We start from the raw sequence: 52962 nt of genomic DNA on the forward strand, positions 1-52962 counted from the left end.
GGCCCTGCTTAATAGCTGCCTCACGGAATACAATATCACCGGTGGCCAAACGAATAGTGGCCACAGTCTTTCCCTTAAGATTCTTTAAATCAGCTAATTCAGCAGCCTTCTCCGGCTTTGCCACCAGAGCATGGCCCATGGACATCTGCCCGGCAAAAATCGTTATTGGGCTTCCCTTGGACATATACACCATTGGTGCCGAGCTGCCAAAGGCTCCCACATCCAGCTTACCATTGGCCACAGCGGTAATGCCCTCACCGGAATTATTAAATAATACCAACTCTGAATTTAACCCTTCTTCAGCAAAATATCCCTTCTCCTGGGCAATAAAATATAAAATATGTCCAGTGGAAGCCAGATAACCAATCTTAAAATCCGTCTTTTTATCTGTTCCTGCGGACTTTTCAGAACCACCGCAGGCTGTTGTAATCATAGCAATTACAATTAATAATGCTGCTAATATCTTCTTCATACCCTATCATCCCTCTTTCATGCCACAATGGAGGTGGCATCCTTAATCGCAAACGGATTGCCGATACGACGTACCGTATTTAACATTTCGTGAATATTTTCAAATGGGGTTTCCGTTGGCAGGCTACACCCAGAGGCTACAATAAAACCCTTTGGTGAATCGTAAACCTTGCGGACAACTTCCACCGTGGCTTTACGCACATCATCCACCGTGCCCTCCAGCATGGTTTCCGATGGCCGTACATTGCCCATAAGCATTACCCTGTCCCCTACCAGCTCCTTGGCCTTTAGGATATCCGCATCATTGTCAATACTCAGGCAGTCCGCCCCGGCCTTTACCATATCCTCCCAAATACCATCAGTTTTCCCGCAAATGTGCAGGGTTACCTTCTTACCCTTATTGTGAATATGGTCAATTAGCTTTTTCAAATATGGCAAGGAGAATTTACGGAACAATCTTGGGCTTATAACTGTGCTTGATGACATGGCGTCTGTAAGACTTGGGGTAACTCCCGCATCAATTACTGCATCCACATAACGAAGATTACTCTCCAATGACACCTGACATAGCTTATGAACAGCTTCCGGATTCTTCAAGGTTAAACGCACCAGATTTTCTGCTCCCACCAAAAAAGATGAGTTGGTAAATGGTCCGGTGACTGCACCACCCACTGGGACTTCCTTGCCTACTGCATCCACCACTATCCTCATGGCCTTTAAATGCTCAGGCAAATTGCCGTCCTTATAGGGATCCGCTGGACGCAGCTTATCGATCTCATCCAAATTGGACAATCGTGGATCCAGCTTTATTACCGGTTGACCGAGATATGCTGTTTCATCCTCGGGGTATATTACCTCGGACCCCATAGCCTCAGCTTGAGTATATAGGTCGGTAAACACCCGAATATTGTCATAATGAAACAATTTATAGGCCGCAATATGGGCCTTGGCTATCAGCTCTCCATTGCCTCGGAAATCCGATACCTTTACCCCGATTACCCGGGCAGCGGTATTTCCTACAACTGGTACACATGGCAGCCGATCTATGTCTTCGCCCTTGGCGTAGGCTGTCATACGCTCAATGGCCGTCATCTCATCCTTCCATTCCGTCATGAAATTCATCTGCCTTTCTTGCTCAACATTTTCATTGCTTCGTCACATGATGAAACCTTGCTTTGGCGTGGGGAATGGCAATAGCTTCCATAAAATGCTCCTGAAAATCAGGCTCCGCCGCCGTCTCCACAAATTCCACCTTTCTGGCAATTTCATCCGCCTCATGGCGTTTATCGATATTTAATAAGGCAATACGGGCACCATCGCCTGCAGCGTTGCCCACAGCATGAATATTATCAAGATCGCAATCCGGGAACATGCCCATTACCAAAGCACTGCGCTTATTTATATAGCTGCCGAAGGCCCCAGCCAGAATTACCTCATCCACATGGTCAATTCCATATTTATTCAATAAGTACTCAGCCCCCACATAGATAGCGCCCTTGGCCAGCTGAATGGCCCGAATATCGGCCTGGGTAACTACTATGTCCTGTCCTATCCCTGTTTCCTTGGCATAGGCCAGCACATATTCCCATTTGCCATTTTCATCCCTTCTAATGCGGGGAGTGTCCAATTTATTATTAATGCGGCCACTCTTTCCCACAATTCCCGCCTCATAAAGGGCGGCAAATACATCGATTATCCCTGAACCACAGATGCCTAAGGCTCCAGTAACCTCCAGCTCCGGATACCAGGTATCATTGCCGATAACCTTGTAGGATGGTTCCAGGGTTTCCTTGGCAATCTTCACTCCTTCAATGGCACCAGGAGCAGCCCGCATACCAAATTTTATCTGAGCCCCTTCCAATGCTGGGCCAGTGGCACAGGAGGTACACAGCAGTCTGTCCCGGTTTCCCAGGTCAATCTCCCCGTTGGTACCAATATCGATAATCAGCTTTATCTTATCGCTGTTATATGGTTCCTCGGCTATGACCACCGCCATATTATCTGCCCCTACAAAGCCAGCCTCAATAGGTAATGAATGTACCCAGCCAGCGGGATTTATATTTATGCCCAAATCCCTGGCCTTTATGTCTAAGGCATGGGCTGCCACTGGCGCAAAGGGGGAGCGCCCCACATAACCAGGGTACAGCTTTAGGGCCAAATGATGCATTACAGTATTGTAGACCAGCACCATTTCATCCACATCCTCCGGGGTACCACCGATACCAGCCGTCAGCTCCGTGGCCAGCTCATTGACATCATTTATGATAATGTCATGCAAGGTCTGAAGCCCATCGGGGTTACTGGTGGCATAGGATACTCTCGATAAAATATCCTCACCATAACCAATCTGGGAATTCATACGGGAGGCCTTTTGCAGCAGCTCCCCCGTATCTAAATCACAGAGATAGGCCGCCAATGTGGTGGTACCAATATCAATGGCAATCCCCAGCTTACGGCTGTAATCACCACCCCGCACCCTAACTATTTCCTGCTTGTCCTCCCGCAAGGTTACGGTAACCTCCCAGTTGTTTTCCCTAAGCACCTGGGACAGCTTGCATAAAACCGTATAATCAAGTGTTATATCTCCTAATCCCGTCGACTCATATAAAGCCCGTAGAAGTCGTTGCTGATCATCCATAGGGTCCTCCAAGGTTGGTGGCGTAAGTCTTAAAAAATAGGATTTTACTGCCGGCTTTATGGCAATTTGTCTGGAACTGCCTGCCTCCAGAACCACCTGCTTGGCACTTTGGCTCTTCTTGGGAACGCTGACCACCAAATCACCCTTTATGTGGACACAGCAAGCTAAACGCACGCCCTTATGAATTTCTTCCGCAGTCAGAATTTTCTCTTCCACCGTACTTAGGGGAGAAATATGCTCCTTGGCTGAGCTCAGACCCAATTTATCGAAGGTTCCAAATTCCGGAATAATCTTACATTTTCCACAGACCATAGCCCCACCACAGGCCGCTTCAATACCAACCCCCAGGCTTTGGGCAGCTTGTAAAATAGTTGCTCCTTCCTCTACTTCACCGCGCCGACCAGAGGGCTGAAATACAATCTGATATTTGCTCATTTATACGCCCCCTTACACGGCTTTGGCGGCACCAGTAAAGGTTTGGATATTGCTTAGTGGCGTTGAGGTGCTCAACCCACAGGCTGGTGCCAATATATTAATCTCATCCTGAATAAGCTGCTCAGTACCGCGCTGTATATTTGGTTCTTCCCCAAATTCCAACAGAAAGGTACTGAGATTTCCCATAGTCGTAAGCTGAGGGTACGCTTCCTTCAGCTTTTTAAGACTTACCAAAGCATCCACACTTATTGCATCTGCATGGAGATTGGCTATATGATGCGTCACAGCCTGCATGCGACCACATATATGAACGATTACTGGTACCCCCATTTCATGAATGGCATCCACCAGCTTATTTATATAAACCACTGCATAATCGCCGAACATCCTTGGACCTAATATTTCACCGGTGGCTGTTGGGTCAGCAATGGAAATTACGCTGGCGCCATTATCCACCATGTATCGGGCATAGCCAATCAGCTGATTGGTTACATAATCCACAAATCTGTGGGATTCATCCTTGACCTTACGCAGCTCCTTCAGGAAATTCATTGGATCCACCACCGAAGCGGCGGTACTCAATGGACCAGTTATGCTGCCTATAACCGGTATGTCAGGAGAGTGGCCGGCAGCATTATATATTGCCTGAAAAACTGTACCCGCTCTAGGGCTCTTCACTAGGGCATCATCAGCCTTATAAATTACATCCTTTAACGAAGGAAATATTTCCTTGGCAATCTTTGGTTCACATTTTAGGGTACCAAAGTCGATATCACTGCCCAGCGCTTCAGCCTCCACGGTCATGCAAAAGGGAATACCCACATTTTCAAAGCCCGTATCCGCCTGCACATCCAAGGCCAAGTCTGCCATCATCTTAGAATCACGATGTCCATCGGGTAATACATTTCCATGATTTTTCATTACATCAACAATAGCTGAATTCATCATGCCCCCGGGACAAATCACTGGAGCCCTGTCAACTGCTTCGCCCTTCAGAGAACGTAGCAACCGCTCCTTGGGAGATAACACATCCATATTCTCACGCTCCTAACGCCAAATCGGTATTACTCAGCAGCTTTTCCGCCACTTTTACGGCATCAGCAGCATTCCTGGCATATCCGTCAGCACCAATCTTTTTGGCAAAGGCTGGAGAAATTGGGCCGCCACCCACAATAACCTTAAATTTATCACGAATTCCCTTATCAGCGAGGATATCTACCACTTCCTTCATCCCCGGCATGGTAGTAGTCATAAGAGTGGCAATACCAATAATATCTGCTCCGTATTCCTCTGCTTTACTTACAAATTCAGCTGGAGGAATATCCCGGCCCAGATCCAGCACCTCAAAGCCACCAGTTTCCATCATCAGCCGAACCAGATTTTTGCCGATATCATGGGTATCGCCCTCAACCACACCAATGACAACCTTGCCCTTCTTGGACACGTTTTCACTCTTTAAATGGGGCTTTAATACATCAATCCCCACATTCATAGCGTCAGAACACATCAACAGCTCTGGAACAAAATATTCTTCTTCATCAAATAACTGACCGGCCCGTTCCATTCCCTTGGCCAGCCCCAAGTCTATAGTTTCATAGGCATCAATACCAGCGGTAAGGGATTGTTGAGCCAACTCCTCCACAGTATCCTCTTCCATTTCCACTACAGCATCGGCTATTTGTCTTAATAATTCTTCCTTTTCCATAGCTGTCTACCTCCTGCTCACAATTCATCATATTACATCTATAACATACTTGTTTGGTATGTTTATGGTTATGTTGAAATAGATATTACAACATACCATAATGGTATGTCAATAGAAAATTTTATTAATTTTTGATATAGCACAAAAAAACACTGGAAAATGATTTACTCACTTTCCAGTGTTTTTGATTGTATTACTTTTTTTCTTTTTTCTTTTTATCAATGAGCTCAATGGCCAGCTCAGCATTGTGCATGGCCAGACGACGAAGCTCAGCGAAAAGCTGCTCGTTTTTCTTGCTAAAGCCTGCTTTATCATTCCACTTGGCACGAACCTTGCTTACCAGCTCATCATACTTGACATTTTCCAGATCCCCAACAGGGCTTTCCCCTACAGACTCCAGGAATCTGTCAATCTTAGGATCATAGGAAACGCCTATCATCGGCACGCCCATAACCGCTGCAAAAATCAATGCATGGAGACGGACGCCAATAAGAAGATCCATGTTGCCCACAATGGATAACAACTCCTTGGTGGTGTATTCCTTATGAAGCACCACCGCATTACAGCTTGTCATGGATGCCACCATTTCAGCGCAATGTACATCCTCTGGATATTGCATTGGTAAAAATACAATGCGGGCATCAAATTCCTGGGCTATCTGGTCTGCGGCCCTGGCAATTACTGCCTTGTAATGGGTCCAGTCCTGCCACTCTCGAACGGAAATGCCCACCAATGGCTTGGCACCATAGGCATTGTTTTCCTTCAAAATAGTCCTGCCGATATTTCTGTCCACAGGATGAATGGCGTGAACCGGGTCAGAGGTACACTCAATGGCAGGATGGCGAATCTTCATCTGTGCCAATTCCCCTAATGAGCCCTTATCGCGAACCGTAATCTGCTTAATGCCATTACCAACTATACGCATAATCCAGCGGGCCATGCGCCCCTGAATTGGACCTATACCCTGAGCATACAGCATAACAGGGGTCCGAAGAAGCTCTGCCAGCACAATTATCATGAGATAATAATAAAGGCTGCGACGGGAGGTAACATTCTGCAAAAGACTGCCACCACCACTTATAAGGAGGTCTGCCTTGTACAGGGCACCTATAATACTTCCAATATCCAGCCAACCAATGGAATTCACCTGATGGCGTTCCCTGGTGTCAGCAGGATCAGCGGAAATAACCGTAATATTTAAATTTGGATCCAAATCCGACAATACTTCTACCATAGCTGCCAGCATTGCTTCATCGCCGGCATTTCTGGAACCGTAATACCCGGAAATTACAACATTACTCATGTCTGTTGTCATTCCTTATCTTTACTTATTTTTACAACTCAACTTTGGGGCAACAAATTTGCTCCAGAGCTGAATGAGAATCATACAGATAGCACCCACGCCGGCACCCAATACAATGCCACCAATGCCACGGGCAAAGGACATAAATACAGGAGAGCGCATGTGAGCGAAGGTCTCAACCATGGAGCCCTGACCGATGGTAGCCACCAGCACCAGAGCAAAGAGAACCATAGTCGGCCACTTACGGAACCAGCCCATTACAGCCAGCATAAATGCCGGATGACCAATGAGAAGCTCCTTGGAACGAGGACGGGCATACATGGCCTGCTCCAAAAATGCCCTGAACTTAAGCTCAGTGGCAGAAACAGGCATACCCATGGTATGACCGGAACGGGCCACAAAGATAACGCCAGCAACCAAAACCAAAAACAGTATCAAAAGAGACTTAACCTTCACAGGCATATCCAGCATCTTGCGGAACTGGTCCATAAAGCCCTCGGTGTCGTCCATCTTGCCATCGAATACATCGAAACGCTGCAGGAAGGCAATGGCCACCAAAATAATTGGCAACACAAAGGTGAGCTTAATGCCACGGAAGATATTAACCTCCAACAGATACTCCGTATCTGCAAGGGAACCGGAAAGGTAGGAGGCACCCACATAGGACATGATACCACAAGTAAAGAGGGCAATCACGCCAGTGGCAATCATCTTTGGCAAGGATGCCTTTTCATCGGCACTCTTGGCCCGGAAGCGGTCCATCTGCCAGATTACTGCAATAACTGGGAATACGTTGGCACTTAAGAGAGCAGCCACCACGCGAATTTTATTGCCGTGGCCCATGATAACAGGCCCCGCAGCAGCAATAATGCCAATTATCAGCAATCCATAAATGTACTTTTTCTTAAGCCCTGGAATTACCAGGCAAAGATACAATACACAGGCAGCAGCCACACCTATCATTACCAGAGCACGAAGCCAGCTGGCTGGATAAAAATGGTCAAACACACCAGCCTTGCCGATGGTGTAGCCCTGAGCCTCCAGCTTATCCCTTACAGCTGAAAAATATGTCATATTAGTTTCCAGCAGGGTCATGCCAGGAGCCGGCTTGTCAAATATCTTCAAGAGATTGTAACGGATGTTACGCTCAGCATCTGTATTTGCCCAGCGCTCCACACACTCGCCGATTTTCATCTTCTTCTGCTCATCCTTAGGAATGGAATAGAGGCGGGCAGAATGATAATCATTGGCCTTGGCAATATCCAGCATGCCATCCTGATGGAAGAACTGAAGCTGAGTTACCCCCTCAATCATACCAAGAGTGAGGTCACGCTCTGCCATTTTTTTGGCAGTATATTCGGAATAATCCGGAGCTCCCAAGGTCTGGGAACCGGAAAATACAATACCGGAAACCTTGTAGTTATCGATGCGCTTGAAGAAAGCATCCACATCGTCTTCGGTACATTTGTTGTAATTGGTAGGACGGGCCAAAACATAGAAGCCCCCCTTATTTACAGCCTCCATCTCATCAGTAGGCATACCCAAATCCATCTTCTCAAAGGACTCGAACTGGGCCTTTACTGCCAGCACTGTGGAGCCACCTACATTAAGAGCAGTAACCCGGTCCTTGCCCAGACGGCGCACCAAATCCTCATGAACCTCCTTGAAGGTCTGGTCATGATGCCCGGTAACATAAATCTCAGTGCCCTTAATGGTGCCGTCCTCCACCAGCTTACGCCAGTTAGGATCTGTCATAGCACCAGTATAATAGCTGGTGAGAACATCACTGCCATTAACAGCAGTAGTTTTGCCATTTACATTCAGCTTCTTGAAGGTGGTTTCATAAACCGCCAGAGAAGTGATGCCAGCGTCCTTGGCCTGCTTCATGACCTCTTCCACAGGCACGCCATCGCATTCAGCCAAGGCCACAAGGTCTTCGTAGTCCACAATAAGCTCTATGGAATTATTGCGAACCTCCACCTGATGACGCTGAATATTAATAAACAGTGAAGCAAAAAGGCCGATAATTATCAGCACTATTAATAATTTATTATACGCAAACTGCTTCATCGCAATTTAACTCCTTATTTACCAGTTGTGTGACGGCTGGCCTTAATAATAACCCGACCGTCCTGCATCTCCACATCATCCACCTCGGCCCGTACAGGCATTTTCTGCAAATCAAAGAGAAGAATATCCCCAAAGAAATTGCCCACCACGGCCTTTCCAAATACGGCATTTTTGATATCTAAATGGGTCATGTGAAAATAAACACCACCATTTTCCTCGAATACAGTCCCTTCCAGGGTAAGGTCTGCCGTGCGCCCCAGCAGCTTTACGGTGCCGGTGGCAGACAGCTTTTCCTTGTTCATGGTGGCAGTAATATTATCAACCTTTTCCAGCTTGTCCTGCAAAAGCATCTGAAGGGATTCCTGGGAAATAATGCCAGTCATTTCCAGCTTGTCTGCAGACCTTACTGCAGAACCATCCCGGGCATCCAGCTTGGTAAGGTCACCGTTGACATTTTCCCCGTCAAGGGTCAGCTTATCAACGCGGACCTGTCCCACCATGGCATTATCAGCATCAATATGAATACTGTCCATGTGGCCTGCCAAAAGCATAAATCCCGCCATGCTGGAAACCTTCACATTTACATTATCCGCCTTGGTGGCATCCTCAATACTGTGGGCAATGGAGCCCTGCACCACAAAGGGCAGAATCAGCTGGCAGAACACCAGCAACACCACTATTATGGCCATACCAAATTTTAATGCCTTATTCACAGTTATCTCCTAAAAATCCAATACTCAGTAATCGGCTGAGGAGGTACCGGGAGATGCAGTTGGGGACGTATTTTGCGTTGGTACTTAGTGAATCCAAGCTTTTAGCGTAGGATGAACTTAGTACCGCTACGCAAACTAGTGAGCGAGAGCGTTCCCCAATGCATCTCCTGGCACACCATCATGCGCATTTATATCTGATGGTTAGCCTTGGCCCGAAGGAAGGCCTCAATGAACATATCGATTTCACCGTCCATAACTGCACCGGTGTTACCAGTTTCAGCATTGGTACGATGATCCTTAACCATGTTGTATGGATGGAATACATAGGAACGAATCTGGCTGCCCCACTCGATCTTCTGCTGATCACCCTCAAGAGCAGCGATTTCCTTTTCCTTCTTTTCCTCCTCCAGCTCAAAGAGCTTGGCCCGAAGCATCTTCAGACACTGCTCGCGGTTCTGGAGCTGGGAGCGCTCATTTTGGCACTGAACCACAATTCCTGTAGGCTCATGGGTCATACGAACAGCGGAGGAAGTCTTATTGATGTGCTGACCACCGGCACCGGATGCGCGGTAGGTATCAACACGAACTTCATCCATATTAATCTTAACCTCTTCAGTGTCATCCAGCTCCGGCATAATATCACAAGCACAGAAGGAGGTATGACGACGGGCTGCGGAATCGAATGGAGAAATACGTACCAGACGATGTACGCCCTTTTCGGACTTCAAAAAGCCATAAGCGTTGTGTCCCTTGATAAAGAGAGTAACAGACTTAACGCCGGCCTCATCACCTGGGAGGAAGTCGGCAGTTTCCACAGTAAAGCCATGACGCTCAGCATAACGGCCATACATTCTAAGGAGCATGCTGGTCCAGTCCTGAGCCTCAGTGCCGCCGGCACCTGCATGAAGGGTCAGAATTGCATTGTTGGCATCATACTTGCCGGAAAGCATAACCTCCAGCTGAAGCTCCTCCAACGCCTTGTCAATCTCAGCCATATCGGCCTTGATATCCTCCTCCACGCTTTCATCCTTGTCATCCATGCCAATTTCCCACATTACCTGCACATCATCGTACTTGGCTACAAGGGCCTTATATTTATCAACACTAATCTTAACATCATTAAGCTCCTGGTTGATTTTCTGGGCACTTTCAGGATCATCCCAAAAAGTAGGCTCACCCATTTTATATTCCAATTCTGCAATTTTTTCTTCTTTATGAGCCACATCCAGAGCCTTTTCCATCTCGTTCAGTCGCTCCTGGAGTGCCGCAATACCTGGCTTCAAATCCTCCAGCATGTTCTCACATCCTATTTAAATTCATATTAATTAATGGACCTCATCCCCCTCCTGCGGAGGGACCTTCCCCAAGGGAGAAGGCCTGTAGCTAGTTGAGCTGCATCAATTGCCTTCCCCGCTGGGGAAGGTGTCAACGAAGTTGACGGATGAGGTTATTTATCACGACCGCAGCAATTTTTGTACTTTTTCCCGCTGCCACATGGGCATGGGTCGTTACGGCCAATCTTCTCGCCCTTTACAACAGGCTGCTTTTTGGCTGGCTCCTGGTCCCCTTCCCCTGAGGAATGGGAGCTCTTGGCCTGGGCCAGACGCTGCTTTGCCTGCTCCTCCATGGCACGCTGCTGCTCTGGAGTTATGATGTTTACGCGATACATCATGGTGGCAATATCAGTCTGAATGGCGTCAATCATGGACTGGAACATATCATGACCCTTGATTTTGTACTCAACCAGTGGGTTGCGCTGACCATAGGACAGGAGGCCAATACCCTCACGGAGCATATCCATATCATCAAGGTGCTCCATCCAATGATTATCAATAACACGAAGCATAACTATGCGCTCCAGCTCACGCATATTAGTCTCGCCAAACATCTTCTCACGAAGCTCATAGGCCTCAGTAGCCAAATTCATCAGAGTCTCCTGAACCTCATCGCGGCTCATTTCCTCCAGCTCCTCCAGCTTCAGTCTGCCGGCTGGGGCATAAATCTGCTCTGCATCCTTAATGAGGTCCCCAAGGGTCCACTGCTCAGGATACAGCTTGGCATTGGCATACTGGTCCATTTCGGACTCAATAATCTGGCCAATCATGTGCATGATGTGCTCCTTCAGGTCCTCACCCTTCAGCACCTGCTTGCGCTCCTTGTAGATAACCTCGCGCTGCTGGTTCATAACATCATCATATTCAAGGACATGCTTACGCATATCGAAGTTACGTCCTTCAACCTTCTTCTGGGCATTCTCGATGGATTTGGTAATCATCTTGTGCTCAATAGGGTCATCCTCACCCATGCCAAGACGGTCCATAATAGAGGAAATATTCTTGGCACCGAAAAGACGGAGGAGGTCATCCTCCAAGGACAGATAGAATCTGGAATTACCAGGGTCACCCTGACGGCCGGCACGACCGCGGAGCTGATTATCAATACGACGGGACTCGTGGCGCTCAGTACCTACGATAAAGAGACCACCAAGCTCCGGTACACCTTCCCCCAGCTTAATATCAGTACCACGACCAGCCATATTGGAGGCAATGGTAACAGCATTCTTCTGACCAGCGTCAGCGATTATTTCTGCTTCCTTCTCATGGAACTTTGCATTCAGTACGTTGTGGGAAATTCCACGTTTTCTCAGTATAGCACTGATTTCCTCAGACTGGGCAATGGAAGTAGTACCAATGAGAATTGGCTGACCAGTGGAATGAATCTTCTCCACATCATTGGCCACAGCCTTCAGCTTGGCACGACGGGTCTTGTAAATAACATCCGGGAAATCCACGCGCTTAACTGGCATATTGGTAGGAACAACCACTACAGGAAGGTTATAAATCTTGATAAACTCGTCTTCCTCAGTCTTGGCAGTACCGGTCATGCCACCCAGCTTCTTGTACATACGGAAATAGTTCTGGAAGGTGATGGAAGCCAGAGTCTGGGACTGACGGCGAACCTCCAGGCCTTCCTTTGCCTCAATAGCCTGATGCAGGCCATCGGAATAACGGCGGCCCTCCATAAGACGGCCTGTGAATTCATCAACGATAACGATTTCGTCATCCTTAACCACATAATCACGGTCACGCTTCATAAGAGCCTTGGCACGAAGAGCAGCAGTGAAGCAGTGGGACATTTCAATGTTCTCGGAATCGTACATATTATTTACGCCCAGGAACTTCTCCACCTTGGAAACTGCACCCTCAGATGGAGCAACAGTCTTCTGCTTCTCATCCACGGTGTAATCCTCACCGGCCTTCAGAATTTCAACAGCCTTGGCCATACGGGTATACATATCAGTAGACTTGGTACCGGCACCGGAAATAATCAGCGGGGTTCTGGCCTCATCGATAAGGATACTATCCACCTCATCCACGATGGCAAAGTTCAGCTCACGCTGTACCATCTGATTAATATCCACCACCATGTTATCACGGAGGTAATCAAAACCGTACTCATTGTTGGTACCAAAGGTAATATCACAGCTATATGCAAATTTACGCTCAGGGAAGTCCATATCATGCTTGATAAGACCTACACTAAGGCCCAGGAAGTTATAAAGACGTCCCATCCACTCACTATCGCGCTTTGCCAGATAGTCGTTGACGGTAACCATGTGAACGCCCTTGCCGGTAAGTGCATTAAGGTATACTGGCAAAGTTGCCACCAGTGTCTTACCTTCACCGGTACGCATCTCTGCAATTTTGCCCTCATGAAGGCAGATACCACCAATCATCTGAACATCAAAATGTCTCATGCCCAGCACACGGCGGGAGGCCTCACGAACTACGGCAAATGCCTCAGGAAGAATATCATCCAGGGTCTCGCCATTGGCAAGACGCTCCTTAAATTTCTCTGTATGTTTAACAAGGGAGGAGTCGCTAAGCTCGGTCAATTCTTCTTCATAAGAATTAATCTGGTCCACGATTGCTCTCATTCGTTTTATTTCTTTTTCATTATTGTCGCCTAAAAATCTTTTAAAGATGCCTAACAACAAAACTCACTCCTAACAAATTGGATATGTGCGCAAAAACACCTTTTAACAGTTTATCAAACTATCCTATATAAGTCAAAAGAAAGGATTATATTTTATATATGTAAGAAAACACATAGCAGTAAAAAGGCCGCTGCCCGCATGACCTACGAGCAACGGCCCCTTCTATGATTTACCGATCCTACAACCGGCAAAAATCTTTGTTAAGCTCTTGTCCGCTATTCTCTATCTGTTATCGGACTCGATCAAGCCATACTTACCATCGGAACGACGATAAACTACGTTGACTTCCTCAGTATCAGCGTCACGGAATACAAAGAAGTCATGGTTCAAAAGGTTCATCTGCATTATAGCCTCTTGTACATCCATAGGCTTTACAATAAACTTCTTGCGCTTAACGATTGGATAATCGTCTTCCTCATCCTCTACACGAGCCTGAGCAGCATTTGCAGCGAATGCTTCATCCAGCAGAGTGCCATCACGGAAGCGGCGCTGCATCTTGGTCTTATGCTTATGTATCTGGCGTTCCAGCTTTTCAATGACCAAGTCAATGGAGGCATACATGTCATGGGAGGCTTCCTCGCCCCGGAGGAGTACGCCCTGAACAGGAACGGTAACCTCAACGAGATGACGGTCCTTTAAGACGCTGAGTAATACAGAAATTTCGCCAACCGAATCGAAGTATCTGGTAATCTTACCGATTCTCTTTTCCACATAATCTCTCAGGGCTGGGGTAATCTCTACATTTTTACCTCTGATAGTGAATGTTGTCATACTAACATCCCCTTTCCATTTTCTATGATTATATTATTCGCCATTATAAGGAAAAACCCTTTTATTTAATTTCAAAATTCAATTAACTATATTTTTTCCACTTTAAAAGGTGTCCCGGAATCACTTCCAGAACACCTTGTGATTTGCAGTATATAAGAATTAGGCCTGCTTAACGACATTAGCTGCCTGAGGACCACGAGCACCCTCAACGATCTCGAATTCCACAGCCTGACCCTCGTTGAGAGTCTTGAAGCCTTCATCTACAATTGCGGAGAAATGTACGAAGATATCGTCGCCACCCTCGCGCTCGATAAATCCATAACCCTTTTCAGCACTAAACCACTTAACCTTACCTGTCATTTTTGAAACCTCCTAGAAATCCACGGTTAAAAACCGTTAAAACTTACCCTTTCAATATATCATCTATAGTTGGCAGACGCAACTATTTTAGCAAGAAGAATTTAACCCCCGAATACTCTTTTTGCAAAAAAAAATTAATGGCTAATCAATATTATATAATTAATATAGGCTTAGCCATTAATTTTAAATTTTTTATATGGTTCTGCAAAAATTTTTGCAAAATTCTCACAAAATTTTTGAGAAGAATAATCTGGTTCTTTCTTCCTTTGGATTATCAAAGACTTCCTTTGGAGGTCCCTGCTCAATAATCTGCCCCTCATCCACAAATAGGAGTCTGTCCCCCACCTCCCGGGCAAAGCCCATCTCATGAGTGACAATAGCCATGGTCATGCCCTTATCTGCCAATGACTTCATAACATCAAGTACCTCTTTTACCATTTCAGGATCAAGGGCTGAGGTTGGCTCATCAAACAGCATTACCTTAGGCTTCATGGCCAAGGCTCTGGCAATGGCCACACGCTGCTGCTGACCGCCGGAAAGCTGTGGTGGATAAGCCCCAGCCTTATCAGCAAGGCCGACCTGATTTAGCAGCTCCATGGCAGTCTTTTCTGCCTCTTCCTTGGAAATCTTGCGAACCTTCATCGGTGCAAGGGTAATATTCTGCAAAACCGTCATGTGGGGAAACAGATTAAAGCGCTGGAAAACCATGCCGATTTCCTCACGGGCCTTGTTAATATTTGCCTCACCATTCAGCTCGATACCGTCCACAACCACCTTGCCGGAGGTTGGCTCCTCCAACATGTTCATGCACCGAAGAAGGGTACTTTTACCGGAGCCTGATGGGCCGATAATAACCACAACTTCCTTTGGATTAATATGCAAATTTATTCCTTTTAATACTTCGTGATCCTCAAAGGATTTCCGCAAATCTTTAATATCTATCATGATGTCTTCAACCTCTTCTCCATATATGCCACCAGACGGGAAATTGCCAGAGTCATTACCAAATAAATAACGGCTACGCTAAGCCAGATCTCCAGGGAACCGTAAGTTCTGGCAATAATGAGCTGACCGCGACGGGTGAGCTCCTCAAAGCCGATAACGGAAACCAGAGAGGAATCCTTCAGCAAGGCAATAAATTCATTGCCAAGAGGTGGAACAATATTCTTGAAGGCCTGAGGCACAATGATATAGCGCATGGTTTGAACCCAGGTCATACCCAAGGAACGCCCGGCTTCCATCTGCCCCTTGTCAATGGCCTGAATACCAGCACGGAAGATTTCTGCCACATAAGCGCCGGAGTTAATACCACAGGCAGTTATGGCTGCCACAAATGGGTCCACACGCTGATCCAGCATTAAAGGCAGGGCAAAATAAATCAGGAAAATTTGCACCAAAAGAGGTGTGCCCCGTAAAAAGTCAATATACACTGCTGCCAGCATACGGAGAGGAGTCACATGGGAAATGCGGGCAATACCCACAAACATACCGATAATCATACCCAGTCCCACTGACAGGGCTGTAATCTTAATAGTAATACCCGCACCCAGCAAAAGCAGTGGGAAGGATTGTATTACCAAGTCAAAATTAAAACTCATGTTAATTCACCCGACCAATCTAAAAATGTATTTTTGCAAAATCATAAAATAATTATACATTGTTTATGAATATTTTTCCATACTTGGTCAAAAAATATTTTCACTTAATCATATCAAAGAAAAAGGCTGCCGCATATGATATGCACGCCATACGCAACAGCCTCTGTAAATATTTAATTATTTTTTGTTGCCAAACCACTTAGCGTAAATCTGGTCGTACTTGCCGTTATCCTTCAGCTTCTTCAAAGCCTCGTTAATCTTGGTCTGGAGCTCAGCATTATTCTTGTTGATAGCCATACCATAATCCTCAGAGGTTAAAAGCTCGGAAAGAACCTTTACATTGTCATTCTTGGACTCAACAATATATCTGTCGTTTACAGGGCGGTCATTGATAACTGCATCAACGCCCTTGGCATTCAGCTCAATAAAGGTATCAGCAGAGGAGTTCAACTCCTTGACCTCAGCACTGCCCAGCTTCTTGGCCTCAGTAGCGGAGGTGGTACCAATCTGAACTGCAATCTTCTTGCCCTTCAAATCCTGGAAGCCCTTGATGGAATCATCACTCTTGGCAACCATAATGGAAAGACCGGATTTATAATAAGGATCGGAGAAAAGAACCTTCTGCTTACGCTCATCGTTGATGGTCATACCAGAAATGATAACATCAATGTTGCCTGCCTCCAGGGATGGAATCAGACCATCGAATGCTACATTGTTAATCTCAACCTTGTAGCCCATTTCCTCACCGATAGCACGGATAAGATCCATATCGAAGCCCTCATAGGCACTAGGATCAGCGCCCTGGAACTCAAATGGAGCAAAGTCAGCGTTGGTGCCAACCTTCAGAACCTTCTCACCTTCTGCAGCCTTTTTTTCACTGCCGCAACCTGCTACCATAGCCATAACAGCCATCAAGGCAGCCATGCAAAGCACTAAAATTTTCTTTGACATGTTTAAATTTCCTCCTTGTGAATCAAAGTTAAACATTTTATGTACAAGAGAAGCCCGAAGAAATATATTCCCGGGCTTCTTCGCCATAACAAATTCAGTTAAAGATTAAGCATTCTTTTTTGCCTGGAAGCAGTCACGGCAATATACTGGACGGTCGTTCTTTGGCTCGAATGGAACCTCAGTCTCCTTACCGCACTCAGCGCATACTACAGTGAACATCTGACGCTGCTCTCTGGCGCCCTCGCCATCACGGCTGCGACGTCTCTTGTCGCGGCAATCGCGGCAACGTACAGGCTTGTTCTCAAAGCCCTTCTCTGCATAAAATTCCTGTTCCCCTGCGCTAAAGATGAACTCCTTGCCACAGTCCTTACATGTTAAAGTCTCGTCTACAAAAGCCATTAAAAAAATCCCCCATAATTCTGATTTGACATCCCACTGTACTCTTACTACTTACCTAATTTCAGGTGGTCAAAGAGACATCCTTACCCGTCAAGTATATATGTAAAAAAGAAAAAAAGCAAGCTAAACTTTACAATAGCAATCCCAAATTTGCTTAAATTTATTCTCCATATCCGCCATATACGACTTATTGTCCATTAGAGGCGATATTCGTATCATTTTTGGCAAATCATTGTGCAATTCATTCAATTTGTCCGCCTGCCGCCCCAACTGCACCGCCTTGCTGACATAAGCCCTCTGTCCATCGCTTATAAGCTCCGGCAACCCGGCGGCCTTAAGAATGGTTTCTCCGTATCTGGAGCCATGGCTGTGTCCCTTAAGGGAAATAACCGGCACTCCCATATACAGGGCATCACAAGTAGTAAGGCCCCCGCAATAAGGAGAAGTATCCAACGCAATGTCTATATCCCGATACTGGGCCAGATAGTCCGGACTAAAGGGCCGCAGCTCCAGCTTTTCCGGATTTCCCCCAATGCGACGGAACCGTTCACGAATAATATTCTGTCCAGATTCCACACTGCAGGTCTTGTTCTTGATTACCAGCTTGGAGGGAACACTCTCCAATATATTGCGCCACATCAGCAGTATATCATCGGTAACCTTGGCAAAATTATTGAAACAGCCATAAGTCACATAGCCATTGGTTTTAACTGGGGCATCACAGCCCTCTGCCTTTATGCTCCGCAATATCTCAGGAGCAAAGCACAGGTGACACCCATCCAGTTTCAGCAGCTTTTCCCTAAAATTAAGCTGATCCGCCACATCGGGACAACAGGTGGTATCCGTGAGAAAATAATCTACAGCACTAAGGCCGGTGGTATTAATGTACCCAATGCCGGAAATCTGCACAGGAGCAGGACGATATCCCAAAACAGGCAGGCAATTATTCTGACTGTGACCGGACAAATCTACCAAAATATCAATTCGGTCATCAAAAATCTGCTTTGCCACATGGCGACTGCTCTTGCCATGCATATCACGCCAAACATCCGGCATTTTTTTAAACCGCTGCGTAATATGATCAGCCTTGCCGGTGGAATATGCGTATATTTTAAAGTCATTGCGGTTGGCATCCCTTAAAAGGGGCGTAAAAAAATATGCCGCCGCATGCTGACGAAAGTCCGGAGAAATATACCCTATCCTCAGGGAATGATTTTTCCGCCGTTTCTCCCGATCATGAGGAAACTTAACTTCCGTTCTCAGAAGATGCTCAAACTGTTTATGCTGCTCAAGCTGCTGCTTGCTTCCACTGTCCCGATAGTTTGTCAAAAACAGGGCCTTACTGTGATACATAGCCTTTTTCTTAATATCTGACACCGTACGGCTGGCATTAAAGGTAGCTGCTGCCGCCTTATCCGCATAGCCCGCCAGCAAACAGGTGTCGGCATAAAAAGCATAGCCTCTTTCAATTATCCTATTGCTGATTTCTCCCCATATTCCCTTGCCTACACTGACATTAAACCGCTTAAAGAGCTGCTCGTAGGCCTCCATGGCCTTGTCCAGAATAAATTGGGCACCATAAAAGGCCGCTGTGGCAAAAAGGCCTCTCAGATTCGCCCTAAGGGCATTTTGCTGAGAATCAAGGTGCCACAGCTGGTTCAGTGCCGCTTCGGCGGTATCAAAGTCCTCCATATAAACTGAAGCCTCTGCTACCAAAGCCCAGCCTTCAGGATTATTCAGATTTGCATCCAAAAGCTCCCGGCCACAGGCCCTCATGTTGGAAAAATTACCTTCCTCCAAAAAATTCTCTGCCTGCCTGGACCAGGAAAAATCCTTTTCATTCATGCCCAAGTTCTACACCATCCAAATAATGCACTAAAACAACATTTTCATAAGAATATTGTCATCAAAATTTTTATTCACTAAAAATATTATTCGCTAAAAACAAATGAAATCCTTTATCCATTATACTATATTCTTCAAATTTCAGGATTTAACTCACCACCGTACTCCTTCAAGAATATTTTCTGGTATTTTTTATATGATGGATCCAGAGGCTTCTCCTTTGGACAATGAATACACCAAAAATCATCCTCCTGCTGTGGTACCACCACCCTATAGCCGTGACGCCACATTTCCATAGATTGGGCAATTTCATAAAAATGCCAGCCATTAAACAAATCCTCCCGCCACGGCAAATCCACCTGGGTGGCAAAGAGCAATCCATCCACAGCATCCACATCCACATAAGCTCCGTCAATATCCCGACAGGTGCTGTCCACCACGCTTTCAGCCTCACAGGCGTGAAGCACCCGCCCCACGGTACGCAGGCCATCCCACCATATACCGGTTTTAGGCAGCTTACGGGCCCCAATAACCCCCAGGGCCCCAATAGCTTTATCCTTAAATATATTGAGCAAATCACCAATAAAATTCTTGTTGGCAATAAAGGTATCCTGATGGATATAAACCTTGTATTTGGCATCCGTCTGCTTCATCCCCATGTTGTAGCCATGGCACATGGACTTAGCACCCCGTACAGGTATAAGCTCCACCTTCATTCCTTCAGGCACCTTTAAATTTTTAATATACAGCTGGCACTCATCGTACCAATCTTCTTTGTTTACACAGGTAATAAAGGCAATCTTTTGTTCAGGAGAAATATCCGCCATAGCGGAAGACTCTGTTATCGGTGCCTTATTCCGTACTGCTGAACACTCAACTGACTTTTCCGTTGAAGCTCCCACTGGCTTTTCCGCTAAGCATTCTTCACTATGAGGAATATACAGCACCTCCAGGGCTCTTACAAAGGTATCTGCCCATTCCCCATGACCCATACGCTGAAGCTGAAAAACAAAGTTTTCTGCAAAAGCCGTTCTATGAATAATAGCCTGCTTTACAAAATCTGCCACATATTCCGGGAAAATCATATTTTTCTCAAAGAGCTGCCACAGCCTTTCCGTATTTTCCGCCACATCAATGCCATACTCAATGCGACGAAGGCGATTAGACAGTTCCCGACGAATTTCCTTGGTATAGAGCTTTTTCAGGGCAATAATCTCCCCAATGGATTTAGTGGCCTGTACCAGCCATGTCCGCACCCCTAAATCGTTGGAATGATTTTCAAACCCCATATTTTCCAGTCTGCCTATAAAATCCACATCCACCTTAGAGCCGTCATCAGCCGGCAAGAAAGAGGCATCCTTATAAAATGAGGCCGCCAAAAGGGACAGCATTTCGTCCCTGGTAAATACATGGGTGCATACGTGATAAAAATGCCCCCCCATTAAATCGCGGATATTTTTCCAATAGCGGGCATTGGTAAAGGAGGTCAAAAGACGTCCCGTGTCCTTTAAGTAAAGTCCCAGCCCCGAAGCAATATCCTGAGGATTCCAGGCCTCCAAAAACAGCTCCTCACCTAAAATAATATCGAAATATTCTTCCTCCAGAGGCAGCTTCTCACCGAGGTAATTCACCGTAACCCAACGAATTTCCATATCCTGAAATTCTTCATCCTGGGGCAGGTCATCATCTGCTGCCACCACAAAAAGCTCCGCCCGTGGCATCAGCGAGCGAAGCTTATGAATGTATTCCACATTTTCAATGAGGAGTACCTTCAGAGGTTCCTCCGTCTCATGTATAAAGTTAAGTAAGCAAAGGGCCTTTTCTTCAGTCATTTTTCTTCCTATTCCATTAAGCGGTGGTATAACTTCTCCACCTGGGCAGCATATCCCTGTTCATCCATTAAAGGGGAGCCCTTCACCATATCCCGCAGCTGAAACCGCAAATCGCACAATATATCAGGATTATTCCCCAAAGCCGCAGCAATTTTCACATACTCCTCGGCATTATCCGTAGCCATATCCCCAAGGCCCACGTTCATCAGCATACTATAGCCAAAGCGCTGACCCCGACTGTCACCGTATAGGCTTACCACAGGAACCCCCATGTACATGGCTTCAAAGGTGGTCATTCCTCCAGTATAAGGGAAGGTATCCAAAGCTATATCCATGTCCCCATATTGGTTAAGATAGTCCTGACTAAAAGGACGAAGCTCCACCCGCTCAGGTGAAATACCACATTTTTCCAGCCGCTTTTCCATATATTCACGGCCACTTTCACTGTCAAACAGCTTATGCTTCAAAAGAAGCCGGCTGTTGGGTACTTTGTTCAAAATCTCTCCCCAAAGCCGAAGCATATCATCAGTAACCTTGCTGAAATTATTAAAGCAGCCAAAGGTTATAAAGCCATTTTTCTTCCACGGAGTCTCCACAACCTCTGGCATTTTTTTAAATAAATGGAAGCAAAAATGACTTCCCTTCACAGCCAAAAGCCGTTCCACATAGGCATCCTGTTTTTCAGAGATGCAGCAATACTCATCCCCCAGCACGTAATCCACGGACTTCATACCGGTACTGCCCACCCAGCCAATGGCTGACAGCTGAATTTTAGCCGGCTTGTAGGCCAGAACCGGCAACATATTATTGGAGGTATGTCCCCCCAAATCCACCAATATGTCTATTTCATCAATATAAATCTGACGGGCGATTTTATCATGACTCCAGCCATACACCTGGCGCCACACGTCAGCCTTTTCACGGAAGGCCTTGGTCACTGAATCCTCACCCTTATTTCCGCAGTAGCAGAAAATCTGGAAATCCTTGCCATTGGCCTTATCCACCAAGGGCCACAGCAATGATGACACAGGATGCTGCTGATAATCACTGGAAAGATAGCCTATGCGGATGCGATGATGGTTCCAACGCTTTTCAGAAACAGAGCCCACATTACCCTCGGACAGCAATGCATCATAGCCGGAGTAAAGGACACGCCAAAACTCCCTGTCAGTATTTGGCAGGGATGCCGCTGCAAAGATGGCATTACTATATTCCACCAGCCGCTGGCGCCAATCTGTTTCCGTCTCCACCGATTGCAGAAAGCTCTCCACAGCCTTATCTGCCCGGCCGACGGTATTGTAGGCCTGTCCCAGCAAGCTGTACACCGTCCCCCTTAAGTCCGGCTCATCCTCACAGCCACTTTTCTCCAGCTGCTCCAATATGGACAGCTCCCCCAGCACATCCTCAAGGGAGCGCTTGATATACGCCCCCAAAAGCTGTGCCTTGGAAACCTGGGAGCCCCCTGCATCCAGCAGAGCCCCCATGGCATTATCCGCCTCCTGGAACCGCCCCATTTTCCATAGGTCATGAATCTTGATATAAAGTTTCCAACATTCCTTGCTCATTTCTGCCATAAAATTCACCCATCACAAAATGATTTCAAAACTAAACCGAAGCCACCAGCTTTCCGCAGGCAAAAACATACATATTTACTTTCTTCTCCACACTCCGCCAAAATTCCTATCTGTTCACTAATAAATTTAAAACATGTTAAGACATTTATAATGCCATTATTCAAACTTTTCTTCTTTATAAAAATCTTCCAATTAGCCTTTAATTATGATCAGCATTTACATAACTGCCTAAGCAACACACACAATTCCTTTTCCTCAAATACCACATAATCTGCCACAGACACAGCAGCCGGAGCCGGACTATGGGTAAGTCCGGAAGCAATTGCCACATCAGCCTCTCGCATAGCTTCTACGTCATTGTTGCCATCCCCGACAAAAACGACCCTATGACCATCTGCTTTGTACCGCTGCACCAAATCTTCCTTCTTTAAAATTTCAACAATCCTTGCAACCTGATTATTTTCCGTTTCTCCCAAGGAACAAAAGCATTCACAGCCAATTTTCTTAGCCAAATCTTCTATCCAGCAGTTCAGATTCCCTGTGGCAATACTGCACATATCCACATTATTTTGAATAAATCTCACCAGCTCACCATAAATTTCCACCTGGCTCAGCAACTGATTTATTTTACTGACAGGCAGCTTGCCCAAAATATTTACTCGTTGAATAAAGGATTCAATAAAAGGCACCTCACCAGCCACTGTGGCCCGGGTCAATTCTTCTATTTTTTCCTCAACCTTAAAATGCCTTGCTATAAGCGGCAAGGTTTCTTCCTTGGTAATCGTACCATCCAAATCAAAAATAAATTTTGTCATTAATACCTCGACTTAAATAATGGTATCATTTACTTTTTCTTAACTAGCTCTGTCTCTGCTTTTTCCAACGCCTTGGCGATAGTCACATCCATATCATAATAGGAATATGTACCCAGGCGTCCGCCAAATACTACATTAGTCAGCTTAGCTGCCTCTTCCTTATAACGGGCGTATAATACACTGTTCTTCTCATCATTAACAGGATAATAAGGCTCATCACCCTTTTTCCATTCAGAGGAATATTCCCGTGAAATAACGGTTTTTGGCAAATCATTGCCATTTTCATCCTTGCCAAACTCGAACCACTTGTGCTCAATAATTCTGGTCCAGGGGGTCTCCCTATCGGTGTAATTCACCGCCGCATTGCCCTGAAAGCTCGGCTTATTAAGCAGCTCATTTTCAAAACGAACAGAACGATATTCCAAGGTCCCCAGCTTGTAATCGAAAAATTCATCTATTGGACCCGTGTAAATAATCTTTTCAGCCACCTGCTCATACTCAGAACGATACTTCAGATAATCCACTCCAAGACGCACCTCAATTCCATCAAGAAGATTTTCTATGACCTTGGTATAGCCTCCCATAGGAATTCCCTGATAAAGGGCATTGAAATAATTATTGTCATAGGTGTAGCGCACTGGAAGGCGCTTAATTATAAAAGCAGGCAAATCCTTACAATCCCGCCCCCACTGCTTTTCCGTGTAGCCTTTAATAAGCTTTTCAAAAATATCACGGCCCACCAGAGAAATGGCCTGTTCCTCCAGATTCTTAGGCTCACCCTTTATCTCCTGACGCTGCTCAGCAATTTTTGCCGCCGCTTCCTCAGGAGTCACCACTCCCCACATTTTATTGAAGGTGTACATATTAAAAGGCAGAGAATAAATCTCCCCCTTGTAGTTAGCCACCGGAGAATTGGTGAAGCGGTTAAACTCCCCAAATTTTGTTATATACTGCCAAACCTTTTTGTCATTAGTATGGAAAATATGGGCACCGTACTTATGGACATTGATACCCTCCACCTTTTCCGTGTAAACGTTGCCACCAATATGATCCCGCCGATCGATAACCAATACCCTTTTCCCTGCTGCCCTGGCCTGCTGGGCAAACACAGCCCCAAAAAGGCCAGAGCCTACCATTAAATAATCGTATTTCATAAATTTTTCCCCTTAAAATTTAATCAACTATCCAACTCTCAGCCATTCTAAATGCTGGCCACATCTTTTCTATTGCATTTCGACTCAATCCATTTTTTAGCTAATTCGCGCCAATTTTCTTTAACTACCCTAAACATATCAGCAACAATTATCTTTGCTTCAGACAATTCAATATCATAATATCTTGCCGAATAGATTATCATTCTTCGTATAGCACAACTCCGTCCCTCTTTATCGACTCCAGTAAGTCCTCATTACATGGCTCATCCAAGTCCACCACATCAAACATCAATAACGTAGGGACTATGTCAGATTCATCAACATCCAGAGTAAAGCGGACTCTATCTCCGCCGGATATGGCCAAATCAATATCGCTGCGCTCCCAATTATCACCACGGGCGCGACTGCCAAATAAAATCACCTTTTTTACTCCACATTTCCTGGCAAGCTCTATTATCTTATCCTTAACCTTTTCAGGCAAATTCATTGCCGGCACCTCACAACCAATTTTCAATCAACTCTTGACGTAGTTTTTCAAACATAACTATAAATTTGCTCTGGGTGTCTTTTATTATGGACAAGGCTATTTCATCACTATAGGAATGCACCACATTATTTCGTGCCCTTAACGCCGCGCTCCAAAGCTCTTCATCATCAATCATTTCAGCCTGAAAGGCAAGCTTAATTATGGCATTAGGTGAACCTAATTTCCGTTCTCCATAACCATTAAATTCCAGACGCTCCTTCATAGCCTTCCATGCCTGTTCAAAACAAATTTCGAACAAAGACACCATTCCAGCCTCAGTAATGGCATCATAGGGTGGTGTTTTTCCTTCAATTGTTTTTAAATTATCCAATGCTTTAAGGAAATTACACACTTTTTTATGAATATCTGGTTGCAAATCAACCATTTGCTTTTCTTCAAACATATATTTTTCCTTTCATCCAGTTCACTATACACTGTCTAGCTCCATTATATCTGGATCTTTTTTCAATTATAACGCCATTGTTCAAATTTTTCTTCTTTAGAAGAAAAATCTTCCAATTAGCGTTTTGCCACAGGCACTAGCTACGCGTCGCAACGAGCTGGGAGATATGCTCACCAGCTGTTGTAGTTTGTTTTCCCCCACCTAAAGAGGAAGGGGACATCTTAAAGCTCGTTATACCGATTTATGGAAATAATATAGCTTACGGCCCATTTTTCCAAAGAAATCAGCAAGTAAAATCTCAAAAATAACTCTATTTTATCCTAATAAAGCGACAAGACTTTTTCAAGAGACTTTTATGATAATATTGCGACTCTTTAAAACGACTTTTAGTGCGCCCATGCTGGGCGCACCACAAACAGCGGAGGGCATGGATGCCCCCCCGCTGTTTCAATAAGCCACCAGTTAGACCTTGACCGGTTATTTACCCAAAAATCTCCCATATTCTTCCCTACAGAGTACATGACGATAACCTGCGGAATAACCGCCTTTTTCACCTTTACCTACAGACAGTTTAAAACCGGATTTGCCTTCAAACAGCATTACACAGTCGGAACCGCCGAATAAGAAATAGCCCAGCTCGTCCCCTTTTTTCACTTTTGCCCCAGGCTTTATCGTTTCAATAAAATTAACACTGGAAACCTGCCCCATCCCCACTGGAATAACGGCCACCATTCCATAGTCTGTCTTTATAAGAACACAGCCTCTTGTTTCCACACTTTGCCATGAAAGGGAATTTGATTCCAAAACATACAACTCTTTATCCTTGTCCCAATAAACAATTCCTCCAACCGCATTGGCATAGGGAATTTTATATACTGCTTCAACGACTCCGGACACAGGGAAATGATATCTGTGATAATCATCATAATTTAGATAGGTATGTGTCAATATTCCGTTGTGAAATAATTTCGCGTACTCAGCTCCCGGCTCCCCCAGCAGCTGCTCAACAGACACAAAAGTGGAATCCTTAATTATTACACCGTCTTCCCTTTTAATAGGATCGGCGTAGAACCTTCCGGATTCATCGATATTCCACACGCCCTGGGGAAGGGAATCCGCAGGTGAAACAACAACCCTATCGTCGTTAGGTTCGGCAATCGGACGGGCATTTCCATTTGACAGCTTTCTGGAGAAAAATTCGTTGAATGAATGCCAGTTATCCGGTGATTCATACCACCCCTTATCAAGATTCCAGGATGGATCACGAAGAAGCATATCCAAGTATTCCTGTTTCCACGATGCTTCTGAATCCAGGAAATCCCGCCATGTATTGTTGTACTCTGTCAACCACGTATATATTGGTTCAAGGTACTCTACAGACGGATAGAACAGCTCTTTATCCTTAAGCTCTTCCAGTGGTTGATCCAAAAGCCAATACACATAGAGGATGCTCTGATCACATTTTGTGGAAAAGTTTCCGTATCGTTCCTCTGGCATGATATTCCAAGGCATACAGGTTACTGTATAGTCCAGGAAACCATAGAGCTCATCCAAAGATTGCACCGGATTGGTTGTCCTGTCCGGATTGATAATTGATGCCTGTTTAATAGACTTTTCCACCAAGATTTGTATATCAGGATTGTTAATCATTACCTCCCTGAAGCTTGTGGAAGCCTTTGACCGCCCTACAGCCGTCGAAATACCTGCTGGCTGTTCAGCTTGCGCAGCTATAGCATCGCTTATCCACAGCGTACTCATTGCCAGCAATAAAGCACAAAGCCATATTGCCACAAAGTTTTTCCTTTTCATAATAAAATCCTCCTCATGTAATCTTGCGACATCTCTTTAACACTCCGGTTTTCTCAGTCTTTCATAATTATTATATGATTATCTAATGTCTGCTCAATTATACCTTGTCCTATACAATTCTATTATCCCACAGCGTAATCCTGCAAAAACAAGATATTTCTTTCCGGCTGCGCCAAATTTGGGGCAAAAGAAAACTGCCGCACATTTGTACAGCAGCACTAAGACTATTCCTTTAACTATCGACTTATTCTTCCGCTCTAAAATTCAATTTTCGCATATAGTCGCTTACACCATAAAGGACTCTATCAACAAGTATTTCATTTTTATCTAAGCGGTAAAATGCAATGTAGACCTTATATGTAAGAAAATAATATCCCGTAAAGCCATTTTCATAATATAGTGGGGAGCCAGGCCTTGGATAATCCGCCTTAGCTTCAATTTTTTCTATTAATTCATTCATATATTTTTGAGTTATCTCAAAATCATTTGATGCGTCAAGCACCTCTCTCCATACACGGTCGAGATCGCGTAGCGCCGTTGGTGAATATTTTATAACATATTTCATGGACGCTTACCACGAAAATATGCTCGTACATCTTCAGAGGAAATATATCCTTCTTCCTCTCCAGAGCATCGTCCTTCATTTAATTCACACATGAGCCTTAGCATGGCCTTGGTTTTTTCGAATTCTTCATCTTCTGCTATATCGCGAATTGTATATCTCCCCCGACCATTTACGGTCAAGTGTACCGGAGAGCCAACAGAGACTTTATCCAATATTGTATTATAATTGCGCAAATCTGAAACCGGACTGATATTAGCCATATACTCACACCCTCTATTTTTTCTTTAATAGTATCATTCGTGACTATTTTACGCAATATTTTAAGAAAAATTATTCGACTTAAAGAAAACTGCCGCACATTTATAGATTCCAGCAAGTCCTCATTGCAAGACTCATCCAAGTCCACTACATCAAACATTAACGCTTGCTTTTTACGATTATTTATGCACCCCAATGTTGATTTAATCGTAAATGCAGTTGGAATTGACACCCGCACCTGTAAAAAATGGATTTCCGTGCTGGAAACCTCTGGCATCATATATCTTCTACAGCCTTATATGGCAAAAATATCCAAACGAATCATCAAAGCACCAAAAATATATTTCTTGGATACAGGTCTTTGCTCGTACTTATGCAAATGGCCCAATGCAGAAATGCTAGAAAACTGTGCCATGAGCGGTGCATTTTTTGAAACCTTCGTTGTGAGTGAAATGATAAAAAATGCTTATGCCCATAATTTAGATCCACACTCCTTTTTATTCTACTACCGGGACATTGATCAAAAAGAAGTGGACCTCATTTACGCTGAACAAGGAAAAATATACCCTATCGAAATAAAAAAGGGCGTTGCCCCAAATAAACCGACAAAAAATTCCTCTGTACTAAAAAAATATGACCAGGACATCCAGCCTGGTCTTGTAATTGATACCTGTGACAAAATCCGCCCCATAAATAAGGAAGCATGGACGTATCCGGTCTATATACTGGGATTTTGATAACAACAAAAACTGCCGTGGATATGAGCATATCACGTCCACAGCAGTTTTAAATTTTTCCGACTTATTGCAACAGACTTAATACATTGCTACTGTTTTGGTTGGATTGACTAAGCATGGTCTGGCCGGATTGGGCCAAAATTTGAGCTGTCGCCAGCTCCAAGGAGCTCTTGGCCATATCTGCATCACGGATAACAGACTCCGCAGAGGTGGTGCTTTCCTGGTCAGTTATGATATTTGCTTCCGCATGCTCCATGTGAACTATCTGGGCACCGATTAAGGTGTTGGCGTCAATAAGGTATTGCAGCCCCTTGTCCAAGGTGCCCTCTATCTTTGGAGGGCCTTCCTGCCCCAGCAGCTTCTCCCGCTTTTCGCTGGTAAGCACGCTATAATCATCCAAGGAATAAGCTCCTACCTTGTAGCCGAAAACATGGTCCATAGTAGTCTGTGGAATCCGCACATGAATATTGGCACTGGAGCGGTCAGTGTGATGAATTACCAAATCATTGACATAGACATATCGCACATCCTGTACTACGTTATCCAAAACACCGTCGGCAATTTTGGCTCCCTTTTCCTGCCGGTCCAAATATCTGCTATCGTTCAACACTGTATAACGACGGCTGTCATAAATGGTTATGCTGCCATTTTCATAGTCCGCCGCCAACTGGAAAAAGTGCCTGTATTCGTTGGTCAGCCAATCCTGTAAGCCATGTGGATTTTTATTGCCATCCCCCTCATAAATCGTCTTAACCAAAGATTTAACATCTGTTACATCAGACACATCCACCACAAAGGTTTTTATATCCAACGCCTCAGTACCACTGGTTGGACGATCATCGTCATCTGGACTTATACCGTTTACGAACTGCAGGTTAACCCACTGAGATGAATCTGTAGCACAATAAAATCTTATGCCCTTACCATTTAATGCCGAAGGAATATCACTATCTGCTACCCCCTGAGAGGAAAAAGCACTGGCAAAGTCAATGGTATAATCCCTCAGGCCGCCTTCCCTAAATACCATATATTGGTCATTGCCCACAGTACCTGGCTGGCTTGCATTAATCTGCACCCCGGTTATTTCATCGGAGCTGTTCTTTATCGGTGAAGCATAGGAACCAAGCTTTGCGGTTATCAGATTGGCAAACGCCTCCGACACAGTTTTTCCGGACTCTACACTGGTTCTTATAGAATTTAAATCAATCGTAGTAGCTCCATTTATCTTGTTTATGCTTTCCAGGGCAGGAGCTTTGCCTGAATCAATAAATTCATAATTGGTGGAATTATAACTTCGATAGAAGGCTTTGCCCACCATGCTGTCTATTAATTCCTCCGCCTTATCAGCATCGGAAATATTATACCCAGACAAATCCCAATCCCAATGAGCTACAGCGCCATCAGCCGCATTACGATTATTAGTAATCCCTGAAAGAGCCGTTGCTGCAGTGTAATAATCCGGTGTAGTGGTAGCTGAAGAAGCCGATACTCCATCTGACGCGCCATTGCTGTTGCCTGCAGTACCTGCATAATTAGCCGTTAAAGTCATGGTTCCACCAGACAGTTTTATCGTCATATTGGCAATGCTAAAGCTACCATTATAATTTTTACCAACAGTATAATAACCATTGCTCCTATCATAAGACAGCTCACTGCTATCATTCTTAAACACGAGATACGCCGTACTGGAGGTGCCATAGTCAGTGTATCCCGTCAAGGTAATACCTGAACCCACTGGTACGCTACTTATACTTTTAGTGGCTGTTGCCTTTACTGCATCTTTATCCTTAACATATACCTGAACAGTCTGATCAGTTGCCGGGTCATGTCTTGGCTCATAATGTCCCTCTTCTGCCTTACCACCACTTAGACTAAAATTCCCCAAGCCAGTTGCCTGTGCCGCTGTGCGATCCACACCGGCATTATAAGCTCCGCCTGCCAAGGCTACACCCTTTACATTGTAATAGTTGGTATTATTATACGCAGTCTTATTATCGTAGCCACTGGAAGGTGCTTTAGTAGTAAGGGTTACCTTTTCACCACTGACCGCAACACTATAATAACTCCCTAGATTTGAAGTTATCTTGTTAGCTATTGCCGTAGCAACCTGACTGTTATTCATACCAGAAATATTGATTTCATAAGAATTGCCACTATTTCTGTAATTCTTGCTTGTGTCTGTGGTTAAAACATAAGTAATGTTATTACTATTAGGGTATGTGACCGTAAACGCCGTATTGTTTAGTCCAGCATTATTCAAGCCAGCCAAATTTATTTCAATAGTATTCGGTGTATTTTCCGTCCCACCATGAAGCTTGGATTGATTAACATTAGTATTTGCTGCAGTATCATAACCAGTTATAGTAGTTGCACTAATATTTTTCAATGTGTAGCCATCATAGGGTACACTATCTGATGCACTGCCAAAGGTATCAAATGGGCCAAGCTCACCATCCAAATCTCCTTGAGTATCAGGAATCAAATTCAGACTGTCACTGCCCTCCACCAGCTCGGCATGATCCAACACATTCCAGCTTTTTACAGTCTCCTGCACCGTATTACCCAACAACAGCAGCTTCTTATTGAAAGTAGTCTCCGCTGCTATGTCATTTATTTCTTCATAATAATGGGTAATTTCCTTCTGAATAATCTGTCTGTCAGTATCCGTATTGGTATCATTATGTGCGTCAATAACCTTCTCTTTTATGGTACGGAGAAGATTAATCTGACTCTGTATGGCCCCTTCAGCTGTTTTCAGCATGGAGGCCCCCTTCTTTACGTTGTCTTCATCCTGACCAAGAGCCCTTATGCGCACCCGCATCTTCTCCGAAATAGCAAATCCGGAGGCATCATCCCCGGCATTACGGATTTTCTCCCCCAAAGCCAGCTGAGCTGATGCCTTATCCTTCTTTTTTGTATTCTTGTGCAGTTCTCCAAGAATCATATTTGACGAAATATTGTTTACAATTCCCATCTTGAGTCCCCCCCGAAAACAGAAATCTTACTCCAATAACGCCTTGCTAAATATTATTGTAGTAGACTAAGTACCGCTGATGAATTTTGATTTGCCTGGCTAAGCATGGACTGAGCAGCCTGTAACAGAACATTATTTTTGGTGTAGGCCGTCATTTCCTTGGCCATATCACTATCCCTTATTACGCTTTCAGCCGAAGTGACATTCTCCGAAGCAGTAATAATATTCGCATCGGTATATTCAAGACGACTACTGAGGGCACCAATCTTGGTAAGCTGATTTAGTGCCCGCTCAATGGACTTGTCCAGCTGAGCAATGGCATTTTCTGCTGCGCCCTGAGTCTGAACACTAAGGTTCTTGCCATCCTTGTCCTGAAGGCCAAGGGATTGCGCATCAGCGTTGGAAAATACTGCATGTATGTTTTGAGCCGCCTTGGTGCCAACCTGGAAGAACAAGCCGCCCCTAATGTCCATATATTCCATTGGCCATTTAACTTCAAGACCATTTATAAAGGTTGAATCGCTATCCGGATTAGTCCAGAATTTCACCGAACCACCCTCCGGGACAACAGACTCATCTGTCTTGTCGATGCGGCTAACCCCGGCATCACGGCCGGTAATAGCACCAGTATCCTCGTTTGGCAGGATAATATCGCAATATGCCTTCAAAAACTTAGTGCCGTCGCCAGCCTTTGCCTCATCAGCCGCCATCTTCGTTTTCAAATCAGTAAAAGATTTAAATTTCCCCTGCGTCGCAGAACTAATGGCTGCATCAATACGTTCAGATGTCATAGCACCCTTGCCACTGGCCAAGGACTGCATAAAATTACTCAGAGAATGCTCCGCTGTAAAACCGCACTGAGCCGCCATATACCTGAACATTACATACCCAGCTGCATACTGATTTACATTACCAGTACCAGAGCTGGCACTAAGGGTAGATGCTATAGACTGGCTATTTGCCAAGGACTGAATAGTAGGCCCTCGATCATCATCTATACCGTGAACCACCTCAGCCGCACCTTCCGTAATACACTCATAAAGATCGCTAAAGCCTTCAATAGACGCAGCCATAACAGCATGGGTCATTTCATGAGCAATAGTCCGGTCGAGATACCCAGCTGTAGGATCCGTGGTAGAGCCATTTACATCTCCATCAACCAAATTCTTATAATATTTCATATTGACCGTCATGGTTAATTTGTTAGTAACCCCATCCATGTAAGTATAGGACACATAGGCCAAAGCATTGTTGTCTTCCTCTTTAAAAACCACATCCATCTCATTAACACTGGTATTGCCCTTATCAAAACCAAGACCTGTAGAACGGGCAATCAAATCAAGGCTGTTTCCAATCCACTCAGTATTAAGAGCCGCCATAATGGTCTGCTCCTTGCTGTAGGTATGGTCAGCCGAGCCATCAAACAAATATTTTCCATTAAAGGTAACCAATGAATTGTCATTAAGCTGGTCAATCTGCTGGTCAATATCCTTTTGTATAATCGCCCTATCAGAATCAGTATTGGTGTCATTGGCCGCATCAATAGCCTTTTCCTTCATGGTACGCATGATAGCCACTGAATTGGATAATACGCCGTCTGCGACCTTCAACAGGCTCCGGGCATTCTGGGCATTCTGGCTGTCCTGATCCAGACTGCGAATCTGCGCCCGCATCTTTTCCGAAATACTGTATTCAGACGCACCATCTCCGGCACTATTAATTTTCATTCCAGAAGAAAGCTTTTCCAGACCTTTCTTCATGGCCTTGCTATTTTTATTTGTTTCACCCAAGATGGTCATTGCCGCTATGTTATTATTGATAACCATTGCCATAATAATCACCCATATCTTTAAATCAAAAACAACAACTCTTATCATATTTATCGTAAAACAATATGAAGGACTAAAGTCTAAGTTAAAAAAATATTTTATAGCCAATGGCCGTGTTTTCATTCAGCTATTTTTCCGGCAAAATATCTTCCTATTTTGGCAATAAATGCCAATGTCTCCGCCTTCATCTCATCAGGAAATGAAGTCAGCACCGGTGCAGTTTCAAAATTCAGAACTCCATCATATTTAATGGCACGCAGTCCGTTTATAAAGCCCTCCCAATCAGTGGACGACTTATTCTCACGTGTCTTGGCAAATGTAAAAGGAATCTGATGCAAATCCATTACACCATCATTATCATGGATATGAAGCATCTTTAGCCGATGACCGAGGCGGGTCAAAAAGTATTCAAAATCTATTCCAATGAGATTAGCATGGCCTGTATCAAAACAGAATCCCAACACCTCTGCTCTGTATTGTTCATTAATCCGGTCAATCCGTTTAACAACCTTATCCACATTACAGCATGGTCCTTCCACCAGATGACCATTGATACTGTCATAGAGATTTTCGATGCAAATGGTTATCCCCATCTCCTTAGCCATGGGGGCCAGATAATGAATAAAACGCTCGGTCTCCTCCCACTCGGCATCCTCCGAGCCTAAAAAATACACCAGCTTGAAGCCATGAATAACAATATAGGGACACTCCAGATAATGACACATCTGCATACTTTTAGGCGCCATCTCATTCCACAGGTAATCATTCAGCTCAGCCTTGCCCTGGGGAACATAGGCGGGGTAGGGCATATGCATCTGACCGATAGTTATACCATATTTAGCGGCCGCTTCCTTATGAGGACGAAAATATTCCTTCAAAGCCTCAATAGACTTATCAAAGAAGTGACTGTTCTTCATCTGGTATATGTCTTTATTAATCATGTACTTGTTCAGACTAAAATCCACATGAGAAAAACCTGCTTCCTTTAAGATACGAAACCCATCCTCCGGGCAAGCATCATCAATAGCCTCTTTTGTCTGAACGCCGATACCACGAATTGCCATTTATTTCACCTGCCCCTTCCATGCATCTGATTCCAAACGGGTGAAATGGAACGATGGCATAAATTCATCATTAAATCTCTCGATAGGATTTTTTATTCCCATATCCCGCAGCAGCTGCTCAATCTCGTCATAATATGTGTTACATATAAAAACTGCACAGTCTGCCGGTAATGCTTTTAAATCCTCCGGATTATGAATTGTAAGACCACAAAACTCATTTCCCCACACATTGGAATTATTGTCACAGGTATATAATGGCGGATATTTTTCACCATAACACTTCATATAGGCACGACACATATTGCCTGCCCCAAACAGAACTCTGGAGGAATATTTATCAAGGAAAGCCTCCATGTCCACCTGCCATTCCAGATACTTAGCCACTTTATGGGCAAACTCCCATACCGATGGCCGAAGCAATGTTGGTATGGCCGCCAAGGTTGTGGAAAAATTCATAATAGCTGGTCCATCAAACCTGATTGCCCGCAACCCGCGAATCAAATTAAGCCAATCAAACTGTGAACCAGCTCCATTGGCAGCAAAGAAAGGCATCATTCTATTATGGTGAACACCATCATTTTCATATAGATATAGTGACTTTAAGTGAGCCCCCAAGGTAGTCACGAAATCATACATATTCTGTCCCACCAAATTGCATAGTCCCGCATCAAGGCAGAAGCCAAATATCTCCGAACCAACCTTATTGTTGAGTTCATCAACGAAAGAAACCGCCTGAACCGGCTCACTACAAAATCCCCTTACAAAATGCCCATTAAGATTACGCAAACCATTCACAACCAAAATAGTTATATCTGCTTTTTGGGCACACTCCGCCAAGGACAAATAAAAGTCACGATTTATGGATATACTGTCCTCAAGACTGTCACCTTCAAAGGGGTGCACTATAATATATTTACAGCCATATTCGCCTGCGTATTCAATACATTCCTTCACTAAATCGGATTTAATTGCTTCCATATCTGGTATTTTTTGCTCTTTTACAAAGTTAGGAGCAAAAGCCATTCTGCTTTTCAAGCCCTGACGCTGAGCTTCTGCCATGTAATTTTTCATCCACTCACGCCAATGCTCCAGCACCTCATCCCGCTTTTTAGGCAAGGCAATACCGCCGGTAAACATATTAAAATCAAGCACGATTTCATCAAATCCTGCCTGACGAAATTTATTAAATCCATTTCTTGGGCGTTTAACCTCCGCAATGCCCCCTGCAGAGCAAACTATTTTCATAACAACACCTGCCACCTAACTATATCTCTTGAATCATTTGTTCAATCCTTGCATCATTTGGATAGCATAAACTCAATCGATAAAACAGATTCATCCACAAAACATCATCCTGAGCTTTTAGCTCATGCAATAATTTCAGCGTGCTATCAATATCCAAAGGATGCTGGCGAATTTCTCTGCTGTATTCCTCGCTGATTTCACCAGCAATAAAATCGGGAACATCTATACAACGCTTCTCAGACTTCCCCTCAGAAATTTCTATAATGTGCCTGTAGCTTTCCCTGTAAAATTCCCGTTCTGCATGGGCACCGTGGGGAGCTCCCCAGAAATTTTCATCACAGAAAAAATATCTGCTCAAATCTATCACATAAGGATCAATCAGCTGAATAATATATTCTTCAAGCTCCCGAAGCTGCACATTATATTTATCAGAACATTGATACCAGTTTTTCAAATTATCTGGCAATAAATTAACCAACCCGTTTTTCCCAAAATAATAGGTCCCTGAACGAAAACGGTTCAAAATTATATGATCTGCATCATACTTCTCCATAATTTGGGCAAAAAAGGCATCAATGTACGGACGCCAAAGAGCTGACGGCAGGTTGAAGAAATTGGCCAACCGATATTCCTGGGCAGTATCCCTGAACACCTTGGTATTCATAAACTCAGCCGCGCAGCTTGAAAATATCTCCTGTCCCCGTATGACAAAATCATTCTGGAAATCATATAAATCAATGACCAGAAAATCAGCATCCGACTCCATCAACAACTGAACCGTTGATTTATCCATGCACTGCTTTAATGCGTGAATAGCCTTTTTATTCCATAATTCTTCTTTTCTCACTGAAGCAACTTCCTCAGTGGAAAAAGGCGAGGGCAACATTGCACAAACAATATTTTCCTTATCGAGAAAATATCCCAGCTCCATCCCTTCACCATATACGCCGTGCATGTCCCTGTTGCCGTTCAGCATGGAGACCCGCGATACACAACTACCCAATATATTAAATTTCATTTCCAGTGCCCCCAGAAAAATCTAAGTTCTAAAACCTATATCAGCCGCTCTGTTATAAGCTTCTTCAATTTAGTTGATGACGTACTCTGGGTATATGGGAAGAACACCATGGTACTCCCCCGCTCCTCCAGCCATTCTTTTTTTCTCAGCCATACTGGGTCGTGCTCATAATCACTACCAGAAAATTGCACATCAAAATGATACAGCTTCCAAGCCATTTCCGTACCAGGGTTTTCTATAGGAATTACATGAGCCTCATCCACATATCGGCAGGAGCGTACTATCTCCAAACGCTCCTCAAATGGCACAAAAGGTTCTACCTTTTTGCCTTCACGCACTTGTCTGTCAGAAACGACCCCCACGATAAGATAATCGCACTGCTCCTTTGCCTTGCGAAGAAGATTCAAATGACCATAGTGAAACAAATCAAAAACACCTGCGATGTAGCCTACATGGTATTTTTTAGGCTTGACCTTAGTATCTGTTACGGATTGTATAACAGGCTTCGTCCTATGCGGATACATACGATTTGCCTCATAAATGCTATATTCTGTAACACCCATTTCCTCCAGCTGCTTCATAACTGGGGCATAGTTTTTTATACAAATAATCACCTTGTACTCACCCTGTCCCAACTCTTTCAATATCTCAGGTGATACAATTTCAACATCATTTATCTTTTCGCCCCAACGCCTGTCGTTATTATCAATTATCTTGTATACAGGATAGTCAACACCATAATAAGCCATAAATTTCTCGGCAAACTTTCCAGAACCAAACAAAAGCAGTTTGCGGGAATCAGCATTATGAAAAACGTCCACGAAAAGCTTTTGGTATTTATCTGCTGAATAATTCATCCGATGACGATTAGAACTAACCAACTCCGCATTCCGGCGATGTTTTGAATAAAATTCCTGCAAAACATCCCTATTAAGCAGGTTGTCCAAAAAATCTTTTGCTTTTTTTTGCCATTCATTACGATATTTCAGCAGATTATACCGTGCCATAAGCTTTTCAGATGGATACAGTCTTTCCAACTCAATATTACCTGTATAAAATGATACAATCATGCGCATTATTATAACATTGGCAGGATAATTCTCTATACAAAACTCCTGATCAAAAAACTTAAAGGTGCCATCTATATAAAAGCTATTTAGAGGTATCATATCATAATAGCCTCTTTTAAGGACAACTCCCCGTCCATCGCCGCTATCCTCCGACACATGCTCAGAAGATTGCAATATTATAGCACGGAATTTGTCCATGGCCTGTAAAAAGCCATCCACATCACTGGCTAACAACTGGCGAAGGTAAACCTGCCCCAGGGGTGCATCAACAAAAGGCATCCAATAGGAATTCCCCTTCACCTCCCCCATAATATTGGAAACACCATGAGCTGTCAAAACCTCACTATGCTCCCGCAATTTTTCCAAACGTTGCTGTCCTACTGGATATGCAGCTCTTTTCTCCACCCTATCATTTGCATGAATTATAGTCATAAAAGCATCAACATCGTCACGATCCAAGGAACATGTCACGCTATTGACATCAGATAACACACCATGTTTGACACACTCAATCAAGTAACCATTGGCCATTGAAAACCACAGGCCGTTATCTACCATACTGCTGTAAAGTCCATTTTCTTCCAAAAAAACCGTTTCTGGATAATAATAAAACGGAAACAAACGAGTAGACATATCTTCCCTAGGGATTATATGCTCTTCAAATAAATGGGATGGGATGGATAAATCTGGCCACACAGAAAAAAACTGATTTTTAGTAAAACCAGCTTCCTTCAACATAGATACCATTTCTTGATGGCTATACATCCGCCCAATAAATTGTTCTTCCACCTTACCCCGATAGTCTTCAACACCGTCAAAATTACGCCCTGTATAACAGTCCCTATCACCGCAAAAATAACGGATGCCCAACCGATTATTCATGCCCAGCAAGATTTTTCCTTTATCATTAAGTACACAGAATAATGTTTTCAACACCTCAACTGGGCACGATGTTTTTTCCAGTTCCTTTATCGAAATTATATAATCAAAGCTTCCCCTATTTGAATCACGCCAAGCAGCATTATCCAAATCTTCAAGACAGCACTGAACTATCTCAAGCTGTCGTTCCTTAAGCATATCTAACAAAGCATGACCAGCATCACCAATGAACAAGGCTCTTGAATTTGGTGAAAAATCATACCAAGCTAACAGCCCAGTTGCCATTTTTCGTATCTGTTGCTCAGTTTTGTTCCCGCTATCCAAAGTCTCTCCCCCTGCTTTAACTCTTAAAGAATTAACTCTCTCACTAATGTCCCTATATCATAATGCTCAAAATTCACCAGATATTTACGCAAATCATTGGTCATAGGGATAACATTTATATAACCTTTCTCACGCAACATTAACATTATTTCTGGCTGACCAGCTTCTTTCACCGACAATAAAAATAAAGATTTTTCTCTTACGCCATTGTTTTCAATGTCGGACAACGGCATAACCTTCTTGCCCATTACCTCATCAAAATTACTAACACCACTTGTAACAACAAATCCGTCAAAGTTCAAGTTTTGGTTACTCAACATTGTTGCTATCTCACAACCGACCTTGCCAGCTCCATAAAGGAATACTTTATCACTGTTTTGCACCTTACATTTCAAAAAGCTCAATAATGCCTCTCTTTTTTGTATTTCCGCATATACTTTGTACAAAAAATTATTTTTATCAGCCAATATGTGCATAGCTTCCCTAAGATGGTCTTTATTCACCCAATAGGCAGGATTTATTTTCCCCTCATTCCATGCTTTATAAAAATACTCTATCATCTTCACCAAAAATTCATATTTGAACTCCATTGCTATGCGGCCATAGTTCCATCTATAGGTGCTCCAAGCCATAGCTGGCAGTAAAGACTCCACTTCCGAATGAAGTTGGGGCTTGGATGATAAATATTCTTCAATGAAATGGTATTCGTCAAAAACACAATAAACTTTTTTTCCAGAATTTACAGAAGAAGCCTCATTATCCCGGCGATAGCAAATATACGCATCCTCCTTCAAAACCACTCGCTCTGCACAAGCAAAAGCAATAAAATTAAATGAAGTGTCCTGATATGATGCCCCTGGAGTCTCATTAAACTTTATATTATTTTTTACAATAAACTCTCTTTTATAAATAGCGGACCATATGGACGGGTTATAGGAAAAAACTTCCAAGGCAGTATGTCGAGGTTTAAAAACCTTATCGAAAGGCCCATTCTTTAAGGCATCGGAGAATTCCTTGTTACCATTTCTGTAATTCCAATAATTTGACTTTACTATATCTGCATCACTCGCTACAGCAACCTGATATAACTCTTCAAACATATTGCCGGCAGTAAAATCATCGCTTTCCAGAATACCAATATAGTCTCCCTCGGCTGCATAAAAGCCAGTATTCATAGCATGTCCATATCCGAAATTTTCCGTACTGATGACTCTAATGCGAGAATCTCTATCAGCATATTCATTTATAATATCCAGAGAATTGTCTGTAGATCCATCGTTAACGCATATAATCTCAATATCTTCCAGTGTCTGGGCAATCAAGCTCTCCAAACATTGTGGAAGATATTTTGCAACATTGTAAATTGGAACTACTACTGAAATTTTAGGCATTATATATCCCCCATCACAAATACGCTAATGATAATATTGAAGCAATATCTCTTTTACATGAATTCATCCATATTATCTTTTCCTCTGGAATATTCCAAATCTCTTTAAGCTCTTTTATAGCCTCTTTTGCAGTGGATTCATTATATATTGCTACAACAAGGTGGTCATAATCTATATCATTTACGAAAGAAACAGGTTTTACTTCATATTTTAGACTATCAAGAAATTCACTAGCTGTTTTCCCATCACTTTTCTTGGCCTTATCATAATTCTTATCTACTAATGCAACTATATCGTCACCATGTCCATGCAACCATAATTCCTTGTATAATGCCTGACCGCAGGCCCCCGCTCCGTAAATCACAATTCTATGTCTATATAGTTTTTCGATTTCTGAAAAATACCATGAACTTTTTTGTCCCAAATCTATATCATACAATCCACGAAGAATCCTATTATTCAGATAGACGGCATTTTGATATAGCTGTGGCATTAAAACATTTCGATAAGGCGACGCTTCAAATGCTTCTTTCAAATTAGAAAACAATCGATACATATTTTCCGGTTCATTTTCATTGGGCTTCAACTCTGCAGAACCAGTGCGTTTAACATAGTGATAAAAATATTCACGCATTATGTAAATGCTTTGGCACTCCAAACAATATCTGTAAAGAATCATTTCATCTTCACAGTAAAATACACGGGGATCTATTTTTTCTATGACCTTTTTCAATTTTGATGTTCTAAACAATTTAGAAACCAAATAACAGCGCATGCCTTTCATACCAACAGAAAAGTCATGAATTAGAGTCGGAAATATATCCCTTTCCAAATCAGTGTATAGCCCTGCTTTATAGTTATCATAGTCAATCCATTCATTACCATCTACACCATGAACCGAAACATCCGATGATACCAAGTCGCAGTCATTATCTACCATAATATTGTATAACGAACTGTACATATCAGGCTCTATCCAGTCATCACTATCAACAAATCCTACGTAATCTCCAGTTGCCCACTCTATACCATTCTTTCGTACAGTTGCTATGCCTTTATGTTCACACTTAAAGATTTTAATCCGGCTATCTTTCTGCGCATATTCAGACATTATTTCATAGCTGTTATCCGATGAACCATCATCAAGCAATAAAATCTCTAAATTCTCATAAGTTTGTGCAAGGATACTATCCAAACATCTTCTTAAATATTTTTCAACATTGTAAACTGGAACAATAACAGATACTTTAGCCATCTTAAAGTTTCCCCTTAAAATTCATTAGCCCCAAAATAAACTCTGCTGCCCTTTCACTGGCATGACCATCCTCATGAACTTGATATTTATTAAATAAGTTTTCAACACATTTACGATATTTTACTTCATCAAAAGCTTCAATATTTCGCTTTAACTCACCATTGCTTACAGAAATTGGGAATGGCAGCTCACGATAATCCAACAGTAACTGACGCTCATGTTTTAAATACTCGTCCAGATCTGGTGTAAACAAAAAAATGGGCTTATATACATAAGCAGCTTCAAAAATAATACTTGAATAATCAGAAATCAGTGCATCACAACAGGCAACCAATTCCTGGCTATCATCATACTTAGATACATTCTTAACATAATCCGGCAATTTAATACCATCCGCACTACTTGCAACAGACGGATGTAAACGCAGAAGAATAATCCATTCTCCATTAAACTTATTTGTTAAGCTGTCACGCAATAATTCAAAATCAATACCCTGTTCCGTATGCTGATGAGCAAATGACTCATCCTTAGACACACGAAAAGTCGGTGCATATAGTAACACTTTTTTATATTCAGATATTCCCAACTTATTTCTAACAACATTTTTAATCTCTGGTTGAAAAATAATATCACTACGAGGTGAACCCACCCTAACAAAGGGACCGTTATACATAAATCCTCTTCTACACGAATCCTCATCAAACTGGCTTCCTGAAAGAATATAATCCGTCCTTGCAGCCTCTTTTTTCTGAAACTCCACCGCTCCGGGCATAGATGCCCATTTCATATCCTCACAGCTGAATTTTTTTAATGTTATACTGGACCAATGTTTAACCTGAAAATATATCTGACCACTTTTTTTCTTAATATCAGCATCTACAGACAAATCTACAATCCATATTTTGGCTGTAGAAATCTCATAGTAATATGACTCAAAATCATATCGATATACCAATCTAACCTTTCGCGAACAATCAGAAGGTCGTTTATTAACAATCCAAACTACATCAACTGTATCATCCATTTGTAACAACTTTTGAGTTATAGCCTTACCATGCTCTCCATAAACATCAGCAAAAACAACGACTTTTTTATCAACTAATGGAAGTTTGTCATACTGTTCTCTTTTAGTCACTAAATCATTGTTCATCTTAGGGAGTGAATATACATTGTAAAAACTATCAATATCAATTCCCTTTAATATTTCATCATCGTATCTCGTTGTAATGAGTAAAATAAACTGGGATGTATCTGCAGAGCTAGTAACATCCTCGAATGAATGAATTATTGGATCTTGAACGTGTTGTTCCTTCAAATTAGGATAAATGCTAAAAATGTTACGATTAACCTTACTAGGAGAATTATCTATAAGGGCTTTAATATTAACATTGGTGCCATAATTAAGAAACCATTCGCACATTTTTCCCATTCCAAAAAGTATTACCTGCTTTGACCCTGCATCTTTATAGAATTGACTCCACTGTTGATTCATCATCCTACTCACCCATCAATAATATTACGCTCCGTAATAATCTTTCCGATTCCATAGACCAATTTCAATCTCAGGAAACTCCTTCCAGTTCGGAGCATCTTCATTGCGTGGCAAATTGATATCTACTTCTTCAAATGAGTAACTCTGCTTTCTAACAAATGTAACCTCAATTGTATTTGCATATGGTTGTCCATTAATGTATAACACCTTACCACAATTGTTAATGTGATAGTGGACTACTTGATGTGTACTATTTATTTTTTCTAGTATTGAATTGTACCTCAACAGTTTATCAAACTTGAGCATACCATGAAATTCAACCACAATTTGGGCAAATTGGCTTAACATTTTTTCAGGCATTGATTCAAAAACGCCCCACTCCGCACCTTCAACATCCATCTTTAATATCATATTATTCATTTTTTCATGATGATTTATTTTCAAAAAAGTTGCCAACCTTTTTAACCTTTCAGTTTCCTCATAACCAGTTATTCCTTGTTTTGTAAAATGAAATTTTTCATTTCTTTCTGGAATGTCTTCAATAGTATGGTCATACATGTAGATATCATATCCATATTTTGACATTGCCAAATCCCAGGAAACATCATTACAAATCCCTATTGAATATGCTACCCCTCCAGGTAAATCATCTACCATAACATAACCGCCATCATTGACGTCCCCAATGCGAATAAAACCGCAGTCATTGACATTCATTATTGACAGTAATTCGTGAAATCGTTGAATATTTTTTCGTAAATCATCATTAAAATAATTGAGACTCAAATCTACAACTCTGGTAACATTCGTTGGTGTTAATACCATCCCATTTGGACAATCAGAAATGATATAAGTGCTATCCATTCCAGCCGCAATCAACTTATTTGCCACATCAAACCTATCACCCTCTGATAGCATGGCAACAACTATATATGAATTTTTATTATGCTCAACAAATTTATTTAAATCTGCAACTGAATTAGAATCTACCCATTTTATATCACCAGTATAATTTGCAGCTACTAATTCTGCGTAATATTGGCTTCCCACATTACCTGTACCCCAAATAACAACAGAGGCATTCTTGGGTATACTGGAAAACGGAAACATATGACACAATGCATAATTAAACTCTTTCACCCTAATACTTCCTCTCAAGAAATAAATTGATCTTTTATTGCTTCCATAACCTGCTCCGCGGTAATTCCCCACATACATTCCGGACGGTCTAACCTACGATAGCATACAGAAAAATCAGTATCCAGATAATAGCACTCACTACAAACCTTTGATACTATATTTATATTTTGCGGATAACCAAAAAAGTGAACTGGGGTAGGCCCAAACAAAACTGCACATCTAGTTCCTAGCTGTGTGGCAATATGTACCAACCCGCCTTCACAATCTAAGTGCAATGATGAATCCTGAAGAATATACTTAACCGTCTCAATATTTTCTCCAAATACATATCTGTCTGCGCCCTTTATGTGATAACTTTCTTTCATGCCTAACTGAACAACGGATATATTAGGATTCTCAAGCTTAAACAGACTTAAAAATTCTTCATATCGTTTAATAGGCCATATTTTATTAGGTATATATTTATTATCATCCTCATGCCCATTATATCCCCAACCAAAATTAATAGTAATGTACCTGTCAGGTAGTTTTAATTTCTGAAATTTTTCCTTATATTCCTCACATAATGGAATGTGCACCTTCGTGTCATTGATAGGAAATAAGCCATCAAAAGCATATGAAGTATAGGCATTTATCCCCTTCTTTTTACATCTTGAAAATAAAACATTGTTTTCAATAACTCGCGTATTATCAAGATATTCATCATTTATTATCGTTAAAAGCTGATTAATTTTACTTGCAAATCTGCTATTTTTCTTTTGTATAGATTCATGGTTGACATGATACATCTGTAATATATAGCCAGGATAAAAGGCTAAATCGTAATTATAACAAGTGCCAGTGAATGGAACAGTTTCATTGGAGTTTATTTGGTTAATACCTTCCTCGTCTGAAAAAAGGACCTTTATAAAATCGTAAATAGATCCATCTACATATAAATCCAAAGATATGGCATTACCAAACTCTTTAATCAGTTCATGGATAAACCGCTTGGAAATAATCGCATCCCCCAGCCCTTTTCCCAAAAGAACTGCCAATGAAATGGCATTGCTAAAACACGATGCCCCAACAGGTGCTTTGTTATATACGCTTAAAATTGCACTTTTTTCAGAAAAAATTGGTGAATCAGACACAATTTTCGAATTAGGAACACAATACGTTTGGACCAAATCAGTGGCAACTTTATTACGAATAGAATCATTTTTTATAGCAATCATTACTTTATCAAATGATAAATCTATTAGTTTCTCAGGAGCCACCATTTTTATATCATGTACTTCGAACTTTTGCCATTCCCGATCAGCTACAGCAACAATGTTGGCATAATTTGTGGCTCTCAATTGTTCAATATACTGGTTTCCAATAACCCCCGCACCATATATTACAATATTACTTCCTTGTGTAATTTTTCCAAAAGGAAACAGATATTTCCACATGCCCCCAGCTCCTCATAGTCATTTTACCAAATGATTTTTACCACACAAATGACAATAGAACATGCTCATCATCAAATGGTCATATATCATATGAATATCTTCAGTTATTTGCATACTGTTGATTGGTACATGCAAGGATATATCACTTAGCTTACGCAGTTTACCACCGTCAAATCCAGTCAAGCCAATAATCTTATTGCCATGTGATTTTGCATATTCTACTGCATTAATAACATTTTTTGAATTGCCGCTGCCGGAAATAGCAATTACAACATCACCAGGTTCAATTACACCTCTTAACTGAAACCTAAATATCTCATCAAATCCTATATCATTTGCTATTGCCATTACAGTAGGAACATTATCATTAAGACATTGAAATCTAAATTTATCTTCCACATATTCAGAGACACCTTTGCCGAAATCATTAACAATATGTGAAGCCGTTGCTGAGCTGCCACCATTACCAAAAACATACACTCTCTTATGCTTTTTAGCAGTGTCCAACAAAAGATTTAATGCCTCGTTAACTGCATTAACGTCCAATTTTTTCAACGTTTCTATTTCCAATGCTACATAATCACTAATATCTTGTTTAAAGTCCATAACTTTCCCTACTTTCATCACAGCCATTATCAAGGGCATCTTTGACGGTTTGTTCAACAGCTTCATCAGAAGTATATTTAGGCTTCCACCCTGTCGACAATACCTTTGATATATCATATTTAAACCGCGGCACATCACCTTTCCAGCCCCTGTCACCACCAGTATAGTTGAACTTAACTTCCTTAAGCCCCAATACATCCACTATTATTTCAGCAATATGGGTAACTGTGGTTCCAGCACTCTCAACACTGATATTATAGATTTCTTGGTCCCTTTTTATATCACTGGTTAATCTAACAATGGCATCTATTAAATCAATGACATATATATATGGCTTACACTGTTTCCCATCGCCTAAAATTTCTAATTCCTTAGGATTTCTACGCAATTTTCTAATAAAATCAAAAATAACCCCATGGGTTAATCTAGGGCCAATAACATTGGGAAACCTGAAGATTACTGCATTTATGTCACACATAGATACATAAGATGATATTAAGGCTTCGGAAGCAAGTTTAGCCCCGCCATAATATGAAACAGGCTTAAGCCCACCAGTTTCCTCACGTAGCATAACATCTGGCATTTCCCCGTAAACGGCTGATGTGGAGGCAAAAAATATATTCTTGACCTTTGCTTTTCTCATTCCCTCAAGAATTGCCCTGGTTGTCAGTAAAGTATCGTTAAAGTCGATGGAAGGTTCGTTGCCACCCTTTTGTATATCCGAATTAGCAGCCATATGATATACAATATCAAATTTATTTTCAGTAAATAATTTGTCTATATCAGCTTGATTGGCCAATTCAATTTCATAAAACTCAAAATTCGCGTTGTCCATAAGATGCTCAATATTTTTTTTGCCCATAATGAGCTTATCGGCCACAACTACTTTATCCCCTTTGGCAATTAATGCATCGCAAAGATGACTGCCTATAAAACCTGCACCACCAGCTACCAAAATATTCATATATTAATCTCCCATTAAATAAAATCTTTATCCGTCATTACAATTGTCGAACCGGAATTATCCAGTTCAAACTCCATTTCCCGTAAATCGTGCAAAGCTCTTCTTACATTTCCATGTTTCTTTTCAGGAACATAAAAAATCATAAATCCAGCTCCTCCGGCACCTAACAACTTACCACCAGCAGCACCTGAATTCATAGCCCGCTCGTATACATCATCAATAAATGAATTACTTATACCAGATACCAGTGATCTCTTTAGAAGCCAATTCTGATGAAGCAGGTTTCCCATTGCATCAACATTGTTACTCTGTAGTTTCTCTTTTAATTGACGTGTTAAATCACACATTTTCTTTTGAGCATCTAATTTATCAGTCTCTGTAATACTCTTGGACTGCTTTCTTAATATTTCAGAAGCCGAGTGGCTACCACCCACATAAAACATCAATATGTTCTTTTCAAGTTTTGTATAACTTTCCGGAGCCATAATAATCGGCTCAACATTTACAAATCCATTTGGCATAAACTCATAATACTTTAGCCCACCAAATGCAGCTGCAAACTGATCTTGTTTCCCGATTGGTTCTCCTAGCTTAACAATTTCTACCTCACATGCATCCTTTGCCAGCTTATATTTCGAAACGAATTCTCCTTTATAAGTGTGAAGAAGATGTAGCAGAGCCACCGTAAATGTACTGGATGATCCCAGTCCCGTTCCGGCAGGAATATCAGCCATACTTGATAGCTCCACGCCCTTAATATTAAAATCTTTTAAGCATTGTTTAAAAATTCTATGTTTAATATCATCAAACCTATTTACTATTTCAGTTTGTGAATATTTCAATACTATCTGGTCCCTCTCAAAAGCTTTATGAATGGCAAGATACATGTATTTTCTTATAGTTGTACTTAACACACAACCACCATTTTTTTCATAAAAGCTTGGTAGATCGCTTCCCCCACCACAAAAACTGACTCTAAATGGTGCTCTTGTAATAATCATAAGATGTTCACCCTTTTTATATTATCTTCGTATAAAAAACATATTATTTTAATCAGTTAAAATTTTATTAACAATATCTAACAATGAACCCCCAGATATATCCTGTCCCATATTTTCTCGTCCTATAAAAGCAGTTTTACACCCCGCATTTTTCCCAGCCCCAATGTCGTTTTTGCTATCACCTACCATCCAAGATGCTGTTAAATCTACATTGAAATCACTTGCTGCCTGCAATAATAATCCTGGTCTTGGCTTACGGCACTCACAAATAATCTTCAATTCAACGACTTCGCCATCGTATCCTTTATGAGGATGGTGCGGACAATAATATATAGCATCTATATAGGCACCGAAAGCACCAAGCACCGTTTCCATTTTATTGTGTATTTCCCGCAGTCCGTCAACTGTTACTTCGCCTCTGGCAATCACTGGCTGGTTAGTGATTACAATTGCTAGATACCCAGATGAATTTATTTTCTTAATTGCCTCCTGAACTCCTGGGAGTAATTCAAATTCATCTACTGAACGCAAAAAACCAATATGCTTGTTAATAGTTCCATCCCTATCAATAAAAAATGCTTTTTGCGTACACCTTAAATTTTTTTCTTGTACTATCCCCATCTGTAAATCTCTGATTGCAGACTCAAGCCTCTCCGGGGTCCCCATATCTTTGCAATATTCTGGGCTATCGTAACAAAACATTTTTCCAGTACCACATAATGGCTTAAGTAATTGCCTATCAAGATCAACTTTTATAATATTTCCGTCTACGCCTACTGAACCTACTTCGTCTCTTTTAATTCCACAAATATCCAGTACTTTGGGACTTATTATATGCAAGCCAGCATTTACCCTGTTTTGATAATATTTTGGCTTTTCATCTTCCTTGGTGAGCCACGCCTCAACGCTACTGTCATTATTGCTTATGATAATGCTTGAATCGTAGGGATGACTGTTAGGATGTGTAAATAAAGTAACTAGTCCCCCTTTTGCTCTATGAAAATTAACGAACCGATTAAAATCTATATCGAATAAAGCATCTGCAAGAAGGAACATAAAATCCTCTTTAAGATCCAACTTAAACAGTGCTCCAACGTTTCCTAACGGAATATCTTCAACAAAGTACTCAATATTCACGCCAAACTTTTTACCATCACCAAAATAATCCCTTATTTGTTCCGCCTTATAAGAGACTGTTATTATTATATCTGTATAGCCTTGATCCCTTAATGACTCTATTTCTCTTTGAAGAACAGGCTTACCACATATTGGAATGAGTGGTTTTGGAACCTGTGAATTAACAGATTGTATGCGTGTTCCCTTTCCACCTGCTGCTATTACCACTTTCATAATCGTCTCGTCCCTACGTGTAAAATAAACTCTTTTCTACTCCGTCCATGGAAAATATATTTATAAATTAAGACATTCTATTGAATAGACACCTACACTACTGCATTTGTCATATTCCTTTATTTGATTATATATTTCCTCAGTATGTTTACTATTTGCAATAAATATAGCATCAGGACAACAATCCATCGCAGTCTCAAATGAAAAAACTTTTTTTCCTTCCACAACTTTCCCCTGCATACCTATGTTATTGTCAATCCAGCCAAGCATACGTTTTTCCAAAATATCCCTATGCCAATTGTAAAACAATTTGCCCACAATTCCCGCACCAAATATAAATACCTTCCTCCTTATGTTTATTTCCTCTCTTAACTTGTCACTTATTTCTTTTAATTGGGCCAGCATGTTGTTTAAACCTGAATATTCTTCCTCAATTTGTTTACTAAATCCATTTTTACACTCCAAAAGAAATCTTTTATAAACTGGCAACTTCACAAAACCAATATACCCCCGCAAAAAATCGTTCCACTGTCCAGCCAAAATTTCTGCCAATATATCTTTTGGGTACACCTCTCGTTCGCAATTACGCATTTCAATTTCAGTCAAAAAGTTCAAATATGCCTCTAAATATTGTCCACCTTTATCAACTTGCCTAAAGGTGAAAGCATATATTTCTTCAGGAAATTTCTCCAAGGGAAAGTCCAACATTTCCTTTAAATTGCGTTTACAAACTTCTATTGCATATTTAACCATTTTCGGGGCAAGATTTGTCCCATAGCCAAACTTGTAATCTAACAATACTTCCGGTATATTCGTGAATTTTCCATAGTTTACAGCTTTGCACCACAACTCATAATCTTCAGCAGGCTCGTTCTCATTATATATGAGTCCATTATTTAAAAATTCTTCTCTCCTAAACATAACAGTTGGATGTGCAATCACATCCCTAAATATAAATAATGTTTTTATGCGCTCCGGATCAGTTTCCACCTCTATAACTGTCTGTCTATCTGGCGCTACTATTCGGTAATTTGTACCACAAAGCATAATATCAGGATTTTTTTCCATATAAGCAATTTGTTTTTCAAATCTTTCTGGATATGAATAATCATCGGCATCCATTCTTGCTATATATTTACCAGTTGCATACTGAATTCCTAAATTCAATGAACTGGCAACCCCTTTTTTCCCTGAAGTTCTCTGTATAAGTTTTACCCTATTATCAGTTAACTCATAAGATTTTATAATATCCCCTGAGCCGTCACTAGAATCAATCTCATTTACTATTAAAAATTCAAAGTCCGTATAAGTCTGATTCAAAATACTTTCTATTGATTTTTTTAGGTTATCTTTTTCATTATAAACCGGCATTACCACAGATATCATTGGCATAAAACAGACACCGCCCTCAAATTATATAATATAGAAAAATTATAATAAAAATTGCAACTTTATTCATCACCGATATTCATCTATAGTTTCTTGAATTTTCAAATTTATTCTATCAGCAAAGGATTTCATGCTAAAATTTTTCTCATAAACCTCTCGAGCAGCTTTTTTCATGTCATCTAGTGTTGAATAATTATTAATAACATATTTGATTTTCTCAGATAATGCTTTACAATCATCAGAATGTACTACAAAACCACTTACACCATCTTTAATAAACTCTGCAACTCCTGTCGCATCAGTTGTTATACATATTTTACTGTTCATCATACCTTCAATTATAGCAATTGATAAGGTTTCTTCTCGTGATGGACACACAATAACATCTATTTCGCCAAACCTCTCTCGTATTGCTTTTCGCTCAAGAACACCTGTAAACACCACATTAGATAAGCACACGGCCTTTTCTTTTACGCTAGCCACGTATTTATTTTTTTCATCACACGAACCAATTATAAAGAATGTAGCCTTAATCCTTATATCACCAGGCAACATCTGAATTGCTTCAATTAATAAGTCCTGAGCTTTTAATTCATTCACATCACCAACAACTGCAAAATTTATCGTTCCATCAATGCCTTTTTTAGAATCAGATACCGCTTCATCCGGTATACCTAATGGTAATATCGTATTTACCCGTTGAGGATAATAATAGTCAAACACATCAGCAGCCCACTGAGACACTGCTGCAATATGAGCTTTTGAAAATTTTTTCACATCATTATATTCGTCAAAATAAGTTTTTGTATAATCGTATATCCACTTATATTTCTTCCCGAATTCATGTACCCACCACAAAACAGGAATACTATTACATAACTCACAAACTATTTGAATGTTTTGGAGCGTATTCACTATCGCAATATCATAGTTTTTCATCCAATACAACTCAGTGTGATCAATATATGGTAGTGAAGGACAAACAATAACGTTTATTTTATTGCTTTTTATTGTCTGTAACAACTCTTGCTGAATTGATGGAACCGCTACTGTTACCTCATATACTGCTTTATCTATTAATTTAGCAGCATACAAAATAGCCAAAGAGGCACCATTATAATTCATATCCACAGATATGATTAAAACACGTTTCTTTTTATAATCATTTTTGACTATATTTAATTTAAGAATTCCTTTGTTTTTGAGGCCACAACATTTTTCTAATGATATTATTTGGGTGCTATCCACTTCCATTCCCAAAAGTTGTTGCTTCATTTCATTGTAATACTTGCTGGCAATAGCTATATAATCATATTTCATTTTTTTTACAGACATGGGATTTACTACTTGGTAAGCGTCAAAGTTTAAGTCGTCTTCCCGCCAGCCCATTCTCGTGGGATAATAACACTAACAAATTAAAGTTTTGCCGAATGTCTTCGTGTTTCGGGAAAACTTCAAATTGGAGGTGTTTTCTTTGGCGGATAATTCGTTAGAAATACGAACCAGGGTCCGCATGGCTCAATGGCAGTCAATAATTAAAGAGTGCAAGGAATCCGGCATGACGGTAGCTGAATTCTGTGAAGACAGAAATATCAGTTGGCACGCC

At 41.9% G+C, this 52962-nt stretch carries 44 protein-coding genes (1 of these 44 only partly in view); 1 reads left to right on the forward strand and 43 read right to left on the reverse strand.

Translation table 11 applies throughout. From position 1 onward, the window contains the following. The 26 genes from B6K08_RS01990 to B6K08_RS02115 all read right to left on the reverse strand — a co-directional run. On the reverse strand, positions 1 to 472 hold the 5' portion of the coding sequence (locus tag B6K08_RS01990; RefSeq protein ID WP_039208171.1) for an ABC transporter substrate-binding protein. It extends 578 nt beyond the left edge of the window; 472 of the gene's 1050 nt are visible here — the first part of the coding sequence; it begins with the start codon at positions 470 to 472; the stop codon falls past the left edge of the window. Between the two features lie 17 nt (positions 473 to 489). Next, on the reverse strand, positions 490 to 1584 hold the full coding sequence (locus tag B6K08_RS01995; RefSeq protein ID WP_234985150.1) for a uroporphyrinogen decarboxylase family protein: 1095 nt from the start codon (positions 1582 to 1584) through the stop codon (positions 490 to 492). Positions 1585 to 1615: 31 nt separating this feature from the next. After that, positions 1616 to 3544 (reverse strand): ASKHA domain-containing protein, encoded by a 1929-nt coding sequence (locus tag B6K08_RS02000; protein ID WP_039210125.1) that lies wholly within the window; start codon positions 3542 to 3544, stop codon positions 1616 to 1618. A gap of 12 nt (positions 3545 to 3556) precedes the next feature. Continuing rightward, positions 3557 to 4579, reverse strand: a complete 1023-nt coding sequence (locus tag B6K08_RS02005; protein WP_080325225.1) for a uroporphyrinogen decarboxylase family protein — start codon at positions 4577 to 4579, stop codon at positions 3557 to 3559. 4 nt (positions 4580 to 4583) lie between these two features. Continuing rightward, a complete protein-coding gene (locus tag B6K08_RS02010) occupies positions 4584 to 5249 on the reverse strand; it encodes a corrinoid protein (RefSeq protein ID WP_039205959.1) in 666 nt (221 codons plus the stop codon). Positions 5250 to 5442: 193 nt separating this feature from the next. Continuing rightward, positions 5443 to 6552, reverse strand: a complete 1110-nt coding sequence (gene csaB / locus B6K08_RS02015) for a polysaccharide pyruvyl transferase CsaB (RefSeq protein ID WP_039205960.1) — start codon at positions 6550 to 6552, stop codon at positions 5443 to 5445. 21 nt (positions 6553 to 6573) lie between these two features. Further along, positions 6574 to 8622 (reverse strand): DUF5693 family protein, encoded by a 2049-nt coding sequence (locus B6K08_RS02020; protein ID WP_080325226.1) that lies wholly within the window; start codon positions 8620 to 8622, stop codon positions 6574 to 6576. Positions 8623 to 8636: 14 nt separating this feature from the next. Next, entirely contained in the window at positions 8637 to 9335 is a 699-nt protein-coding gene (locus B6K08_RS02025; RefSeq protein ID WP_039211459.1) for an LmeA family phospholipid-binding protein, read from the reverse strand. 188 nt (positions 9336 to 9523) lie between these two features. Beyond that, the gene (gene prfB, locus B6K08_RS02030) at positions 9524 to 10630 is read right to left on the reverse strand and encodes a peptide chain release factor 2 (RefSeq protein ID WP_039211461.1); all 1107 of its coding nucleotides are present in this window, start codon (positions 10628 to 10630) and stop codon (positions 9524 to 9526) included. A gap of 152 nt (positions 10631 to 10782) precedes the next feature. Continuing rightward, positions 10783 to 13329: a preprotein translocase subunit SecA gene (secA, locus tag B6K08_RS02035; RefSeq protein ID WP_080325227.1), complete on the reverse strand. Its 2547-nt coding sequence runs from the start codon at positions 13327 to 13329 to the stop codon at positions 10783 to 10785. Positions 13330 to 13554: 225 nt separating this feature from the next. Next, entirely contained in the window at positions 13555 to 14103 is a 549-nt protein-coding gene (gene hpf, locus B6K08_RS02040) for a ribosome hibernation-promoting factor, HPF/YfiA family (protein WP_027397388.1), read from the reverse strand. 159 nt (positions 14104 to 14262) lie between these two features. Then, the gene (locus B6K08_RS02045) at positions 14263 to 14463 is read right to left on the reverse strand and encodes a cold shock domain-containing protein (protein WP_027397389.1); all 201 of its coding nucleotides are present in this window, start codon (positions 14461 to 14463) and stop codon (positions 14263 to 14265) included. 225 nt (positions 14464 to 14688) lie between these two features. After that, entirely contained in the window at positions 14689 to 15408 is a 720-nt protein-coding gene (locus tag B6K08_RS02050) for an amino acid ABC transporter ATP-binding protein (protein WP_027397390.1), read from the reverse strand. After that, entirely contained in the window at positions 15405 to 16061 is a 657-nt protein-coding gene (locus B6K08_RS02055) for an amino acid ABC transporter permease (protein WP_027397391.1), read from the reverse strand. Before B6K08_RS02055 ends, B6K08_RS02050 begins: the two co-directional genes overlap by 4 nt. A 177-nt stretch (positions 16062 to 16238) precedes the next feature. Continuing rightward, positions 16239 to 17012: a basic amino acid ABC transporter substrate-binding protein gene (locus B6K08_RS02060; RefSeq protein WP_039211468.1), complete on the reverse strand. Its 774-nt coding sequence runs from the start codon at positions 17010 to 17012 to the stop codon at positions 16239 to 16241. A 105-nt stretch (positions 17013 to 17117) separates the two neighbouring features. Continuing rightward, positions 17118 to 17411 (reverse strand): zinc-ribbon domain containing protein, encoded by a 294-nt coding sequence (locus B6K08_RS02065; protein WP_027397393.1) that lies wholly within the window; start codon positions 17409 to 17411, stop codon positions 17118 to 17120. Positions 17412 to 17534: 123 nt separating this feature from the next. Next, entirely contained in the window at positions 17535 to 19256 is a 1722-nt protein-coding gene (locus tag B6K08_RS02070) for an O-linked N-acetylglucosamine transferase, SPINDLY family protein (protein ID WP_039208877.1), read from the reverse strand. 134 nt (positions 19257 to 19390) lie between these two features. Beyond that, complete coding sequence (locus B6K08_RS02075) at positions 19391 to 20083, reverse strand: glycosyltransferase family protein (protein ID WP_039208894.1); 693 nt, start codon at positions 20081 to 20083, stop codon at positions 19391 to 19393. 1013 nt (positions 20084 to 21096) lie between these two features. After that, positions 21097 to 22662: an O-linked N-acetylglucosamine transferase, SPINDLY family protein gene (locus B6K08_RS02080; RefSeq protein ID WP_080325229.1), complete on the reverse strand. Its 1566-nt coding sequence runs from the start codon at positions 22660 to 22662 to the stop codon at positions 21097 to 21099. Positions 22663 to 22871: 209 nt separating this feature from the next. Then, positions 22872 to 23477 (reverse strand): HAD-IB family phosphatase, encoded by a 606-nt coding sequence (locus B6K08_RS02085; protein ID WP_039208881.1) that lies wholly within the window; start codon positions 23475 to 23477, stop codon positions 22872 to 22874. A gap of 29 nt (positions 23478 to 23506) precedes the next feature. Further along, entirely contained in the window at positions 23507 to 24631 is a 1125-nt protein-coding gene (gene glf, locus B6K08_RS02090; RefSeq protein WP_039208886.1) for a UDP-galactopyranose mutase, read from the reverse strand. 199 nt (positions 24632 to 24830) lie between these two features. Next, a complete protein-coding gene (locus B6K08_RS02095) occupies positions 24831 to 25118 on the reverse strand; it encodes a nucleotidyltransferase family protein (RefSeq protein WP_027397404.1) in 288 nt (95 codons plus the stop codon). A gap of 10 nt (positions 25119 to 25128) precedes the next feature. Next, positions 25129 to 25560 (reverse strand): HI0074 family nucleotidyltransferase substrate-binding subunit, encoded by a 432-nt coding sequence (locus B6K08_RS02100; protein WP_234985152.1) that lies wholly within the window; start codon positions 25558 to 25560, stop codon positions 25129 to 25131. A 477-nt stretch (positions 25561 to 26037) separates the two neighbouring features. Beyond that, the gene (locus B6K08_RS02105) at positions 26038 to 27369 is read right to left on the reverse strand and encodes a phosphatidylserine decarboxylase (protein ID WP_080325230.1); all 1332 of its coding nucleotides are present in this window, start codon (positions 27367 to 27369) and stop codon (positions 26038 to 26040) included. 244 nt (positions 27370 to 27613) lie between these two features. Next, positions 27614 to 27934, reverse strand: coding sequence for a type II toxin-antitoxin system RelE/ParE family toxin (locus tag B6K08_RS02110; RefSeq protein WP_080325231.1), 321 nt, complete (start codon positions 27932 to 27934; stop codon positions 27614 to 27616). Next, positions 27931 to 28194, reverse strand: a complete 264-nt coding sequence (locus B6K08_RS02115) for a prevent-host-death protein (protein ID WP_037330050.1) — start codon at positions 28192 to 28194, stop codon at positions 27931 to 27933. The genes B6K08_RS02110 and B6K08_RS02115 overlap by 4 nt, the downstream gene beginning before the upstream one ends. Positions 28195 to 28377: 183 nt before the next feature. On the opposite strand from B6K08_RS02115, the gene B6K08_RS02120 reads away from it, so the two are divergent. Further along, positions 28378 to 28929 carry an ATP-binding protein gene (locus B6K08_RS02120; protein ID WP_080325232.1) on the forward strand — a complete coding sequence of 184 codons (552 nt, stop codon included), beginning with the start codon at positions 28378 to 28380 and terminating at the stop codon, positions 28927 to 28929. A gap of 64 nt (positions 28930 to 28993) precedes the next feature. On the opposite strand, the gene B6K08_RS02125 is transcribed toward B6K08_RS02120, so the two are convergent. The 17 genes from B6K08_RS02125 to B6K08_RS02205 form a co-directional block, all read right to left on the reverse strand. Continuing rightward, the gene (locus B6K08_RS02125) at positions 28994 to 31903 is read right to left on the reverse strand and encodes a flagellin N-terminal helical domain-containing protein (RefSeq protein WP_080325233.1); all 2910 of its coding nucleotides are present in this window, start codon (positions 31901 to 31903) and stop codon (positions 28994 to 28996) included. A gap of 53 nt (positions 31904 to 31956) precedes the next feature. After that, positions 31957 to 33735, reverse strand: coding sequence for a flagellinolysin (locus tag B6K08_RS13490; protein WP_159446666.1), 1779 nt, complete (start codon positions 33733 to 33735; stop codon positions 31957 to 31959). A gap of 116 nt (positions 33736 to 33851) precedes the next feature. Next, on the reverse strand, positions 33852 to 34796 hold the full coding sequence (locus B6K08_RS02135; protein WP_080325235.1) for a sugar phosphate isomerase/epimerase family protein: 945 nt from the start codon (positions 34794 to 34796) through the stop codon (positions 33852 to 33854). Then, positions 34797 to 36041, reverse strand: coding sequence for a sugar phosphate isomerase/epimerase family protein (locus tag B6K08_RS02140; protein ID WP_080325236.1), 1245 nt, complete (start codon positions 36039 to 36041; stop codon positions 34797 to 34799). It abuts the gene before it with no gap. A gap of 19 nt (positions 36042 to 36060) precedes the next feature. Then, a complete protein-coding gene (locus tag B6K08_RS02145; protein ID WP_080325237.1) occupies positions 36061 to 37059 on the reverse strand; it encodes a DUF6270 domain-containing protein in 999 nt (332 codons plus the stop codon). Positions 37060 to 37094: 35 nt separating this feature from the next. After that, the gene (locus B6K08_RS13935; RefSeq protein WP_200810373.1) at positions 37095 to 39332 is read right to left on the reverse strand and encodes an FAD synthase family protein; all 2238 of its coding nucleotides are present in this window, start codon (positions 39330 to 39332) and stop codon (positions 37095 to 37097) included. Between the two features lie 23 nt (positions 39333 to 39355). Beyond that, on the reverse strand, positions 39356 to 40723 hold the full coding sequence (locus B6K08_RS02155) for a glycosyltransferase (RefSeq protein WP_080325238.1): 1368 nt from the start codon (positions 40721 to 40723) through the stop codon (positions 39356 to 39358). Between the two features lie 13 nt (positions 40724 to 40736). Then, positions 40737 to 41978, reverse strand: coding sequence for a glycosyltransferase family 2 protein (locus tag B6K08_RS02160; protein WP_080325239.1), 1242 nt, complete (start codon positions 41976 to 41978; stop codon positions 40737 to 40739). Position 41979: 1 nt separating this feature from the next. Next, positions 41980 to 43473: a CDP-glycerol glycerophosphotransferase family protein gene (locus B6K08_RS02165; RefSeq protein WP_080325240.1), complete on the reverse strand. Its 1494-nt coding sequence runs from the start codon at positions 43471 to 43473 to the stop codon at positions 41980 to 41982. Positions 43474 to 43494: 21 nt separating this feature from the next. Next, positions 43495 to 44610: an FkbM family methyltransferase gene (locus B6K08_RS02170; RefSeq protein ID WP_159446667.1), complete on the reverse strand. Its 1116-nt coding sequence runs from the start codon at positions 44608 to 44610 to the stop codon at positions 43495 to 43497. Between the two features lie 14 nt (positions 44611 to 44624). Then, on the reverse strand, positions 44625 to 46046 hold the full coding sequence (locus B6K08_RS02175) for a glycosyltransferase family 9 protein (protein ID WP_080325242.1): 1422 nt from the start codon (positions 46044 to 46046) through the stop codon (positions 44625 to 44627). Between the two features lie 18 nt (positions 46047 to 46064). Further along, the gene (locus B6K08_RS02180) at positions 46065 to 46679 is read right to left on the reverse strand and encodes a D-sedoheptulose-7-phosphate isomerase (protein WP_200810374.1); all 615 of its coding nucleotides are present in this window, start codon (positions 46677 to 46679) and stop codon (positions 46065 to 46067) included. Further along, positions 46642 to 47616, reverse strand: a complete 975-nt coding sequence (locus B6K08_RS02185) for an NAD-dependent epimerase/dehydratase family protein (RefSeq protein ID WP_080325244.1) — start codon at positions 47614 to 47616, stop codon at positions 46642 to 46644. The genes B6K08_RS02180 and B6K08_RS02185 overlap by 38 nt, the downstream gene beginning before the upstream one ends. Positions 47617 to 47630: 14 nt before the next feature. Next, positions 47631 to 48617 (reverse strand): GHMP family kinase ATP-binding protein, encoded by a 987-nt coding sequence (locus B6K08_RS02190; RefSeq protein WP_080325245.1) that lies wholly within the window; start codon positions 48615 to 48617, stop codon positions 47631 to 47633. Positions 48618 to 48665: 48 nt separating this feature from the next. Then, positions 48666 to 49967: an HAD-IIIA family hydrolase gene (locus B6K08_RS02195; protein WP_080325246.1), complete on the reverse strand. Its 1302-nt coding sequence runs from the start codon at positions 49965 to 49967 to the stop codon at positions 48666 to 48668. A 60-nt stretch (positions 49968 to 50027) separates the two neighbouring features. Then, complete coding sequence (locus tag B6K08_RS02200; protein WP_080325247.1) at positions 50028 to 51359, reverse strand: glycosyltransferase family 2 protein; 1332 nt, start codon at positions 51357 to 51359, stop codon at positions 50028 to 50030. Positions 51360 to 51425: 66 nt separating this feature from the next. Continuing rightward, positions 51426 to 52745, reverse strand: coding sequence for a glycosyltransferase family 4 protein (locus tag B6K08_RS02205; RefSeq protein ID WP_080325248.1), 1320 nt, complete (start codon positions 52743 to 52745; stop codon positions 51426 to 51428). Positions 52746 to 52962: the final 217 nt, after the last annotated feature.

The sequence above is a fragment of the Anaerovibrio lipolyticus DSM 3074 genome (assembly GCF_900141865.1).
GTDB lineage: Bacteria > Bacillota > Negativicutes > Selenomonadales > Selenomonadaceae > Anaerovibrio > Anaerovibrio lipolyticus.

Bases quoted from the DNA above. Each gene is read 5' to 3' on its own strand.
- B6K08_RS01995 (WP_234985150.1), bottom strand. From the start codon at position 1,584: ATGACGGAATGGAAGGATGAGATGACGGCCATTGAGCGTATGACAGCC.
- B6K08_RS02000 (WP_039210125.1), bottom strand. From the start codon at position 3,544: ATGAGCAAATATCAGATTGTATTTCAGCCCTCTGGTCGGCGCGGTGAA.
- B6K08_RS02005 (WP_080325225.1), bottom strand. From the start codon at position 4,579: ATGGATGTGTTATCTCCCAAGGAGCGGTTGCTACGTTCTCTGAAGGGC.
- B6K08_RS02010 (WP_039205959.1), bottom strand. From the start codon at position 5,249: ATGGAAAAGGAAGAATTATTAAGACAAATAGCCGATGCTGTAGTGGAA.
- csaB (WP_039205960.1), bottom strand. From the start codon at position 6,552: ATGAGTAATGTTGTAATTTCCGGGTATTACGGTTCCAGAAATGCCGGC.
- B6K08_RS02020 (WP_080325226.1), bottom strand. From the start codon at position 8,622: ATGAAGCAGTTTGCGTATAATAAATTATTAATAGTGCTGATAATTATC.
- prfB (WP_039211461.1), bottom strand. From the start codon at position 10,630: ATGCTGGAGGATTTGAAGCCAGGTATTGCGGCACTCCAGGAGCGACTG.
- hpf (WP_027397388.1), bottom strand. From the start codon at position 14,103: ATGACAACATTCACTATCAGAGGTAAAAATGTAGAGATTACCCCAGCC.
- B6K08_RS02045 (WP_027397389.1), bottom strand. From the start codon at position 14,463: ATGACAGGTAAGGTTAAGTGGTTTAGTGCTGAAAAGGGTTATGGATTT.
- B6K08_RS02050 (WP_027397390.1), bottom strand. From the start codon at position 15,408: ATGATAGATATTAAAGATTTGCGGAAATCCTTTGAGGATCACGAAGTA.
- B6K08_RS02055 (WP_027397391.1), bottom strand. From the start codon at position 16,061: ATGAGTTTTAATTTTGACTTGGTAATACAATCCTTCCCACTGCTTTTG.
- B6K08_RS02060 (WP_039211468.1), bottom strand. From the start codon at position 17,012: ATGTCAAAGAAAATTTTAGTGCTTTGCATGGCTGCCTTGATGGCTGTT.
- B6K08_RS02065 (WP_027397393.1), bottom strand. From the start codon at position 17,411: ATGGCTTTTGTAGACGAGACTTTAACATGTAAGGACTGTGGCAAGGAG.
- B6K08_RS02070 (WP_039208877.1), bottom strand. From the start codon at position 19,256: ATGAATGAAAAGGATTTTTCCTGGTCCAGGCAGGCAGAGAATTTTTTG.
- B6K08_RS02075 (WP_039208894.1), bottom strand. From the start codon at position 20,083: ATGGCGGATATTTCTCCTGAACAAAAGATTGCCTTTATTACCTGTGTA.
- B6K08_RS02080 (WP_080325229.1), bottom strand. From the start codon at position 22,662: ATGGCAGAAATGAGCAAGGAATGTTGGAAACTTTATATCAAGATTCAT.
- B6K08_RS02085 (WP_039208881.1), bottom strand. From the start codon at position 23,477: ATGACAAAATTTATTTTTGATTTGGATGGTACGATTACCAAGGAAGAA.
- glf (WP_039208886.1), bottom strand. From the start codon at position 24,631: ATGAAATACGATTATTTAATGGTAGGCTCTGGCCTTTTTGGGGCTGTG.
- B6K08_RS02095 (WP_027397404.1), bottom strand. From the start codon at position 25,118: ATGAATTTGCCTGAAAAGGTTAAGGATAAGATAATAGAGCTTGCCAGG.
- B6K08_RS02100 (WP_234985152.1), bottom strand. From the start codon at position 25,560: ATGTTTGAAGAAAAGCAAATGGTTGATTTGCAACCAGATATTCATAAA.
- B6K08_RS02105 (WP_080325230.1), bottom strand. From the start codon at position 27,369: ATGAAAAGGAAAAACTTTGTGGCAATATGGCTTTGTGCTTTATTGCTG.
- B6K08_RS02110 (WP_080325231.1), bottom strand. From the start codon at position 27,934: ATGAAATATGTTATAAAATATTCACCAACGGCGCTACGCGATCTCGAC.
- B6K08_RS02115 (WP_037330050.1), bottom strand. From the start codon at position 28,194: ATGGCTAATATCAGTCCGGTTTCAGATTTGCGCAATTATAATACAATA.
- B6K08_RS02120 (WP_080325232.1), top strand. From the start codon at position 28,378: ATGCACCCCAATGTTGATTTAATCGTAAATGCAGTTGGAATTGACACC.
- B6K08_RS02125 (WP_080325233.1), bottom strand. From the start codon at position 31,903: ATGGGAATTGTAAACAATATTTCGTCAAATATGATTCTTGGAGAACTG.
- B6K08_RS13490 (WP_159446666.1), bottom strand. From the start codon at position 33,735: ATGGCAATGGTTATCAATAATAACATAGCGGCAATGACCATCTTGGGT.
- B6K08_RS02135 (WP_080325235.1), bottom strand. From the start codon at position 34,796: ATGGCAATTCGTGGTATCGGCGTTCAGACAAAAGAGGCTATTGATGAT.
- B6K08_RS02140 (WP_080325236.1), bottom strand. From the start codon at position 36,041: ATGAAAATAGTTTGCTCTGCAGGGGGCATTGCGGAGGTTAAACGCCCA.
- B6K08_RS02145 (WP_080325237.1), bottom strand. From the start codon at position 37,059: ATGAAATTTAATATATTGGGTAGTTGTGTATCGCGGGTCTCCATGCTG.
- B6K08_RS02155 (WP_080325238.1), bottom strand. From the start codon at position 40,723: ATGCCTAAAATTTCAGTAGTAGTTCCAATTTACAATGTTGCAAAATAT.
- B6K08_RS02160 (WP_080325239.1), bottom strand. From the start codon at position 41,978: ATGGCTAAAGTATCTGTTATTGTTCCAGTTTACAATGTTGAAAAATAT.
- B6K08_RS02165 (WP_080325240.1), bottom strand. From the start codon at position 43,473: ATGATGAATCAACAGTGGAGTCAATTCTATAAAGATGCAGGGTCAAAG.
- B6K08_RS02175 (WP_080325242.1), bottom strand. From the start codon at position 46,046: ATGTGGAAATATCTGTTTCCTTTTGGAAAAATTACACAAGGAAGTAAT.
- B6K08_RS02180 (WP_200810374.1), bottom strand. From the start codon at position 46,679: ATGGCTGTGATGAAAGTAGGGAAAGTTATGGACTTTAAACAAGATATT.
- B6K08_RS02185 (WP_080325244.1), bottom strand. From the start codon at position 47,616: ATGAATATTTTGGTAGCTGGTGGTGCAGGTTTTATAGGCAGTCATCTT.
- B6K08_RS02190 (WP_080325245.1), bottom strand. From the start codon at position 48,617: ATGATTATTACAAGAGCACCATTTAGAGTCAGTTTTTGTGGTGGGGGA.
- B6K08_RS02195 (WP_080325246.1), bottom strand. From the start codon at position 49,967: ATGAAAGTGGTAATAGCAGCAGGTGGAAAGGGAACACGCATACAATCT.
- B6K08_RS02200 (WP_080325247.1), bottom strand. From the start codon at position 51,359: ATGCCAATGATATCTGTGGTAATGCCGGTTTATAATGAAAAAGATAAC.
- B6K08_RS02205 (WP_080325248.1), bottom strand. From the start codon at position 52,745: ATGGGCTGGCGGGAAGACGACTTAAACTTTGACGCTTACCAAGTAGTA.